A 57,118-nucleotide genomic window follows, 5' to 3' on the forward strand; every position below is an offset into this window, starting at 1 on the left:
GTCCCGGAGTCCCGGAGTCCCGGAGTCCCGGAGTCCCGGAGTCCCGGAGTCCCGGAGTCCCGGAGTCCCGGAGTCCCGGAGTCCCGGAGTCCCGGAGTCCCGGGTGCCGACGTTCGGGCTGTCGCGGGAGTGGCTGCTGGCCGAGGGCGAGCCGTTCGTCGACGCGCTGGTGCTCTCCCATCCGGAGCAGGTGGCACGCCTGCGGCGTGCGTGCCCCGAGGCCGCGCCGGCCGCCGTGCTCGCCGGGGACCCGTGCTTCGACCGCATGCTGGCCGGCCGTGCGCACCGTGAGCGGTTCCGCCGCGCCCTGGGGGTACGCCGCGGGCAGCGGCTCGTCGTCCTGAACTCCACCTGGAACCCCGAGGGCTTCTTCGGTGACGGCGGCGGCCAGGACGTGCTGCCCGGCCTGCTCCCGCGGCTCACCGCCGAACTCCCGGCCGACGACTACCGGTTGGCGGCCGTGCTGCACCCGAACATCTGGTACGGACACGGCCCGGGGCAGATACGCCTGTGGTGGGACCGGGCCCGCCGCAGCGGTCTCACGCTGGTCGACCCGGTGCACGCCTGGCGTCAGGCCCTGTTGGCCGCCGACCTGGTCCTCGGCGACTTCGGGGCGGTCACCTACTACGCGGCCGCCCTGGGCACCCCCGTACTGCTGGCCGCAGGCGACCGAGAGGTACTGGACCCCGAGGCGCCCCTGGCCTCGTTCGTCGCCCAGGCGCCCCGGCTCGACCCGCACGGCCGCCTGCCGGACCAGTTGGCGAGGGCGGTGACGCGGCACCGGCCGCTGCCCGGGCCGGCACGGTTCACCAGCTCCGTGCCGGGCGCCTCCGCGGCGCTGCTCCGCACGGAGTTCTACGCCCTTCTGGAGCTGCCCGAGCCGCCGGCGCCCGCACTGCTGGAGCCGCTCCCCCTGCCACCGTACGAACCCCCGCGGCGCACCGTGCCGTTGCACGTGCGCACCCGCGTCAGCGGCGCGCGGGTGGAGGTCGAGCGCTCCACCGCCCACCCGTACGCCGCCGCGGGGGACACACACCTCGCCGTGGACGAGGACACCCGCGACCCCGCCGACCTGGCGGCCGCCGACGTGGTCACGCGGGAGGGCCCGCCGGACGATCCGCGCCTGGGCGGGCCGGTCCGCTGGGCCTCCGAGACGCTGCTGCGGTACCGCCACTGCGCGGTGGCGGCCTTCGCGACGGGCCCGGACACCTGTGTCGCGGGCACCCGGGACCACGGCGTGCTGGAGCTGTCCGCGCAGCCCGGGGCGGACCTGGACCCGGCGGCGTACGCCTCCGCCCTGCACGCCTGGCTCACCGCCGGCGGCACGGTGCCGCCCGAGGGCACGACACTGCGGGTGGGTGCCGCCGGCCGCGTCCACACGGTGTCGGTGCGGCCCGCTACCGAGCCGCCTCGCAGCGCTCCCGCAGCAGGGCGAGGTAGCCCAGGTGCGGTGCCGCCTTCTCGGGGGTGAGCAGGCGCTCGGCACGGCCGATGTGCGTGAGCGCCTCCTCGTCCCGACCGGCGTCGTGGAGCGTCTCGGCGAGGTCGGTGAGGGCGCGGGCCTGGTTGTAGGCCTCGCCCTGGGCGGTGAAGAAGGCCACCGCGTTCTGCGAGCACCTGAGGGCTTCGTCCAGGCGTCCCAGCCCCCGCAGTGCCCGCCCCTGGTGCCGCTCGGCCAGTGCCAGTGCGCGGGGCAGGTCGCGCTCGCCCTCCTGGCCCGGGGCGATGAGCCGGTAGAGGCGCTCCGCCGCGAGGAAGGACTCGTGCGCCTGCGACCAGTGCCACTGGTTGAGGTGGAGCAGGCCCAGCAGTTCCACGGAGGAGGCCTCACCGCGCAGGTGTCCGGCCGCGCGCTCGTCGGCCGCGGCGGCCCGGGCCTCCGCTTCGGCCTGGTCCCACTGCTGCAACTCGCCCAGGCAGTGCGCGAGTTGGAAGTGCAGCAGGCCGGCGGTACGGGAGCCGGGCGGGAGCTCCTCGACGCGCCGGGCGGCGAGCCGCAGCGCCGGCAGCACCAGGTCGCACTCGCCGGCCTTGAGCTGGACCGGCCACAGGGCGCGGCTCAGCCGCAGCACCGTTTCGGGGTGCCCGTACTCGTCCGCCAGGAAGACCGCCCGGACCAGGTTCCCGGCTTCGGCCAGCAGCGCCGCCATGCCCTGGGCCTCGTCGGCGAGCGGCGTCCCGCCCGGCGGCGCCTCCTCGACCCGCCAGCTCTGCGGCAGGGCGGCGTGCGCGGCGTGCAGCGCCCGGTCCAGCAGGCCGTCGAGCATCCGGGCGAGGGCCGCCGAGCACTCCGGGACACCGTGCTCCGCGCTCGCGTCCTCCGCGAGCCGGAGCCGTACCTCGGGCCGGAAGCGGTACCGGCTGTCCGGCAGCGGCTCCAGGAGCTGCACGGCCGTCGCCTCCTCGAGCATCGGCGCGGCCTCGGCCGGGGTCACGCCCGCGGCGTGCGCCGCCAGGTGGGCGTCGAGGGCGGGCCAGTCGCCGAGGGCGGTCAGCCGGCACAGGCGTGCCGTCTCCGGTCGCAGGCTGCGGCAGGCGCGCTGCGCCATGTCGTGGACGGGGTGGTGCGAGGCCGGTGCGTAGGTGGCCGGATCCTCGGTCAACAGGCGGAGCGCCGCGGCCTTCAGGGCGAAGGCGTTGCCCGCGCAGGACTCCAGGACGCCCGGCAGCCGCGGTTTGGCCCGTGCCACCTGTTGCGCCCCGGCCACCTTCCGCAGCATCCGCACGGCGTCGCGGTCCCGCATCGGGGGGACGGCGATGCGCTCCGCCTCCAGCGCGAAGGGCGGGCCGGAGACCACCACCACCAGGAAGACCTCGGGTGTGGCCGGGGTGAGCGCCCGCACCTGCGCGAGCGAGACGGCGTGGTCGACGACCACCAGCGCCCTGCGGCCGGCGGTCAGGGTCCGGTAGAGGTGTTCGCGCCCCGCCTCGGTGGGCGGCATCCGGTCCGGCTCGACCCCCATCTGCCGCAGCAGGCGCAGCAGGACGGCGGCGGGGGGCAGGACTCCCTGCCCGGCGGCCTCGCGGAGGTCGACGTGGAACCGGCCGTCGGGGTAGCGGTCGTACTGCGCGGCGCCCCAGTGCAGGGCCACCGCACTGGTGCCGATCCCCGGCGGCCCGTGCAGCAGCGCCACCCGGGGGCGGCCCGCCGGGGCCCGGGTGGCCTCCCGCTGGAGCTGCTTGAGCACCGCCTCGCGGTCGGTGAAGTCCCGTGTCGGGGGCGGCAGTCCGGGGCCGGGCCGCAGGGTGCTCGATGCGCCCAGCGCCCCGCCGACGAGGAGGGACCACTCGGCTTGCTGCCGCGGGTCCCGGCTCAGGTGCGGGTGGACCTGGCGGGCCAGCTCCTCCCATCCTTCCGTGGTGGCCGGCAGCGGGGTCTCGCGCCCCAGGAGCCGCCCCAGCCGTGCGCCTGCCGACTGCAGCAGCAGTTTGCCCATCTCGCCGGCGGCGCCGTTCCCCACCGTGGTGAGGAACGCGGTGAGCGCCCCCACCGTGACGACCTCGAACACGCCCATCCCCTCCCTGGTCGGACCGGTACCGCTCCGCACTGGTGCGTCGGGCCAGTCTCGCACCCCCAACTCCCGGCCGGGGGCGTTGTCGTGCACCGACCGGGGCGGCACCTCGGCCCCGGCGGCGACCGTGGACCGGCACCCCGGGCGGGGCCCTGCCGGCGACTACGCGGCCCGTGCGTGCCACGGGCGACCGGCCGCACGGGGCGGACCGTCCCCGCCGCCCTGGGGTGACGAGGCCGGACGCCGCCGGACCCGCGTCCGCTATGACCCACGTCACCTCGGGACCCGATTCCCAGTATCCAGAATCCTGGTTACTGTCTGAGCTGTGAACCCCCTGGAGGAACGACTCCTCACCCGCAACGGCCTGGCCGCACGCCAGTTGGCGGTGCTGCTGATCGACCGCGCCACCGAGGGCACCGGGAGCAGGCTGCCCCGGGTGCGCGACCTGGCGGCCGAGCTGCGGGTCGGCAACGGCACGGTCCAGGCCGCACTGGGCCTGCTGGAGGAGGCCGGCGGGATATCCACCGTCGCCCGTGGGCACCTGGGCACCTTCCTCACCCGTGTCGACCGCGGCATCCTGTGGCGCATGTCCGGCCTGGGGACGCTCCTGGCCGCCATGCCGCTGCCGTACTCCCGGCGGTACGAGGGCCTGGCCACCGGGCTGCGGGCCGCCTTCGACACCGCCGGCACCCCGTTCGCGATCACCTTCATGCGCGGCGCCTCGGCGCGGGCCACGGCGCTCCTGGACCACAAGGTCGACCTCGTCGTCCTCTCCCGCTTCGCCGCGGACCAGCTGATCTCGCGGCACCCCCTGGAACTCGTCGTCGACCTCGGGCCGCAGACCTACGTCGGCGCCCACGGCCTGCTGCTGCGGCGCGGCGTCGACCTGGCGGCGCCCCGGCTGCGGGTCGCGGTCGACTCCGCCTCGGAGGATCTGCGCACCCTCGCCGCCCGGGTCTTCGCCGCCCGCACCGACGTCGAATGGGTCGAGGCCTCGTACATGCAGCTCCGCGACCTGTTCGCGCGGGGCGAGGTGGACGCCACGGTGTGGAACCTCGACGAGGCCCGCGACCACCTCGGCGAACACGTGGAGACCCGGCCGCTGGGCGACGAGATCACCCGCGACCTCTCGCTGCGCAACTCCAGCGCCGCCATTGTGGGACGCGCCGGCAAGAGCGCCGCCCTGCGGGCCGTGCGCCACAGCCTGGACCCGGAGCGGATCACCGCACTCCAGGAGGAGGTGGTGCGCGGTGAGCGCATGCCCTCCTACTGACCGGGGCCCGCACTTGCGGCCACCGGGCCCCGCGGCGCCCGGTACGGCGCACCCCCGTCCCCCCACTTCCCGCCGAGGAGAGGACACCGGTGATGGACGAGCAACTGGCCCTGCGACTGCGGCTGTTCAAGGAGAGCGGGCAGGCCCGCCCGGCGGTCGTGGCCTTCGTCGAGGACGAACTGAACGGCCTGTCGGCCGCCGGCCGCACGGTGACCGAGGAGACGGCGGGGATGCTCACCAGCCATCTGGTGATGGCACTCACCCGCCTCCTGGACGGCGAGCCGATCGAACCGCCTCTTGACGAGGGTCAGTTGGCCCAGGAGCTGGCCGACCGGCCCGAAGCCGTCGAGGAGGCCCGGTCGATCGGCCGGCGCGCGCAGGAGGCGCTGGGCTCCGGCCTTCCGGAGTCCGAGGTCTCCTTCCTCGCCCTCCACCTCGCGGTGCTCCGCACCCGCTCCTGACCACCGCCCCCGCCGGGAGCGGACCGGGCTGCGGCCCCTCGTCTGCGCGAAAGGAACCTGACATGACGAAGATCCTCACCGGTGGTGTCGCCAAGAACGAGGTGGCCGACGTCGTCCGGGCACTGTCCCTGCCGGACGTCGAGGTCACCGTCTCCAGCGACATGGACGCCGCCGTACGGCTGCGCACCGGACAGGCCGACTTCTACCTGGGCACCTGCCACACCGGCGCGGGCGCCTCCCTCGGGGTGCTGCTCGGTCTCGTGGGCAGCTCCGCCTGCCACACCTTCGGCCGCTCGGTGCCCACCGAGGAGCAGGTGGCAGCCCTGCTCGCGGACGGCAAGAAGGTCTTCGGCTTCGGCATGGACCAGATCGACCGGACCGGGCCCGTCGTCGCCCGGGCCATCGCCGCCCACACCTCGTCCACCCCCACACCGTGACCTCACGCCCCCGCGTGCGGGCCCGATGACGTGCCCCCAGGAGGTGCCTCGTGAGCGGGACCCTGACCGCCGCAGCAGCCGGCGCGACCGATCTGCACCTGACCCTCGGACAGCAGTTGACGGTGATCGTGCTCTGCGCACTCACCGCCTTCGTCTCCCACCGGGCGCTCGCCGTCTTCAACGACGGTGTCCGCCCCTTCATGCTCGACTTCGTCCACGGCCGCACCACGCGCAACGCCACCGCGGCCGTCGCCTTCGGCCTCTCGGCCGGGTTCATCTTCGGCCTGGGCGCACCGATGGCACTGTCCACCGGTGTGCTCAACCCGTGGCTGGTCTTCCTCCCCACCGACGTCCTGGGCATCCTGGCGCCCCGCAAATGGCTGGCCCCGCTGCTGGGTGCCGCCTGGGGAGCCCTCGTCGTCTTCGGACTGGGCGGCGCCAACAGCCTCGCCCACCAGCTGCCCGTCGACTTCCTGACGGCCATGCAGCAGATGTCGACGCCGATCCTCTACCTCTTCACCCTCTTCCCGGTGCTGGCCGTCTCCCGCCAGTTCGGCAAGGTGCGCGGTGCCGTGGCCGGTGTGGTGGAGCTGGCACTGGTCGTGGCGACCATGAAGCTGTGGCCGAGCGTCTTCCCCGGCGCCCTGGCCATGGCGGTGGGCGTGCTCCTGCTCATCGGCTTCGCCATAGCCAGGGACCTGGCGGCGCGCCGCGCGGAGGCCGCCCGGGCGAAGGCGGAAGGAGCGCCGGCACCCGCCCCCGAGGCGCCCGGCGACGAGGACCCCATGGCCTCGCTGTTCAGCGCCAGCGCCGCCCGGCTGCGCCGCCACATCCCGCTGTTCATGCTGCTGGGTGCCGGCGTCTGCCTCCTCGCCCAGCAGCACGTCTTCGGCGGCGGCGAGGCCACCAGCTTCCTGATCGCCAAGGGCGACTACACGGGCGCCGCCCAGGTCGACTTCTACCGGGTCTTCGGCTTCGTGCCGCTGGTGGCCACCACCGCGCTGGCCTCCGGCGCCTACGGCATCGCCGGCTTCACCCTGGTCTACCCCATCGGCTACCTGCTGCCCGCCCCGTGGCTGGCGGTGGTCTGCGGTGCGGTCGTCTTCGCCTGCGAGGTGCTGGCCCTGTCGTGGATCGGCCGGGTGCTCGGGCGCCTGCCCTCGGTGCGGGACTCCTCCGAGCAACTGCGGGGCGCCATCACCGAGACACTGCACCTGGCGATCCTCTTCGGCTCCCTCATGGCGGCGAACACGATGGGCGGCGGTCTGGGCATCCTCGTCGTCGGCGGCCTGTACCTGGTCAACGAGGCGATGGGCCGGGTGGTGGTGCGGATGGCGGCGGCGCCGGCGGCCGTGCTCGTCGGCGGCGTCCTGCTCAACGTCCTGTACTGGCTGCACCTGTTCACGCCGGTCAAGGGCTGACCCGCCCGTGACGCGCCCTGACCGCCCCCGCCCCGAAGGTTCCCCCATGCACCACCTCCGGACCGTCACCGGCCCGCTGGCCGCCGAGGCGGTGACCGGCCCGGCCCTGGCCCACGAGCACCTGGCCCTCGACCTCACCCGCGACACCGACCCCGCCGCCGCGCTCACCACCCGTCACACCACCGCCGTCGTCGACGAACTGCGTGCGCTGCGTGCCGAGTTCGGGCTCGGCCTCGTCATCGAGCTGACCTGCCGCGGCATGGGCCGGGACGCCGCCGCCCTGGCCCGCATCTCGCGGCACGCGGGGGTCGCCGTCGTCGCGGCGACCGGCTGGTACTACGAGCGGTTCCACCCCGCGGAGGTGGCGGGCCACGACGTCGGCGCCCTCACCGCCCTGCTGACCGAGGAGGTCACCTCGGGCATCGGCGCCACCGGGGTCCGGCCGGGCGTGATCGGTGAGGTCGGCAGCCACGGCGACCGGCCGAGCGCGGCGGAGACCCGGACGCTGACCGCGGCCGGCCGGGCGGCCGTGGCGACCGGGCTGTCGGTCGCCACCCACGCCCAGCTCGGCAGGGGCGGCCTCGCCCAGCTCGATCTGCTCACCGCCGCCGGCCTGTCCCCGGAACGGATCAGCATCGGCCACCAGGACCTGCTCGACGACCCCGCCGGACACCGTCGCCTCGCCGCCGAGGGCGCGTACGTCGCCTTCGACACCGTCGGCAAGGAGGGCTACCAGAGCGACACCACCCGGCTGCGCCTGCTGCTGGAACTGCTGGACGCGGGCCACGCCGACCGCGCCCTGCTCAGCTGCGACATCTCCCGCCACGGCTACCTGGCGGGTGAGGGCGGGCAGGGCTACGGCCACCTCTTCAGGTCCTTCCTCCCCCGCCTGCGGGCGGCCGGCGTGGACGAGGACACCGTCGACCTGCTGACCCGGCGCAACCCGGTGCGGTTCCTGACCGCCGGGGCCGGGACGGCCCGCACCACCGCCGCCCCGCCCCGCGCGGCCTACCAGAAGGAGCACTGACATGGCCGGCACCCCACAGGCCCTGCCCCGCACCTTCCCCCTGCCCACCGTCCCCCTGGAGGACGCCGTACGCCGCCAGTTCGCGCTGGTGGAGTGCGTGGCGCGGCACTTCGAGGGGGAGCAGTTCCTCACCGCCGACCTCGGTGTCGCGACCGGGCCGGGCCGCCCGCACACCACCGCGCGCGCCGAAGCGGTCCTCGCCGACTTCTTCGGGGCCCGGGCCGCGGCACTGGTGCAGGGCGCCGGAACGGGCGCGATCCGGGCGGCGCTCGGCGCGGTCCTCTCCCCGGGCGACCCGCTGCTGATCCATCGCGCGCCCGTCTACCGGACCACCGCCGTCACCCTGCGCGGTCTCGGCGTGCGGACCGAGGAGGCCGACTTCAACGACCCGGCCGCGCTCGGCTCCGCGCTGGCCTCCGGCCGGTTCCGCTGGGCCTACGTGCAGCACACCCGGCAGCGGCTGGGCGACTCCTACGACCTCGCCGAGGTTCTCGCCCGGTGCCGTGAGGCGGGTGTCCGTACGCTGGTGGACGACAACTACGCGGTCATGCGGGTCCCGGCGAGCGGTGTGGAGCTGGGCGCTGACGCCTCCTGCTTCTCCCTGTTCAAGCTGCACGGGCCGGAGGGCGTCGGCGCCGTCGTGGGCTCGGCCGACCTGGTGGCGCGCGTCCACGAGGACAACTACTCCGGCGGCGGCCAGGTGCAGGGCGCCCAGGCCCTGGACGCGCTGCGGGCGCTCGCCCGGGTCCCGGTGCTGTGGGCGGTGCAGTCGCAGGTGGGCGAGGAGGTCGCCGCCCGGCTGACCGCCGGCGAGGTGCCCGGGGTCGCCGAGGTGCGGCTGGCCAACGCCCAGGACAGGTGCCTGCTGATCCGCCTGACCCGCCCCGTGGCCCGGGAACTCCCCGCGCTCGCCGCCCGGTACGGCGCCGCACCCCACCCGGTCGGCTCCAACTCCCGCTACGAGGTGGCGCCGTTGTTCTACCGCATGTCCGGCTCCTCCCTCGACGACGCACCGGGCCTGGCCGACTGGACGATCCGCGTCAACCCCATGCGGGCCGGCGCCGACCTGGTCCTGGACATCCTGCGGCGCGCCCTGCGCGACGCCTGTGCGCGGGGGGACGTGACGGCATGTTCCTCGACTCGGTCCTGACCCGCAACGCCGCGCTGGCCCGGTACGCCGCCCACCTCCACGACAGTGGCGCGATCCCCGCGGACACGTATGTGATGGACCTCGACGCGGTGGGCGCGAACGCCGCACTGCTGGCCGCCGAGGCCCGCCGGCTCGGCCTGCACCTGTGGTTCGTCGCCAAACAGTTCGGGCGCAACCCGGAGCTGGTCCGGGCCGTGGCCCGCCACATCCCGCGGTTCGCCGCCATCGACCCCGCCGAGGCCCGCACCCTGCGTGCGGCGGGGGCCCGGGCGGGCAACCTGGGGCACCTGGTGCAGCTCCCGCACCGGGCCCTGCCTCAGATGCTGGCCTGGCGTCCCGAGGCGGTCACCGTGTTCGACGAGGCCAACGCGCGGGCCGTCTCGGACGCCGCCGCGGCCGCCGGCACGGTCCAGGACGTGCTGGTCCGCATCGAGGGCGCACCCGGGGTGGTCTACCCGGGGCAGGAGGGCGGCGTCCCACTGACGGGACTCGACGCCTTCGCGGAGACGGCCGAGAAGCTCCCCGGCATCCGGATAGCCGGTGTGACGGGCTTCCCCTGTGTGCTGTGCGACCCCGCCTCGGGTACGCCGCAGGCCACCGCGACCTTCGACCTGGTGCTCGGCGCCCGGGACCTGCTGGCCCGCCGGGGCCACCGCGACCTGCTGGTGAGCGCGCCCAGCGCCACCTCCGCCGCGACGCTGCCGCTGCTCGCGGAGCGCGGGGCCACCCACGGCGAACCGGGCCATGCCCTCACCGGCACCACCCCGCTGCACGCCCACGACCCGCACCAGCCGGAGCAGCCCGCCTACGTCTACGTCACCGAGGTGGCGCACCGGCTGGCCGACGGCAGGCCGGCCGTCTTCGGCGGCGGGTTCTACGCCCGCGCCGGCACCGTCGAGGCGCTGGTGCCGCGCACCGGCGCGCGGCTGGCGGTGGCGCCGGCCCCCGCGGAGAACATCGACTACTACCGGCTGCTGGAGCCCGGCCCGGCGCAGCCCGGCGACACGGTCCTGCTGGCCTTCCGCACCCAGGTGTTCGTCACCCGCAGCACGGTCGCGGTGGTCGCCGGCCTGTCCACCGGCCGGCCCCGCCTGACCGGCCTCTACGACCCGCTGGGCAGGGCCTTCTGACCACCCCCCGTACGCCCGCCGGCGCCCGGGCCCGCACGGCCCCGGGTCACGGCGGCCCCCTCGTCCCCCGCACGCCACCAGCGGAACCAGGTACGCCATGAGCAGGACCGTCATCCTCGTCATCGACGGCTTCGGGATCGGCGCCATGCCCGACGCCGGCCGGCTGCGTCCCGGCGACGCCCGGGCCGACACCCTCGGCCGTCTCCTCGACCACCACCGGGCGCGGACGGGCCGGGCCCTGCCGCTGCCCGGTCTGGCGGCGCTCGGCATCGGCGCGGTCCACCCCCACCCGGACCTGCCGCGGACGCCCTCGCTGCCCGTCACCGCCGGCCGGGCCGGGCTCGGCTACCCGGGCGCCGACACCTACGCGGGCCACCAGACCATGATGGGTGCCGACTTCAGCCACGTCACGGTGGCCCGGCTCGCCGAGCACGCCGGGGAGGTGGCCGCCGCCCTGCGCGCCGCCGGCCGCCGGGTGGAGCGCTGGGAGGGCAGGCCGCTGCTGGTCGTCGACGGGCACACGCTGGTCCACGACAACCTGGAGGCCGACCCCGGCATCAACTGGAACGCCTCCGGAAGGCTGGAGGAGACCACCTTCGAGCAGGTCCTCGCCATCGCTTCGACGGTGCGCGAGGTGGCCCCGGTGGCCCGGGTGATCGCCGTGGCCGGGCACAGCGCCCAGCCGCTGCCGTGCCACGTGCGGGAGGGCGACGGCGGCACCCTCGGGCTGGACACGCCCGCCTCGGGGTTCTACCGCAACGGGGGGCTGGAGGTCCGGCACCTGGGGGCGCCGCTGGACCACACCCGGCAACTGCCGGACCTGGCCGCGCGGGCCGGGGCCGCGGTGACGCTGGTGGGGAAGGCGGCCGACCTCCTCGCCTGCGCCGCCGCCGTCCGCCGCCCGGCGGTGGCCACCGCGGAGGTCCTGGCCCACACCGCGGAGGCCGTCCAGGCCACCGGCGACCGGCCCGCACTGGTGGTCGCCAACGTCCAGGAGACCGACCTGGCCGGGCACCAGCAGGACGCCGACCGGTACGTGGAGGTGCTGCGCCGCGTCGACGCGGGCCTGGAGCACCTGGCCGGGCTGCTCACCTCGCCCGGGGACCGGTTGATCGTCACCGGCGACCACGGCAACGACCCGCTGATCGGACACGGCTACCACACCCGGGAGTTCGTGCCGGTGCTCGTGTCGCACCCCGGCCGGGCAGCAGCCGGCGCGCCGGTGCCGGACGCCGCCTCGCTGGCCGACGTCGGCGCGACGGCCGCGGTCGGGCTCGGCCTCGACCCGGCGGCGCTGGGCAACGGACGGCCGCTGCCACTGGGCCCCCTGTCCGGAGCCTCCTCCCGGCGGTGAGGGCGCGGCCGGGCCGGGCCCTCGCCCCGGGGCGTTCCCTCGCTCCACCGGGGCCGCAGGGCGGGTGGTCGCCGCCGGCCGGCGCGCGGCGGCGCGCCCGGCCGCCGGCGACGAGAGCGAGCGTGGCGGCTTCGGTCAGGACGAACCGGCGCGCCGGCGCCGGACGTCCGCCACGGCCGGCCGCCGCGGCCCTATCCGCCGAGGCCCAGGAACGCGACCGCCCGGGCGGCCATCCCGCTGGTGGGCAGGGAGTGCCCGACACCCTGCACGCTGATCGCCTCGACCGGCGCCTGGGCGCCCGTGGACCCGTACCGGGTGCGCGTCCAGCCGGCCTGCGGCTGGTCCGTCGCCGCAGGCGTCCGGCTCACCCCCAGGACGTCGGTCCACTGCTTGATCTCCTCGCCGAAGTTGTTGTAGTTCAGCGTGGTGTCCGCGGTGCCGTGCCACACCTGCACCCGGGGGCGGGCACCGGAGTAGCCGGGGTAGGCAGCCCGCACCAGGTCGCCCCACTGCTGCGGTGTCCTGCTGATCTGGCCGTTCGCACAGGCGCTGTTCCAGCCGGAGCCGTCGGTGGTGGCGAAGCAGCCGAACGGCACCCCCATGAACGCCGCGCCCGCCTTGAAGAGGTCCGGGTAGTCGCCGAGCAGGACGTCGGTCATCATCGCGCCGGAGGAGGCGCCGGTGACGTACACCCGGTTCGGGTCGGCCCCGTTGTGCTGCTCGACGTAGCGGACCATGGACGCGATGCTGGTCGGGTCGCTCCCGCCCTCGTGCTTCAGGGCCTGGGGCGAGGAGACGTCGAAACACTGGCCGCTGACGTTGGCGTCCGGATAGACCACGACGAAGCCGTACCGGTCGGCCAGCGAGGCGAACTCGGTGCCCGAGTAGAAGGCGGGCCCGGTCCCCGTGCAGTAGTGGACGGCCACCAGTACCGGCGGGTGCGCGCCCGCGCTGCTCGGGACGTACTCGTACATGCGCAGGTTGCCCGGGTTGTTCCCGAAGCCGGTCACCTCGGTGAGCCCGGCGGCGTGCGCGCGGGGGACGTTCAGCGACAGGCCCGCCAGCGCGAGGAGCACCACGGTCAGGACGGCGAGCAGGGCGCGGGGACGGCTGCGGCCCGGTAACGCCGGGGCGGGGAGTGAGACGTGCGGCATCGGGACGACCTCTCTGGAAGGGTGGGCGTGGACCTCCGTACGCCCTGCCGCGACAGGGCGGAGGCGCACCGCGGCCCACCGCGACGGAACCGGTCCGGCCGGTGCGGGGAAGGGGCCGCAGGCGCGGCTCCCGGGGGCCGGCGGGGACGGCGCACTCCCGCACCGGACGCGCCCGGGCGGGCGCGTGCCCTCACCCTTCCCCTCTCCTGACGGACCGGCGCCCTCGGACGACGAGCCGTGACGCGTCCCGCCTGCGGGCGCGGGCCGACGGCGACGGGCGGTGCGGGTGCACCAGGGTGGTCCGCTTCCGGACGAAGGGGCGGGGCCGGATCGCCGCCCCACGCACCTCGAAAACTTTCTGGAAGCAACCCGAAAGTTAAGTCCGGCGGACAGCAGCGTCAAGACGTCCGGCACCGACTCGACGTGATGACCGCACAGTCGACCGCGCGGCCCGAACCACCCCTGGAGGCAGCCGTGTTGCGCGATCTCCCTCCGTGGGCCGCCGTCCGCACCGCCGCGGCAGGGGTTGCCGTGCACCGCCGCCGGGCAGTCGTGGCGGCCGGGCCCGTACCGCCACCACCAGACCACCGTCACCCCTGCCAAGCCCCTCCCGCGGGCCGGTCCGCTGTCGCCTCCTCCAGCAGCCGGAGGAAGGCGCGGGCGGCGGGCGAGGCCCCGGAGGAAGCCCACACCGCCTGCACCACCCGCGGCGGCGCGCCGGCGAGAGGGACCGCACGCACCTTTGGCATCCGGGCGGCAGTGGCGGCGGAGACCACGCCGACCCCCAGGCCCCGCCCGACGAGCTGCCCCAGCAGCGCCGTGGTGTCGGCCTCGAAGGCGACGGTACGGGTGACGCCCGCCGCGGCGAAGACCGTGTCGTTGTGCCGGCGGATGCCGGAGCCGGGAGGCATGTCGACCATGTCCTCCGCCGCCAACCGGGCCGGGGTGAGCCGCCCGTCCCCTGCCGCCGGGTGCCGGAGCGGGACGATGGCGACCAGCTCCTCGTGTGCGAGGACGCGCCCGGACAGCCCGCCGGGAAGCCGCTCCGGTCCGGCATCGACGAAGGCCAGGTCGCAGACGCGCTCCCGCACCTGCTGCAGGAGGTCCCGGACCAGGCGGGTGCGCAGCGTGACCCGGACCGCCGGGTACCGGTCCCGGTAGGTGGCCAGCAGGTCCGGCAGGTCCACGGCAGCGAGCGGTGCGATGGTGCCGATGCTCAGCGCGCCGCGCACCTCGCCTGCGCAGGCGTCCACCTCACTGCGGGCCCGCTCCACAGCGGCCAGGGCCTCGCGGGCCGGGCCCAGGAAGGCCTCCCCGGCAGCCGTGACCCGCACCCGGCGACTGGTGCGTTCGAACAACCGGGTGCCCAACTCTGCCTCCAGGCGGGCGACCTGGTGGCTGAGTGCCGACTGGACGACGAAGCAGCGGTGGGCGGCGCGGGTGAAGCTGCCGGTTTCGGCGACCGCGACGACGTAGGCGAGTTGGCGGAGTTCCATGGCTGCATCGTCATTCCAGATCGCTGGGATGACAACCATCTGTTGGACTCATCCTCCGGGGCCCGCGCAGCATGGCCGTGAGCCGGAACCCGACCGCTCGGCGGGGACCGCACCGCCTCCCCCGCACAGGCCTCCTGGAAGGAGAAGCCGCATGGCTTCCCCCGCTGCTCCTCCCCCTCCGGTGCCCGCCGGCGCCCCCGGCCTCCGCGCCACCAACGCCGGCAGTGACGGGCCGGGCCGCGGCACGGTCCTGCTGATGTCCGTGGCCGTGGGGCTGTGCGTGGCCGGCAACTACTACGCGCAGCCCCTGCTGGACACCATCGCCCGCGACCTGTCCCTCCCGTCCGCCACCGCCTCCCTCGTGGTGACGGCTGCTCAGGTCGGTTACGCCCTGGGGCTGGCCCTGGTGCTCCCCTTGAGCGATCTGCTGGAGCGGCGCCGGCTGGTGTGCGGCCTGACCCTGGCCACGGCGTTCTCGCTCGCCCTGACGGCCGGCGCCCCGAACGCCTTCCTCCTTCTGACGGGTACCGCGCTGACCGGTCTGCTGTCGGTGACGGCGCAGGTCCTCGTTCCGTTCGCCGCCGACCTGGCCGCACCGCACCGACGCGGCCGGATCGTGGGCACGGTGATGAGCGGGCTGGTGCTGGGCATGCTGCTGGCCCGCACCGCCTCCGGGGCGTTGGCCGCGGTCGGCGGCTGGCGCACGGTCTACTGGGCCGCGGCGGTGGCGATGCTCGCCCTGACCGCGGCTCTGCGCCGGGTCCTCCCGCGGCACCGCGGCGCCGCCGGTCTGCGCTACGCCGGTCTGCTCCGCTCCACCGTGCGTCTGCTGGTCGAGGAGCCGGTCCTGCGGACGCGTGCGGTGATCGGCATGCTGGCCTTCGCCTGCTTCAGCGTGCTCTGGACCGCTGTGGCCTTCCTCCTCTCCGGCCCGGGGTACGGCTGGTCGGGCGGGCAGATCGGACTGCTCGGCCTGGCGGGCGCAGCCGGCGCGGTCGCCGCCCAGTTGGCCGGCCGGCTCGCCGACCGCGGCCGCACCGCACTGACCACGGGTGCCGGCGCCCTCCTCCTGCTCGTCTCCTGGGGGCTGCTGGCCCTGGGAGCACACCACCTGGTCGCGCTGCTCGCCGGCGTCGTGCTGCTGGACCTGGCCCACCAGGGCGTGCACATCAGCAACCAGTCGCTGATCTACGCGCTGCGTCCGCAGGCCCGCGGCCGCGTCACCTCGGCGTACATGACCTGCTACTTCGCCGGCGGTGCCGTCGGCTCGGCCCTGGTCGGCGTGGTCCACTCGCTCGCCGGCTGGTACGGGGTGTGCGTCCTGGGCGCCGTGCCGGCCCTGCTGCTGCTCCTGGTGTGGCTGGCCGGCATCCCCCGGTTGCGCCGGTGGTGGCGACGGCAGCACCGGCTGCAGGAGCTGTGGGCGGTGGCGAATGCGGCGGTGATGGCCTCGGCCCTGCTGCTGCTCGTCGCGCTGGCCGTCCGCCTGTCCTGACGCCCTGCGGGCCGGGCCGAAGGCCACCGGCCCGGCCGCCGGCGGGTGGGGGAGGCGAAGACGAGGCCGGTGCTGTCACCGGCCGCGCCACCGGGTCAGGCCTCGGACCCCGGCTCCGGCCGGGAGGAGCCGGAGTGGCGCAGCTCCTCGTTGATCCGCTTGGCCTCCTCCAGCTGGTCCTCGAGGATGATGATGCGGCAGGCCGCCTCGATGGGGGTGCCCTGGTCGACGAGTTCACGGGCGCGCGCGGCCATGCGGAGCTGGTACCGGGAGTAGCGGCGGTGACCGCCCTGCGAACGCAGGGGGACGATCAGCCGGGCCTCACCCACGGCCCGCAGGAACGCCGGCGTGGTGCCGAGGATCTCGGCGGCGCGCCCCATGGTGTAGGCGGGGTAGTCGTCGTCGTCGAGACGGCTCGACGGACTGGCGTTTGTCTCTTCGGTCACTGGCACCTTCGTGGGCCCCCCGGTCGGGGACGGGCCCCTTGTCGTCCGGGCGATCCTGCTGGCGGGACCGCGCACTGCGGCGCGGGCCCGAAGCCACCGGGACCCGCGTCGGCGACACGAGCCGCAGGGGCGGCTCCCTCACTCCGTCGCCGGTCCTGCACCCCGGGCGCCCGCGTGGCGTTCGACGCTGCGCACACACCCAGAGATCTCATGGCTACACGAAAGACCCTAGCCCCCCCGGCGCCTCATGTCTACTTTCGCCGATACAGGTTTTCTTCCGCCGTTCACCGGTTTTCCGCCGCCACTTCGGAAGGAATTCCCCCCGCCCCCGGGTGCAGCATGACGGGTGACGACGGCAACCCGTCGCCCTCACCGCCGCCGCAGCGCGCACACCCCACCCGCAGTGCCGCATACCTCTCGTCGCCGCTGCAGAAATACGGGAAATGGGCGGTGGAGAGTTGCTGGACCGGCGGAGCGAACCGGCAAAGCTATCAGCCACCGCGGCTCACCCCGTGCTACTGTGGATTCAGTTGCAGTTGTGGTTCCCAGAAAACTTCAGGTGCTCTTTCGGGCTTCGGCCCACGAGCATCCTTTTTCATTTCCGGTGTTCCGGAGGGGGAAATCATCGCAGCGACTCCGGGTCCGCAAGGTGCGGACTCCGGGCACTGCCCCCAAGGGAGATTCAATATGGCATCTGGCACCGTGAAGTGGTTCAACGCGGAAAAGGGCTTCGGCTTCATCGAGCAGGACGGCGGCGGCGCTGACGTGTTCGCCCACTACTCGAACATCGTCGCCACCGGCTTCCGCGAGCTTCAGGAAGGCCAGAAGGTGAACTTCGACGTCACTCAGGGCCAGAAGGGCCCGCAGGCCGAGAACATCGTTCCCGCCTGACGCTGACGCGTACTGAGAGCTGGGGCCCGCACCCGTGGGTGCGGGCCCCAGCTCGTCCGCGTTGTCCGCCTCGCGCCGGCCCTGACCGGCTCCGAGCGGCACGCGACTCGGCGACACCCGTCAACGGGACGCCCAGATCTTCGGCCGGACGCAATCCCGTCACGGCCCCCACGCCCGGACATCCGGTTTCCACTCCCCCAGGTCTCCACACCGGCGCGTTTCCCATACGGTCCTTTCACGGCCCGTGTGCGTTCCCTTTTTACTTCGGCTCGTTCCTGTTCCCCGGGCAGCATGTCGCTGCTGGGAAGTTCGTTGACACGTGCCGCATCGAGGAAGGTTCTGTATGAACCGCACTGCTCGCACGAACGACGGCTCCCAGCGTTCCCGTTCCGGTGCCGCCGGCTCCGGTCGCGGCAACCGCGGCCGTCCGCAGGGCTCGGGCCGCCAGGGCTCCGCGTCCCGTCCGGCTCCGGCCAAACGCTCGGGTGGCCAGGGCCGCCGCGGCGCCCCGCAGGGCGGAGAGTTCGCCCTCCCGGTCAGCTCCACCCCGGCGCTGCCGGCCGTCGAGACCTTCGCCGAGCTCGCGCTGCCCGAGCAGCTGCTGACCGCCCTGCACTCCGAGGGGCTCTCGGTGCCCTTCCCCATCCAGGCGGCGACCCTGCCGAACTCGCTGGCCGGCCGGGACGTCCTGGGCCGCGGCCGTACCGGCTCGGGCAAGACCCTCGCCTTCGGACTCGCCATGCTGGCCCGCACCGCCGGACAGCGCGCCGAGCCCCGGCAGCCGCTGGCACTCGTCCTCGTCCCCACCCGCGAGCTGGCCCAGCAGGTCACCGACGCGCTCACCCCCTACGCCAAGGCGCTGCGCCTGCGGCTGACCACCGTGGTCGGCGGCATGTCCATCGGGCGCCAGGCGGGTGCGCTGCGCGGCGGGACCGAGGTCGTCGTGGCGACGCCCGGCCGCCTCAAGGACCTCGTCGACCGCGGCGAGTGCCGGCTCGACCAGGTCGCCATCACCGTCCTGGACGAGGCCGACCAGATGGCGGACATGGGCTTCATGCCCCAGGTGACGCGCCTGCTCGACCAGGTGCAGCCGGGTGGGCAGCGGTTGCTCTTCTCCGCCACGCTCGACCGCAACATCGACCTGCTGGTCCGCCGGTACCTCACCGACCCGGTGGTGCACTCCGCCGACCCGTCCACCGCGACGGTCACCACGATGGAGCACCACGTCCTCCACGTGCACGGCGAGGACAAGCACGCCACCACCACGGAGATCGCCGCCCGCGACGGCCGCGTGATCATGTTCCTGGACACCAAGCACGCGGTGGACCGGCTCACCAAGAAGCTCCTGGCCGTCGGTGTGCGTGCCTCGGCCCTGCACGGCGGCAAGTCCCAGTCGCAGCGCACCCGCACGCTGGCCCAGTTCAAGACCGGCCACGTCACGGTCCTGGTGGCCACCAACGTCGCCGCCCGCGGCATCCACGTCGACAACCTCGACCTCGTCGTCAACGTCGACCCGCCCAGCGACCACAAGGACTACCTGCACCGCGGCGGTCGCACCGCCCGGGCCGGCGAGTCCGGCACGGTGGTCACCCTGGTCCTCCCCGAGCAGCGCCGCGGCGTCAACCGCCTGATGGCCGACGCCCAGATCAACGCCCAGGTCACCAGGGTCCGCTCGGGCGAGCCCGAACTGAGCCGCATCACCGGCGCCCGCAAGCCCTCGGGGGTGCCCGTCACCATCACCGCCCCGGCGGTGGAGGAGGCGCCCAAGCGCAGGAGCTCCTCCTCCCGCGGACGCCGCAGCCGGCCCGCCCAGAACCGCCGCCGTTCCGCCTCCTCCGCCGTGTAGGCGCCCGCCCGGGGCTGCCGCAGTACGCCGGACCTCCGCAGCTTCTCCCTCCAACCCCTTGAGGACATATGCGCTGCATCATCGCCAACTTCCCCTTCGACCTCCTCAAGAAAGACGTGGAGCAGGCGATGAAGGGGGTCCGGCCGGAACCCGTGTCGGGGCCGTCGGTGTCCGTCGGCCGCCGCGTCTACCCCGTCAAGCAGGTGGGTGAGGTCGTCACCCGGCAGGACCGCCGCGACTTCACCGCCGGTGAGATGACCCGGGCGCTGACCCGGCTCGGCTTCACCTGCCACACCGCCACGCCCGCGGCGGTCCTGACCCCCGTCCAGGCGGCTGCGGAACAGCTGGGCGGCTCCCCCCGGCCGTGACCCGTGCCCGGAGCCGGCGTCGGCGGTGGCGGACCGGAAGGTTCCCTCTCCGACGCGGGCCCGGAGCGCGTCGGAACTTGTAGAATCAGCGCCCATGTCGACCCCCGATGAGCTACTCGTTGACATCGCCGCCAGGGTGGAGTCGGAACAGACCAGTCAGATGTCCCTCACCGTCGTGGTGCACGGGGCGGTCATCACCGGCCGTCTGGCTCCCGAGCGGATGTGGCGGCAGCGCGTGGCGGAGGTCCTGGGCGCCTCCGACCGGCTCGGCCCCTTCGCCGGCATCTTCATGGCACCGTCCCGGGACACGACGGCCCGAGCGCCCGAGCGCCCCTCCCACCTGCACTTCCACGTGGCCAGGATTCTGCAGGGCCAGGTCGGCATCCCCGAGACGGGCGGCATGTACCGCATCGCCCTGGAGAACGTGAGCGCCTGGACCGTCGGCGACTTCAGCTACCAGTGAGCGCGCCGGACCAGCCGGCCGGAAGCCGGGCGGGCGCGGCTGCCCGTGGCCGTGCCCCCACCGGCACCGTTGTGCCCGGCTCCCTCCTGTAGTCAGCTGTCCCGTATGGGAAAGAGAAGCACCGCCGCGCTGCTGACCGTCCTTGTCGCCGCGTCCCTCCTGACGGCCGGTCCGGTACCGGCGGCCGGCGCCGCCGAGCCGCCGTCCGGAGCCGTGCCCACCTCGGTCCGGGGTGTCGCGCTGGACACGGTGACCATCCCCGAACTGCAGACGTACCTGTCGCACGGCTCGCTGACCTCCGTGGCCCTGACCCGCGCCTACCTGGCGCGGATCAGGGCCCTGGACCCGAAGATCAACGCGGTGCTGCGCACCGACCCGACGGCGCTTCGCCAGGCCGCCGCCAGTGACGCCCGGCACCGCCGCGGGGACGCCCGCGGACCGCTCGACGGCATTCCCGTCCTGCTCAAGGACAACATCGACACCGCTGACATGCCGACCACCGCGGGGTCGCTGGCGCTGGCCGGTCCTCCCCCGGACGCCGACGCGGCCCTGGTGACCCGGCTGCGGGACGCCGGGGCGGTGGTGCTCGGCAAGACCAACCTCTCCGAATGGGCCAACTTCCGTGCCGCGAAGCCCACTTCCGGCTGGTCGGCGGTGGGCGGCCAGACCCACAACCCCTTTGTGCTGGACCGCAACCCCTGCGGTTCGTCCGCCGGTTCGGCCGCCGCGCTCGCCGCCTCCCTGTCCCAGGTGGCGATCGGCACCGAGACCGACGGGTCCGTCGTGTGCCCGGCCGGGATGAACGGGGTGGTCGGCCTCAAGCCCAGCCTGGGCATGGTCAGCGGCCGGGGCGTGGTGCCGATCTCCGCCGAGCAGGACACCGCAGGGCCCATGGCGCGCAACGTGGTGGACACGGCGCTCACCCTGTCGGTGCTCGCCGGCGGCACCGGACAGCTGAGCGGCCTCCCCGACGGTTCCACCGCTGCCTCAGGTCTGCGCGGCAAGCGGATCGGCCTGTGGCGGCTGCCTTCGCTCGGGCCCCGGGTCGACGAGGTGATGACCCGCACGGCGCAGCGGCTGCGGAGTGCCGGGGCGCAGGTCGTCGAGGTGACCCCGCCCTACCAGCAGCGGCTCGCGGAACTGGAGTTCCCGGCGCTGCTGAGCGAGTTCCACCGCGACATCGACACCTACCTCGCCACCCGCAACGGGCCCCGGGACCTCGCCGGACTCGTCGCGTTCAACCGCTCCCACCCGGCGGAGCGGACCTGTTTCGCCGGGCAGGAACTCTTCGAGCAGGCACTCGCGGCACCCCCCACCACCGACCCGGGGTACCGGGCGATGCGCGCCGAGCTGCGGGACCTCTCGCAGCGCTCTCTCGACGAGACCATGGCCGCCGAGCGACTGGACGCCATCGCCGCACCGACCAACCCGCCCGCCTGGACCACCGACTGCGCCAGGGGTGACAACGACGTGATCCCCTCCTCCACCCCGGCGGCCGTGGCCGGGTACCCCTCGCTGTCGGTCCCCGCCGGTTCGGTGGGTCAACTGCCCGTGGGTCTGCTCCTCATGGCCGGTAAGGACCAGGACGCGGCGCTGCTGTCGCTGGGGGCCGCGGTGGAGCACCGGCTGGACGCCTGGCGGGCGCCCCGGTACCTGCCGACGACGGGGGGCGGGAGCAGCCGCTGAGGAGGTCCGCAGCGGCCCTCGGCACGGGGGCCGCTGCTCCGGCGTCCACCGGGCCGGGGCCCCGGGGCGCCGTCGCCGCCCCGGGCGGCGGGGCGGTCGAGGCGGGGCGCCGGCGTCAGCTCTTGCGCAGGTCCGGAGCGGGGACCCCGATGAGCAGGCGGCGCACGGCGTCCCAGGCGGCCCGCACGGCCCGCGTCACGGCAGGGGAGTCGCTGCTCAGGATGCGTGCCCACGCACCGCTGTCGTCGGGCAGGACGCTGACGCCGAACAGCAGCCCGGTGGCCAGCAGGGCTTCGTGGAGGACGTCGGCGACCCGGGCTGCGGGGGCGAGCGGGGTGAGGACGTACAGCGAGGCCGTCAGGTCGTGTCCGGCGAAGACCGCCGGGCCGCTCACCCCGCCCGCGGACTGCGGTTCCAGCCGCACGGAGTCCACCGCCAGCAGGCTCCCGTCGGGACGCCGGACCTCCAGGTCGCTGAAGAGCATGCGGTAGGCGTGGCGTTCGTCCCGCGCCAGCCGTCCTGCCGCGATCGTCTCGCCCAGCAGGACGGTGGCGCTGGAGTCGAGCGTCACCCTGGTGTGCTGGTAGAAGCGCGCGTCCCGGTAGGGGATCAGCGGGTCGGGCAGGTACTCGACGTAACTCCCGTCCTGGACTCGGAGGTTGACGACCTGGGTCGCATGGTCGAACTCCATGCGGTGCACCTTGGTGGCGGCCTGCGTGGTGAGGTGCACGGCGGTGTCGGGGCCGCAGTCGACGTCGATGCGGTTGCGGTCGGCCTGGAGGATGCCGCCGCCGGTCGACATCAGGTAGGTCACCGGCATGTCGGGCCGCAGCGGGTCGACGTAGAGCGGCCGCATCACCTGCAGCGGGGACTTCTGGTAGCGGTCGACGAGTTCGGTGCGGTCGCCGACGCGCGCGTAGCGCAGTTCGAGCAGGCCGACCTTGCCGGGGCGCCCGGCGGCCAGGGTGTCCGGCGGGGAGTCGAGGGCGAGCATGCGGGCGGGGGTCCGCACGGGTTCGTAGTGCGCGGGGTCCAGCCGCGCGGGCGCCGTGGTCACGCGGAAGCCGCCTCCTGGGCGGCCTCGTGGGACAGGACGAAGTCGGCGATGGTGCCGAGGCCCTGACCGGTGAGGGAGTTGGTCAGCACCACCGGGCGGCCTTCCCGTACCCGGCGGGCGTCGGACTCCATGACGTCCAGGTCGCACCGCACGTACTGGGCGATGTCGACCTTGTTGATGACGAGGAGTTCGCACTCGGTGATGCCGGGGCCCCGCTTGCGCGGCATCTTGTCGCCCTCGGCGGTGTCCAGCACGAAGAGGAACAGGTCGACGAGGGCGGGGCTGAAGGTGAGGGTCAGGTTGTCGCCGCCGCTCTCGAAGAGCAGCGTGTCCACCTGGGGGAAGCGCTCCAGGAGTTCGTCGGCCGCGGCCTGGTTCATCGTGGGGTCGTCGCGGACGGCGGTGTGCGGGCAGGCACCGGTCTCGACGCCGACGATGCGGTCCGCCGCCAGGATGCCGTCCAGGGTGCGGCGGACGTGGGCGGCGTCCTCGGAGGTGTAGATGTCGTTGGTGATGACGGCGGGGGTGCGGCCCCGCTCGATCAGCACCGGGACGAGCGCCTCGATGAGGGCGGTCTTGCCCGAGCCGACCGGTCCGGCGATGCCCACCCGCAGCACACCGTCCTTGGGGCGCTGCAGGAACTCGTCGTGGTCGTGGTGGTGGCGGGCCTGTGTGGGGTCGTGCATGGCGGGGTCCTTCTGTGGTGGGTTCTTCCGGGTGCGGTGGGTGCCGGGCCCGTGGGTCGGCCGTCAGCTGGCGAACAGGCGGGCCTCCGCCCGCTCGTGGCGGCCGGCCATGACGTCGGCCATCGGGACGAAGCCTCCGATGTCGGCGAGCTCCCGGGCCAGGGCGGCCTCGACGGTCTCCTCGATCACGGGGGCCGCCCGGTGGAGGACGACCTGGGCCCGGCGGTGGTCGGTCAGGCGCAGCCGCAGGGCGGCGCCCACGAGGCTGGCCGCGAGGGCGAACAGTTCGCAGGTGACCGCCTGCCGCACGGGCACGCCGTTGCCGGCGTGGACGACTGCGGCGACGACCGGCTGGCAGCCCCGGACGGCACCTTCCCGGTACAGGGTCCGGTAGCGCTCGATCTGCGGTGTGCCGTAGACCTCCGCCGCCAGGTCCAGGAGTTGGCGGCCGGTGCGGACGGTGGCCTGCCGGGCCTCGCGGCCCAGCCGGGTGGCGTGCAGCCGCTGCTCCACCGCCGTCAGCTGCGTCCAGTCCTGCGCGAGGACGGCACGGTGGGCGAGGGCGAGGGCGGTCGCGTCGGCCGGACCCGCGCTGTGGCGCAGCAGGTCGTGCAGGAGGCCGGGCAGGCTGTGCGGGGTCACCGCGCGGGCCTGCTGGAAGCCCTCCAGGCCGTGGGAGAGGGTGTAGTAGCCGCTGGGGAAGGCCGAGTCGGTGAGCTGGAGCCCGGTCAGCAGCGCGGGGATCGGCATCGCTTCGGTCACGCCGGGGCTCCGTATCTGCCAGGTGGTGGGTGGCCCGGCGGCCGGTCTCGGCCGCCGGGTCGGGGTCAGACGATGTAGAAGAGGTGGTTGAGGGGGAGGCGCTCGGCCGGCTCGATGGTCGCGGCCTCGCCGTCGACGGTGACCTTGTAGGTGTCGGGGTCCACCTCGATGCGGGGCAACGCGTCGTTGCGCACCATGTGCTCCTTGCCGATGCTCCGGCACCGCTGCACCGGCTCGGTGCGGCGCTGCAGGCCGAGTTGCTCGGGGACGCCGGCGGCGAGGGAGGCCTGCGACATGAAGGTGACCGAGGTGTGCTGCCGGGCGCGGCCCATGGAGCCGAACATGGGGCGGTAGTAGACCGGTTGCGGTGTCGGCAGGGAGGCGTTGGGGTCGCCCATCAGGGCCCAGTTGACCATGCCGCCCTTGATGATGAGCTTGGGCTTGGCGGCGAAGGAGTGGATCGGCCAGAGCACGATGTCGGCGAGCTTGCCGGGTTCGATCGAGCCGATCACGTCCGCGGCGCCGACCGCCTTCGCCGGGTTGATCGTCAGCTTGGCCAGGTACCGCAGCACGCGGGCGTTGTCGTTGCGGGAGCTGTCCTCGGGCAGCGGGCCGCGCATGTCCTTGCAGTGGTGCGCCGTCTGGAAGGCGCGCAGGAAGGACTCACCGACCCGTCCCATCGCCTGGGAGTCGGAGGAGAAGATGCTGATCACACCGAGGTCGTGCAGCACGGTCTCGGCCGCGATCGTCTCGGCGCGCACCCGGCTGTCGGCGAAGGAGACGTCCTCGGGGATGTCGCGGGAGAGGTGGTGGCAGACCATCACCATGTCCAGCAGTTCGTCCACCGCGTTGACCGTGTACGGCAGCGTCGGGTTGGTGGAGGCCGGCAGGACGTTGGCCTCGCCGGAGACCCGGATGATGTCGGGTGCGTGGCCGCCGCCGGCCCCCTCGGTGTGGAAGGTGTGGATGGTGCGGCCGTTGATCGCGGACAGGGTGTCCTCGAAGAAGCCGCCCTCGTTGAGGGTGTCGGTGTGGATGGCCATCTGCACGTCGTGCTCGTCGGCGACCTGCAGGGCGGTGTCGATGACGGCAGGGGTGGCGCCCCAGTCCTCGTGCACCTTCAAGCCGGCCACGCCCGCCTCGACCTGCTCGCGCAGGGCCTCGGGCCGGCTGCCGTTGCCCTTGCCGAGCAGTCCCACGTTGACGGGGAGGTCCTCGACGGCCTCCAGCATCCGGTGGATGTTCCACGGGCCGGGGGTGCAGGTCGTGCCGTTGCTGCCGTCGGTCGGGCCGGTGCCGCCGCCGAAGAAGGTGGTGATGCCGTTGGACAGGCCCTCCTGGGCCTGCTGGGGCGAGATGAAGTGGATGTGGGTGTCGACGCCGCCGGCGGTGGCGATCAGGTGCTCGCCGGAGATGACCTCGGTGCCGGGGCCGATGACGAGCTTGGGGTCGACGCCGTTCTGGAGCTGCGGGTTGCCGGCCTTGCCCACGCCGACGATCAGGCCGCCGCGGACACCGATGTCGCCCTTGACGACGCCGAGCACCGGGTCGAGGACCACGACGTTGGTGATGACCATGTCCAGGGCGCCGTCGCGGTTGAGGGCGGAGGGGTCCTGGGCCATGCCGTCGCGGATCGCCTTGCCGCCGCCGTAGACGGCCTCCTCCCCGTAGGAGCCGGCGTTGTGGTCGTACTCGACCTCGACGACCAGGTTGGTGTCGGCCAGGTGGAACCGGTCGCCCACGGTGGGGCCGAACAGGTCCGTGTACTGCTTGCGCGGGATGATGGCCATCAGTGCTGAGCCCTCTCGGCGGCGGTGGTCTCGGGGGCGGTCTCCTCGTCGTCGGCCGCGTTCTCGATGCCGGCGTCCGGGCCGTCGTCCCCGGGGCGGACGAAGCCCCGTTCCGCCGCCCGGCGCAGCGCGGCCCGCCTGGTGTCGGGGGCGGACAGGCCGCCGCCGACGAGCCCGGCGAAGCCGTCGAGCCGTCCGGTCCCGGCGAAGGCGCACAGGGCGACCTCCCGGGTGTCACCGGGCTCGAAGCGCACCGCGGTGCCTGAGGGGATGTCCAACCGCATGCCGTAGGCGGCTTCGCGGTCGAAGCTCAGGGCCCGGTTGGTCTCGAAGAAGTGGTAGTGGGAACCGATCTGCACGGCCCGGTCGCCGGTGTTGGCGACCGAGATCCTGACCTTGGCCCGGTCGGCGTTGATCACGATCGGATCGTCCCCGTAGAGGTAGTGGGCTCCGCCCGACATCTGTTGCCTCCTGTAGGTCCTGGGACGCGCCCTCAGGCGTTGATCGGGTCGTGGCAGGTGACCAGCTTCGTCCCGTCGACGAAGGCCGTCTCGACCTGGAGGACGGTGAGCATCTCCCGCACCCCGGGCATGACCTCGTCGAGGGCGACGACCTTGCGCCCCAGCTCCATGCACTCGGCGACGGTGTGCCCGTCCCTGGCCGCCTCCAGGACGGCTTCGGTGATGAGGGCTGCGGCTTCGGTGTAGTTGAGCTTGGTACCCCGGTCCCTGCGGCGACGGGCCAGGTCCGCCACCACGTAGACGTGGAGTTTGTCGAGCTCGCGGGGGGCGAGGTTCATGGCGTCACTCTGCTTTCCTTGAAGGAGATGCCCGGCCGGCCCAGCGCTGGACCCGCCGCGAGGAAGAGCCAGGTCGTCACTACGAACGGCCAGGTGAAGGGGGACCCGCCGGACGGCTGGGTGAACGCTTCCCAGGCGGCGGTGAAGGGGACGGACGCCACGACGGCGAGCGCGGTGTACCCGGCGACCCACCGGGTGGGGCTCAGGAAGGTGGCGGCCAGCGCGATGGCGCACAGCACCCCGTTGTAGCCGTAGAGGCCCTCGGTTATCCGGTCGGCGGGCAGCCCGGCGGCGCAGGCCGTCACCGTGGCGAGGACGCTGCCGCCGGCCGCCGCCAGGGCCGCGGTCCGTGAGGTGAGGAGGAGTCCGGCCAGCAGGATCAGGCCTGCGTACCACTTGTCGAGGAAGAAGACCTGGCCCAGGTTGTCGCAGAACGCCTGGCCGGCCTGCGCGGCGGTCAGCGTGGTGAACCCGCCGGCCCGTGCCGGCAGTGCCGCCGCGGCCGGCGTCGTCGGCAGGGCGATCACCAGCGCCCCGGTGACCAGGCAGTAGGGGGCGGTCAGCACGGGCAGTTGGAGCCGTCCGAAGAGGCGGCCGGCCGCCGCACCCAGCACCGAGCAGACCGCCGCGCCCAGGACGGCCAGTACGGCGGTCCGCCACGAGGCACCGAACCTGACGAGAAGGGCGATGCCGGTCAGGCAACCGCAGTAGCCCTCCAGGCCCTTGGCCACCTTCTCCCGGTCACAGCCCAGGACGGCGGCGGCAGCGGTGGACGCGCACCCGCCGAGCAGACCGAAGACCCCGGTGCGCCACCCGCCGGCGAACAGGGCGAGGGTGAACAGCAGCCCCGTCCATGGGCTCGCGCTGAGCGCGACCTGGGCGACGCCCCGCAACTGCACCTGGCCGACCAGGAGCGATGCCCGGCTTCTCGTGCGCACCGCCTGTCCCACCGCGGACACGTCTACTCCCTTGCGGACATGACGAAGTGGCCGTCAGCTCCCGGAGGCGGGGGCCGCGGCACCGAATCAACTTTCTGTTGAAACGGTACGCCCGGCGAAAGCGGGGCATCGTCGCGGAGACCGGCCGCTGTACGTGTCCGGAACGATACGGTACGAAATAACCGCTGTTGGGAAACGGTGCCGCAGCTGCCCGGTGAAACGTCCATGTCAGCCGAGGGCCCGTCAGACTTGGGGAGAGGTTGAACCTCTGTTGAGTCCTTCATACCTGGCGTTTGACCAGGTCATGGACGGGCTTCCGGTTCCCCGCCGGACACCGTCGGCTCTGCGGGCGGGGGGGCAGACACGGGACAGGCCGATGCCTGGAGCCGTCCGCCCCTGGCGCCCGGCCCACGCCCTCCCCCTTCCTTCCCTGCCCGCTCCGGAGGGGCCGACTCCCCCTGCGGACTGCCACTGCCCGGCTGCCGCACGGCACGACCGGAGCGTGCGGTCGGAACCGGCAGCGGCGAGCGACGTGCCGTAGTAATCCTGTGAGTATCCACGCCCCTTCCGTTCGGAGTCGTCGATGAACGTCCGCCGTGTCGTGCCCAACATCTCCACCGAGGCCCTGCCGGAAAGCCGCGCGTTCTACGGCCTGCTGGGCTTCGAGGAGGTGATGAACCACGGCTGGATCATGACGCTCGCACCCCGCTCCCACCCGGCGGCCCAGGTCAGCTTCATGACCGGGGACGCGACGGCACCGGTGGTCCCGGACCTGAGCATCGAGGTGGACGACGTGGACGCGGCCTACGCGGTCGTGCGGGAGAGCGGGGCCGAGATCGTCCACCCGTTGCAGGACGAGGAGTGGGGCGTGCGGCGGTTCTTCGTCCGCGACCCCGGCGGCCGGGTGGTCAACGTACTGGCCCATCGCTGACGCACTACGGCCCCGTACTGCGCGCACGGGCCAGCGGGGTCGTCGCACCGGAACCCCACGCCACCGTGCAGGGCGCCGCGGTCCCGCGGGACACCCCCGCTTCGGACACCGGAGGAGTGACACCCGGGGGGCCGGCGCCGCCACCTCCTCAGCGCCGCCTACCGGACCGCCGGCCGCGGGTTGGAACCCGGCACGGCCCCGACCCGCCGCGCACGCCGCCCGAGCACCGTCGGGCAGCCGGTCGCCGGGTGGGTTCCGGCGTCAAGTCTCCGTTCGGGGCCGGGTAAGCTCGCGGGCGACGACCACGTTCGTGGCGCGTCGAAGGGGGCGGGGTGAACGGGGAAGGCGGTGCCCTGGTGCCCGCGGCACGGACCGGCGTGGCCGTCCTGGACCCGGCCGGCCGGCACGGGCGACCGGAACCGTCCGAAACAGTGCTGCTCCACCCGCCGGCGGGCTCGGTGAACACGCCGAGCAGCTAAGGGCATTGCGTGTGAGTACGAGTACGGGTACGGCTGGAGGGGAACGCATGACGAGCGGGCGGACAGCGGACGGCAGTGCAGGGGACGCGGACTACGGCACGATCGGCGGCGCCTACGCCGCCTACCGCAGGCCGGAGCCGCGGATCGCCGCGCTGATCGAACAGGCACTGGCGGGGGCCCGTACCGTGCTCAACGTCGGTGCGGGAGCCGGCTCCTACGAGTCCTCGGCGTTCGAGGTGACCCCGGTCGAGCCCTCGGCGTCGATGCGCGCTCAGCGCCCCGCCCACCTGCCCGCAGCCGTCGACGCGGTGGCCGAGGACCTTCCGTTTCCCGACGACACCTTCGACGCCGCCATGACCACCTTCAGCGTGCACCAGTGGAACGACGTGCAGGCCGGCCTTCGGGAGGTGCGCCGGGTCACCCGCGGCCCGGTGGCCGTCCTCACCTGCGACCCCGACCTGGTGCGTGACTTCTGGCTGTACGAGTACGCACCGCTGGTGCTCGACACCGAGGCACGACGCTACCCGTCCATCGACGTCATCACCGAAGCCCTGGGCGGCCACGCCGACGTCACCACCGTGCCGATCCCCGCCGACTGCGTCGACGGCTTCAACGAGGCCTACTACGCGCGCCCCGAGATGCTGCTCGACCCCGCCGCCCGCCAGTCCTGCTCGTCCTGGAGCTTCGTCGAACCGGACCTGGCCCGCCAGTACACCGAACGGCTCGCCCAGGACCTCACCAGCGGCGCCTGGGACCAACGCCACGGCCACCTGCGCCGGCAGCCCCACCTGAGCGGGTCACTGGTGCTGGTCCGGGCGTCGTGACGCCTGCGGCCCTTGCCCCCGCGGTCTGATCCGTGCGGCCTGGCCCCGTGCACCCTGGCCCATGCGGTCTGATTCTCTGCGGTCCGGTGCCATGGGGCGCCTCCTCGCGGGGCAGTGGGCCTGGTCGTCACGAGCATGACCGGACAACGAGGAAACACGGCTCAGAGCACGCATCGCTGCTGGAGCACCAAGGACCTGGAGGGCGAGCGCCCTCGCCTCCGCTACCGACAGCCGCGCCTGTGACCAACAGGCCGCACTTGTGGGCGTCTTCAGGGCCCTTCAGGTCAGCTTCAGTGTGCCTCCGGCAGGGTGGGAGAAGTCATGCGCAGTGCGGCAGTGACGTGTCCCCCGAGGGAGTCAGGCGCATTTTGGAACCGCGCGGGGCCTCCCGAACTGCGCGTCGGTGACACTCTGACCTCGCCACCGTTGGGGGGCGGAGAGAACGAGGAGGGCGAGGCGTTGGTGGTCGAGGTGCCGGACGGCATACGGGATCAGTGCAGGCAGCTGGGTCCCGGCGTCGTGTATGCACTGAAGGTGCTGTGCGCCCACCTGGCGGAGGACCCGCTGATGGGCACTTTGGGCTGGGAACCGTCGGAGTACGTGGTCCATGTCGACGGCGAGACTTTCGAAGACTGCCCGGCGCTCGACGTGTTCTATGCCTACGGGCCGCCGGCGTTGGACGAGGGCATGGTGCAGGTGCGCAGGGTGGACGTGCCGGCCAGCGCGCCCACGCGGACGACAGAGCCCGAGCATGGGGGTGGGAGCGAGGGGCCGCTCGAGGCAGCGGTGCAGGCCCGGCAGACGACCGACGCCTGGCAGCGCATCGCATCCTGGTTGCGGGAGCACGCCCCCAGCACGTACGCGGCGCTCAAGCCCGGCGCCTCGGAGCGCGAGACAGGCGCACTGGAGAAGGCTCTCGACGTGCGGGTCCCGGCGTCGCTGCGGGCTCTGTGGCGCCTGTGCGCGGGGAGCATCGACGTGTACGGGGCAGGGCTGCTTCCGGATCACGGCTGGGCCCTGATGAGCCTTGACACAGTGGTGAGTTCCTACCAGGCACACATGGAAAGCCTGCGTCGGCAGGTGGAGCAGTTCGGCGAGGAGGAGGGGATGCCGCTGTGGAGGCCGTCCTGGGTCCCCTTCTGCTCGTGGAGTGTCACGGACCTGAGCTACGGCAGGTTCGTCGACGGGGAGACGGGCGAAACCGGGAGCTGGGACGAAACCGGTGAGCGTACGGTCGAGGACAAGTCGCTGACCATGCTCCTGGAGGAGATGGCCGACAGGCTGGAGTATCCGCAGATGTTTCCGGGTGCCAAGCCGGGGCTGATCGACGGGACGTTGGTGTGGGGGCCGCCGCTCACTCCGGAGGAGAGGGCCGTGTGGAAGCCGTGGAAGGGCTGAAGCGTGTGAAGAAGGGCGGACGCATGCCCGGCCCTTTCTTGGTGCGCAACGCGCGATCAAGCGTTTCGGGCTGCCGGAATTGCGCCCACACGATCTCCGCCACGGATCGGCGGCGGCCACGCTGGGCAACGGCCAAGCCGCCCACGAGGCCTCTCAGCGGAGGGGCCACCGCTCCGTCACAGTGACCGCCGACCCGTACGGACACCCGCCGCCGGACGCCGCCGCAAGGTCAAACGGCTGCGTCCAGCGTTCGTGTGATCAGCGCACCCCCACGCTCGCCAGAGCGCGCTGCTGAGCCCGTGACGCGTTCACCGGCCAGTACAGGTAACACACCCCGCCCGACCCGCTCTTCACCTTCCCGTCCGCGTCCTTCCGCTTCGTGCGCAGCCAGATCGTTTCGAACTGGTCAGACGTCGCATAGCAAAGGCGAGAGTACGTGACAAACGTGCTGGTCACGGCCAGTGGCCCACTGCAGACGTGGTGGGCCACCTGGGCCTCGTGCTGACTTGGTGCTGGCTCCGCTGTCGTCCGTTCCGGTCCGTTGGGGGCCGTCGGGCTGGATCGGTGTTGGGTTTCCCCGTGACCGGGGCCACTTCTCCACCACGTCCCGCAGCTACTCCACCACCCTGGGCGCGCTGCGCGAAGCCCGCCGCTCCTGGCGCACCGAACAGGCCCGCATCCGCGCCGGCCTGCCCGACCTCGACCCGACGACAACGCTCGTCGTCGGTCGCTGGGACTACCTCGGCTCGGGCTGCAGCCCCGGCGCCGCACTCCTCGCAGCCCACGTCTGGCACCGCAAGGAACTGGAACGGCAGTTCGCGACCGAAGGGGGCTGTTGATGACCTCGCCCCCGCTCGCTTTCCTCCACGTGGAGGCGGCACCGGCGTTGGATCTGCTCACGGTGCCCAGGTGATGGCCCGCCTCCAGCTCAGTCGCTCCGCCGTCTACGACCTGCTCCGCTCCGGCCAGCTCGCCTCGATCACCCTCGGCCACACCCGCCGCATCCCCACCCAAGCACTCACCGACTTCATCCGCACCCGCCTCGAACAGGAAGCTTCCTAATGCTGTTGTCAAGCGGCCAGCGTGACGGGCGGTGTGACTTGGTAGCACCGCCCGTCACGGATGAGGGCCCACAGGACGTTGACGCGTCGGCGGGCGAGCGCGAGGACGGCCTGGACGTGGCTCTTGCCCTCGGCTCTCTTGCGGTCGTAAAACCGCTTGGAGTTGGGATCGCTCCAGGAGCTGACCAGCGCGGAGGTGTAGAAGACGCGTTGCAGACGCCGGTGGTAGCGCTGCGGTCGCCGCAGGTTGCCGCTGGTCTTGCCGGAGTCGTGCGGGGCGGGAGCGACGCCACCGAAGGCCGCGAGGCGGTCGGCGGTGGGGAAGCCGTCCAGGCTGCCGCCGACGGCGACGAGGAACTCGGCACCGAGCTTGGGCCCCATGCCCGGCATGCTCAGGATGACCTCGGCGAGTTCGTGCTCGCGAAACCGGCCCTCGATGAGTTTGTCGATCTCGGCGATCTTCTCGTCGAGGGCCATCACCTCCTTCGCGAGGGTGTGCACCATCTTCGCGATGGCCTTCTCGCCGGCCACGGCGGTGTGCTGCCGCTCGGCGGCCTCCACGGCCGCCTTGGCCAGGCTTTCGGCGCCGCGGACCTTGCGGTTGCGCAGCCAGGTGGTGAGCCGGCTGACGCCGATACGGCGCAGGGCGGTGGGGGCCTGGTAGCCGGTGAGGAGGACCAAGGGCCCGGTGTTGGTCAGTTCCAGGGCGCGTTCGAGCGCGGGGAACATGCTCAGCAGTGTGCCCCGCAGGCGGTTGATGGTGCGGGTGCGGTCGGCGACCAGGTCGATGCGGTGGCTGGTGTGCAGCCGCAGCTCGATCGTGCTCTCGTCATCGGGGCGGATGGTCTGCAGGTCACGGCGCATGCGTGCCTGGTCGGCGATGACCCTGGCGTCTCGGGCGTCGGTCTTGCCCTCGCCCCGGTAGGCGTCGGAGGCCCGGTTGACCATGCGGCCGGGGATGTAGAGCAGCTCCTGCAGGTGGTTGACCAGGACGGCGATCAGCAGACCCGGCTCTCCGCCGGTCATGTCCATCGCCCAGGTCACCGCGCATCCGTCGGCGAGGTCGAGGACGTCACCCAGGAGCTTCAGGAGCTCGGGCTCGTCGTTGGCCACCCGGCGCGACAGCAGGGTCTTGCCGTCGGCGTCCATGGTGACGCAGTGGTGGTGGGTCTTGCCGCAGTCGATCCCGGCCCATATCCGGCTCATCGTGCTCCCGAAGTCGTTCCTGCCTTGCGTACCACGGACGACCTCGCCGGCATTGCCCTACACAGCGATCTTGTCGCACTTCCTAATCGGCGGCCGAGTCGTCGTGGGGAGCAGGGCGGCCAAGCCTCCGGAGCCACGGACAACGGCAGCCAGCCTGAGAGCCACACCCCGCCCCCCTGGGTGCCACAACCTTACGAATGGCTGCGGTTCACCCGTGAGTTGAAAGGTAGGGCCGCCTGATGACCACGCCCCGCGACAACCCCGCCTCCCGCCGCACCCGGGCCAACGGCGACGGAACCGTCTACCAGCGCAAGGACGGCCGCTGGGAAGCCGCTGGCTACGTCCTCGCGCCCGGCAACACCCGCAAGCGCGTCCGCGTCTACGGCACCACCCGCGCCGAGGCCGCCGCCAAGCTCACCGAGAAGATCGCCACCAGCAACCGCGGCGTCCCCGCACCCTCAGCACAGGGCACCGTCGGCGCGTACCTCACGTACTGGCTGGAGACTGTCGCCGTCCACCGCCTCCGCGAGAACACCCACACCCGCTACACCGCCTGCGTCCGGCTCTACCCTGATACCCAGCCTCGGCCGGAAGAAGCTCGCCAAGCTCACCGCCAAGGACGTCCGCACCTGGCTCGACCAGCTCCGCGCCACCTGCCAGTGCTGCGCACGCGGCCTCGACACCGCCCGCGATCAGCCCCAGTGCTGCGCCGTCGGGACGTGCTGCCGCAAGCGGCTTTCCCCGCTGACGCTGGCCTACGTGCACTCCGTCCTCAAGTCCGCCCTGGAGCACGCTGTACGCGAGGAGGAGATTCCCCGCAACGTCGCCCGCAACGTCCGCATGGGCACACCACGCCCCCGCCGCTTCGAACCGCTGACCGTGGAGGAGGCCCGCGACCTCCTGACCGCCATGCGCGGCCACCGTCTCCAGGCACTGTTCGAACTCGCCCTGCGAACCGGACTCCGCAAGGGCGAACTCCTCGGCCTGCGCTGGGAAGATCTCGACCTCACCGGGGGAACCGCCAGTATCCGCCGCACCCTCCAGCGCACCAGCAGCGGCGGCCTGACCGCCCTGCCGACGAAGACCCAGAGCTCGGAGCGGCGCATCGCCCTGCCCACCGAGTGCCTGAGCTCGCTGCGGGACCACCGCGACCGGCAGGCCCAGGAACGCGAGACGGCGGGCGAGAGCTGGACAGACAGCGGCTACGTCTTCACCCGGCCCAACGGCCAGCCGATCGAGGGAGCCACCTTCACCCGACACTTCAACACCCTGCTCCGCCGAGCCACCCTCCGCCGCATCCGCTTCCATGATCTGCGGCACTCGGCGGCGACCCTTCTCCTTGAGCAGGGCGTCGAACTCGTCGTGATCAAGGAACTGTTGGGCCATGCCCACATCGGCGTGACCGCCACGGTGTACGCCCACGTCCGGCTCCGCCTCCAACGCGACGCCATCGACCTCCTCGGCCATGCGCTCCGCAACCCCGCTGAGGCCACTGGCAAGCCTGACGACGGCGAGGAACCGCCCCTCGTCGGAGCCGCCGTCCGCTGGCGTTGCCGTCAACTACTGCCGTCAAGAGCCCCAGAGTGCCCCACCAGCAACAGTCGCTGATGGGGCACTCTGGCGTTTCCTGGCCACCCATAGGGGGCCGTACTTGATTTCTAGAACGACGCAGAGAACCGGTCTAGATCTCTACGGATCGGCCCAGAGCGCGGAATGCGCTTCCACCACCATCCACGCACTTTCGACTCATCACCATAAAGCCGAAGGAGGACACCCAGTTCGTCGACTTCCGTATAGGAGAGAAATCTCGAATCCGCCTCGTTGAGGGCGATGAGGAAATTTCTCGACTCTCCCTCCGGGATGCTCTCCAACCCCCTGGCGATGAAATCGCGCAGGGAATCTGCCGCAATCAAGTCATGCGCACCCCAGACGGACCTGTCGGAATCGGGGAGGCCAAGCTCCCTCTCCATCCGCGTCACGTGCTCGTACCAACCAAGTAGCAGCGCGACCAGGCCCAACGATCGAGCAGGGGCCACACTGACCACAGTCCGATCAAGTTGGTCTGCTTCAGTGACTCCCAGGTGGCGACCAAGCCACTCGCGGGCTTGAACTTCCGACATGACATCACCTTCCGGGGTAGTAGGCTGTGGATTTCCATGGCATATCCCAGTTCACGATGACGCGAACTCCATCATGGTCGAATCGCGATGAATTCTGCCCTTCGAGCTGACGGGACCCAGCTTGCCTCAACGTGGTTTCTACCTCTGCGGCCGAAGGTCTACCCATCGCCGGATTCCCATCACCCGTATGCCCATTCACGAACTCAGTGATCTCGTCCAAGGAATATTCACTACCGTGGAAATCTTCCCCGCCAAGGTGGTCACCATTCTTACCCCCAAGCGGAACCCCGCAGTTCGGTCCTGAATTATGAACGAGGACCGGAGTGGCCCCAGCGAGTACATAGTACGTGTGGAGCTGAGCGACAGTCATGTTGTGCATGTCGCCCTCGCCCGGGCGCACCAGCACCTTGCCCACGGTGACATGCCGGTTGGCAGCTGTGACCAGCAGGTGCCCGGGAGACAGGCGCCCGGCCTTCACCCAGGCGTGCAGCGTGTCATCCCAGAAGGGGTGCTTAGCAGTCGTATGGAGTATCGATTTCGCTCCATCAGCCTGCCGGATCTCCAGATCAATCAAATCACTGTCGTGATTGATGAAGGTCGCGAGGACCTTGCGCGCACCCTCATGCTTCCCATTCTTCGGATTGGCAGCCTCGACGAAATCTCCGACCTTTATGTCACCGATCCGTTTCTTCTCTCCATGGGACATGAGGACGAAGGTGTCGAAGGAAAAGCTGCAGAGAGAGGACGCCTTCATTCCGTAGCGCCCCGCGCGGAACTCCACACCACCCTCAGGGCCTTCTTTGGAGCCTAGTAGCTCGGCCAGGTCTCCCGCCGCGCGGAAGAGGGGCGTGTCTGTCTCGATCCCTTGGTGCGACAGCCAGTGGTCAAATTGATCTCCGTAGTCGCAACCGGGGGCTCCCGGTCCTCCGTGCCAACAGTCCGAGTCGAACAGCCAGCCAGCGCCCTCCGCAGTGTGCGGCACCACTGAAATGGCACCCCACACGAGACTGTTAGCACTCTGCAGTATCTGTTCTGCACCATCAGAGACCCATGAGAAGTCAAGGCCCCAGAATCCAGATCCTTCACTCTTATTCTTGCCGCTGGAAACCTTTCCGGTGCTACTGCTGCTACTGGTGCCGGATTTTTTTGCTCCGGGGTGACGTATGTTCTGGTCACCGTTCGGCCCTCTACCGACATCCTGGTCCTCGCAGCCGACTCCGCAGGAGATGTACTGTCCCGTCGGGTCGCTTTCAGTGACCGGGTTCTGCGTGGCGTAGCTGTAGCCGTTGAGTGTCTGGGGAGCTTCAACCTGAAGTGCCGGGTCGACGCTGATGAACTGACCGATACTCGGGTCGTACTCGCGGGCGCCGATATGGGTCAGACCAGTGCTGAGGTCGGCGGGTTTACCGAGAAACTTCTTGTCGTCGGGCCAGGACGTTGCCGGCGTTCCTCGGTCCGCGCCGAAGGGCGTGGTGTAGCGCTTGGTGACCGCCCAGGTGACGGAGTCCATGGCGAGGCTGGCTGTGCCGTGGGGGTCGGCGGCGAGAAAGGTCAGTTTGGAGCTGCTGATGCCTGCCGTGGCGGTCCGTACGGCGATGGTCTGGCTGCCTGCGGTGTAGTTGCGGGTGCTGGTGAGGTTCTTTGTGGCGCCCTTGGTGTTGAGGTGGACTTCTGTGGCGCCGAGGTAGAGGACGGTTTCCCCGTCGTCCTTCGCGCGGCGGATGAGCAGGTTGCCGTCGGCGTCGTAGAGGTAGCCGGTTTCAAGGGCCGGTTTGCTGTCGGTTGCGGGTTCGCTGGTGGTGGCGAGGTTGCTTTCGCTGTTCCAGGACAGGGTCTGGGTGGCCTGGGTGCCGGGGCGTGTGGTGGTGTTGCCGGTCTTGTCGTAGGTGTAGTGCTCGGTGGTTTCGCCGGTGCTGGTGCTGGTGAGGGGGTGGGGCTGCTTGGTGGGTGTGCTTTCGTAGTGGTAGGTGGTCGAGCTGTCGTCGCTGGTGGTGTGCTGGGTCTCGGTCTTGCGTTGGCCGCTGGAGGTGTAGGTGTAGCTGGTCCAGTAAGGGGCTGCGCCGTCGATGTTGTCGTTGGTGCGCCCGCTCGTGGAGCAGTCAGCAGTTTTGGGAGTCCAGGATTCGGTCAGTCGTTGGTGACCGTCGTAGGTGAAGCACTGGTAGTCGGCTTTGGTGGTGCTGCCTTGGGTGGTGGCGTCGAAGACGGAGGTGACGTTGCCGGCGTCGTCCTGGGTGAACTTCAGTTCCTGCGGCATGTAGCCGTGGGTGTCGTCGGTGACGAAGGAGCGGGTGAGGCGGCGCGTGCCTTCTTCGTAATCCCAGTTCAGGTAGGCCTTCTTCGCCGAGCTCGTGGAGTCGGTACCGAGGGTCATCTGGCGGAGGTCACCGAGAGGGCTGTACACACCGGCCAGGAGGTAACCGGACTTGCCGGTCAGCTTGGTGAGCTGGCCGGTCGCTGTGTACTTGTAGGTCAGCGTCTCGGCGGGCAGACCGGCGACGGCGGGTTCGGCGTGCTGTCCCACGGAGCCGTCGACGCGGTAACCGGTGCTGAAGCTGAGTCTGCTGGGAACGCCGGCGATGACGAGAGGGTCATCGGCAGGGAGAGCGAGTTCGTTGTTGGTTGCCTGGTAAAGGTTGTCGTACTTGGTGACCTTCTGCGTGTATGCCTTGCCTCCGAGGCCCCCGTCGTAGCGAGTGGAGGTATCGGGCTGTCCCTTCGCCAGGCTGTCGAAGGTCCAGGCGGCGAGCTTGTTGGCATCCGTCTGCTGGCCCTGCCACATGCCGGTCTTGCGGCCGAGATCGTCGTAGGAGAAGAGGAGCTTGCGGTCCTCTGCGTCGGTCGTGCTGGTGACCTGGTCCAGGCTGTTGTAGGTCGACTCTGTACGGCCCTTGTCCGGGTCGGTCGTGGCGGTCTGCCGGCCGTAGAGGTCGTAGTCGTAGGTCCACTCGGCCTGGTCAGGGCCGGTGACGGTCGCTGGCTTGCCGCCTGGTGTGTAGGTGTACTTCGTGGCGGTGTAGTCGGTGCCCTGGGGCTTCGGACCGGCGTACTGGTCCTGCTCTACTTTCTGCCCGCGTGCGTCGGAGAGGGTGGCGCTCGCCTGGCCGCCGGCGGGTGCAGAGTTGGCGGTGCGGTCGCCGGTGTAGGCAGTGTCGGTCGTCCAACGGGTGACGCCGTGGACTTTGGTGGTCTGCCTGGTGGGTCGGCTCGCACCGTCGAAGGTGGTGTCGGTCTGCGTGGGGGCCTGCCCTCCGTCGACTTCGACGGGCGTGTCGCCGGGGGCCGTGGTGGAGTCCCAGATGTCACTTTCCTGGGTGACCTCCAGGCCTCGACTGTCGTAGAGGCTCTGAGCGATCACTCTGCCGCCTGCCGGCGAGGGGGACTGGGTCTGCCGTGGTCGCAACTGCGAGTCGTAGAACTGATAGGTGGTGTTGTAGGCCGAGCCGTCGCCGTTCAGGGTGCCCGTCGACACCCAGGTCATCGCCTTCGGGTCGTTGCTGAGGTGGTAGGCGTAGACGTAGTTCGGCGTCGCGTTCAGTACCTTGAGGCGGTTGGGAAGCCACACCTTCGTGGCCCGTCCCAGACTGTCGTACTCGGTCTCGGTGACCTTCCCGTTCGGGTCGGTGGCCTTGGTGACCGACCCTGTCGCGAAGTCGACCGTGCTGTCGCTCTCGTGTCCCTTGGCATTGGTGACCGCGGTCGCGGTGAGCGGGCCTCTGGTCGCCGGCGTGTACGACGTGGCGGTGGTGGTGAGGTCGTTGGTGTCCTTGACCGTCGTGGGCCGCCCGAGGCTGTCGTATCCCGTGGCGGTGACTTTCTGCCAGTTGGGGGTGGCGTCTGACCCGTAACTCTTGACGCGTCCGGTCCAGCGCGGCTCGCCCAGGGTGGGGTGCTGGACCGGTTGGTAGGTCGTCGAGTCGTAGGAGGTGGCGGTGTCGGAGATGACGTCGCCCTGGCGGGTGTCGTCGTGCGGGAGGTCGAGGGCGTAATCGGGGACGGAGCACGGACGGGCGACTACGCGGGTGCGGGATATGAGGTTGGTGATGCCGGCGTCGTCGTTGCGGGCGTAGGTGTTGCGGGTGCAGGTCTCGTCGCCGGTCCTGGCGTCGTCACCGTCGTCTTCGACGGTTTCGGCCATGCCGTGGTCGTCGTAGGTGGTCTTGGTGGTACGGACGCGGTCGTAAGGGGTGACGCTGCTGGTGATGTTGGTGCGTGCGTGGCTGGCGCCGGTGCGTACGAAGTAGGACTCCGTGTCGGCGTAGGACTTGTGCTGGGTGGCGGTGCGCTTGGACCAGGGGTCGTTGATGGTGCCGGAGACCTCTGTCGCGCCGTTGTAGGTGACACCTTCGCGCAGGAAGCCCGCGTACTGGTCCGAGTCGGTGACCTCGGGAGCCTTGACTCCGGTCACGTCGGCGCTGCGCCGCTTGTCCGGGTCGGGGGTCCTGCCGTCCGAGCCGAGGAGGCGGTCGCCGTCCATGCCGCGGAGGTAGACACTGACCTCCTTGAGTTGCGTCGCGTCCGAGGCTCCGGTGACGTGGGTGACCCTTTCGAAGCCACGCCATATGGACCAGGTGCGCTCTTTGGCGGGGGTCAGCGGGTCGTCGTTGTAGTGCCAGGCTCCGCCACCGGAGTAGGTGTAGGTGTGCTGGACGGCTTCTGCGCCGCCTTGCGGGTCGGTGACGGAGACCGCCCTGACGGGGTACTTCTGGAACCAGTCGAGGATCGGGTCCTTCGCACCGTTGGGCGACCAGTACACCGGGTAACAGGTCTTGGTGTTGGCGTCGACCTTGGGCATCGTCTGTCCTGCCACGCAGTCGGGCTCTGCGTAGGTGACGATGGTCTGTGCGCCGCTTTCCGAGGTGACGGTCTTCAGGCGCGGCCTGTCCAGGGAAAGGATGTCGTCGGTGGCGCCGTCGACGCGGTTGGCGTGGAATTCGTGGCTGAAGGACACGGGGGGCACGTTGAGGTCGGCGCCGTGCTTGCCGGTGTGGGCGATCTGGTCGAGCCACAGGGTTTGATCGTGTGAGTCGCCTGTCTCTCCCGGGTCGAGGTAGAGCTGCTTGAGGGTCCAGGTGTCCACTGGTGCGAAGGCCGCAGGTGAGGCGCCGGCGTCCCATGCCCACGTGGAGATCGACGTCAGCCGTTTGCGCGTGAAGAACGCCGGGCTGACATTGCCGGTGCACTTGTCCCCGTCCTTGCAGACCGCGTCGAAAGGGACGTCGGGCCAGTTGTCCTCAGTGTCCTCGGTCAGGCTGTCGCACCCGGAGCCGGAGGCAAGGCAGCGTTCGGCGTAGCCGAAGGTCACCTTGTCAGAGGCCGCGGGGCTGCCGGTGAAGAGGCTGTCCTTGCGCTGCCCGTAGCGGATCTCCTTGAGGTAGCCGCCGCGGGTGTAGGACGTGCCGGTCGTGTCGTCGCCGAGCTTGTCGTAGTTGTTGTCCTCGGCGGCATACCAGTAGGTGGAAGCGTTGCCGTGGGTGTCTTGCACGTAGTCGAGGTTCCAGCGCCAGGCCTGTTTCAGGTCGCGGTCGGCGAACTTCGATCCCTTGTCGTAGCCGGGCTCGCCGCTGTCGTCGCCGAAGACCGGCACCGTCCACACGGAATGGGTGCGGTCGTCCGCGCCGGCGCCGTCGAGCTTGTTCAGCCCGAAGACGTACCTGGTGCCGTCGCCCGTGGTAACGGTCCAGTACTCACCGTTGTCGTCTCCGTTGTCGGCACCGATGGAGTGCGTCACCGTCGAGGCGTCGTCGTCCTTGAGGTGCCATTCTCCGCTGGTGTCGTCCTTGACCAGTTCGGTGGACTTGCCGTTGAGGACGAGGGAGGCGTTGTCGTACTTCCAGCACAGGTCGTACTTCTCGTCCTGGCCGTCGTCGTCGCAGGAGCCGTACTTGCGCTCGACGTAGGACGAGGTGAGGTCGAAGCCTTCGCCGATCTGGCTTCCCTGATTGTTGGTGGTGGCGGTCTCGCCGTCCACCGAGCTGGAGTCGTAGGAGATGGACAGGTCCGGGGAAGGTCCGGCGGCGGCCGGCGGGACGCGCAGGGGGTAGGACCAGGTGAAGTTTCCGGAGGAGCCGCCGGCCTCCCAGGTGGAGGAAGCAGACAGCGGAGTGGCCTTGTAATCACCCGCCCCGGACTTCGTCCCTGCGGCTACCGCCAGGACCATGGGCGAGGTGCCGGCAGCCCGCGAGATCCCCTTGGACGTGGACACGTCGGGGAAGGCCAGCTCGGTGGTCAGCGTGTTGCGGTGACGGTCGTTGGTGAAGCGCAGTGGGGTGCGCTTGCGGCAGGCCGCCTTGGTGGGGTCGGTGAGCGCGCAGGCTGGGAGGCTTTCGAGTTCGAGGCGTCCGGCCCAGTCACCTCCGTAGGCGGAGGCGAAGGCGGAGTAGTCCAGTCCCAGCTTGGCGCGTCCGCCGGCTTGGGGCCCTGTGGCGCTGAGGACGACGCCTTTGACGCCCAGAGTCTCGGCGCTCTTGTGGTCCAGCACCCGGAAGTCCACCGACCGGGCCGCGACGACCTTGTGTTGCCCGGAAGCCTTCGGCGGCTCCAAGGTGAGGGGAAGTGAGCCGGGGCTGGTGCGGGCGGTCCCAGTGGTGGGAATGGAGACCGAGGCTGTGTCCGCGATCGGCCACCGGACCTTGGTTGCCTGGTCTGCCCGTGCACGGCGTGCGGCAGCCTGGTCGGACGCCTCGCCACGGCGTACCAGGGCGGCGTCCCTTTTGTTCACGCGGGCGGTGAAGGGAGAGACCTTCGCCGAGCGGGGGGCGTCGAGGCTGGGCTTTCCCAACGGCTCGGCCGCGGCCAGCGCGAAGGCCGTCGGTGTGAGGAAGCCGGGTAGGAGGGCGAGGCCGGTGGCAGCGGCAACGTGGCGGACCCAGCGTCGCTGGAGGCGTGATGGTCTGCGTGCACCTGGCCTGGTGAACGGATTCATGGCGGTTTTCTCCTCGCGTGCCAGCGGCAACGCACTGCGGCCCCGAAGCGCGGCGCCCGGGAGCGGTGAGAGGGACGATGGGAGGAGCCACCGGCATCCGAGCAGGGAGGGGACGTCCTCCTGCCCGGACACCGGCGTTCTTCTGGAGCCTGTGGGTCAGCCGCTGCTGGGCGCGCCGAGCACCTGGCTGCTGATCTGGTCTGCGGTCATCGCGCCTGTCCAGATCCGCAGATCTTGGAGAGCACCGGGGAGGTAGTTGCCGACGGAGCCACTCGCCCCGCCCCGTCCCACCGCCAGTTCGCCGCTGCCCTGTTGGACTGCGGTGAAGGAGGACTGCTCATCCGACTGCTGATCGAACCCACCGACGTACAGGTGCAGGTTCCCTGCGCCCTCTTGCGCGTCGTAGACGCCCGTCACCTGGACCCACGTATCGGTCTCAGCAGGGTCGGAGCCCGGGACGGAGGCCGACTGGGTGACCTTTCCGTCCGCGCCGACAGCAGTGCGGGTGAACTTCCACTGGTAGGTGTCGTCAGCGGGCTTGGTGACCCAGATCGCCCATGAGGACTCGTTTCCGGTGCGCTGACCCGCAACTTGCGCGGTGTACCCCACCGGCTTCGCGGCAAGGGATGCCTTGTTCAGCCGCACGCCGGCCGAGACGGTGAAAGAACCGCCCTCGTCGACGACAGGACCGCTGGGTATGGAGGCGTAGCCGTTGGTTCCGTCGAGGACCAGCACGTCGTCAGTGTCGTCGTTCAAGGTGGCACCGGTTGGGGAGAGCTTCATGTCCGGGACGGCATAAGCGGACAGCTGCTTGAGGGCGGTGCCGGTCGAAGAGGCGGCGTCCCAGTCGGCGACGAGTTCGTTGGCAGGAACCTCCCCGTCCATCGCACGAGACTCCTGGAGGATCTCCTGGGGACTGAGTGCCTGCTGCCACACGCTGACCTCGTCGATGCGACCACGGAAGTACTCCCCCCACTCACCTCCCACGAGAGAACGCCCGAACTGCAGGCCCCCCGAAGCTGTCCAAGGGGTGTAGTGAGAAGAAGTCGTGCTCAGCACGACGGGGTCGCCCTGGGCACGGCCGTTGACGAAGAGCTGGATCGTGTCGTTGGCGGAGTCGGCGTCACCCACTCCCTCGGCGTTCTCCGTGCGGTAGACGGCCGCGAGATGTGTCCATACGTTCGCGGGAGGGTTGCTGTCGGCCCCCACGGAACGGAGGTAGACAGGAGCGCTCCCGGCGTCCGTCGCCGTGCGGTTGAACACCCAGGCGTGATACGTCGCCGAGTAGTACAGCGTGAAGGCACAGCCGTACGCTCCCGGCGCACAGAGCACCACGTGGTTCTCCGTGGTGTCGGCGAGGTTGACCCAGGCGCTCACGGTGAAGGAGTCGCCGGTGTTCACTGCCGCGGCGGCGGTGTCGGCGTACCCGGTCGCCGAAGCCCCCGTGCTGGTGCCGTTGTTCAGCCACAGGGAGTAGTCCTGGTTGCCTCTGCGAGCGAGGGTGGACCAACCCGCGCCCGCGGTGTGGAGGGTCGCGGCGTGCCGTGTGCCCACCGTGGCGCTGTCCTGCGCCGCCGTGACCGAGGAACCAGGAAGCCCGTCGTCGAAGTGCCAGGTGCCCACAGCACCCTGGCGTGGTGCGACCTTGAAGGTGAACTCGCTGTACGTCCCCCACCGGCTACGCACGTCCTTGGCACGCACCGACAGGGTCTGTGTGCCGGACATGCCCGGTGTCACATCGACCTTGACGCTCGATCCCGTCACCGTACGGGCGTTCTTCTCGGTCAGTAGGCGCCATTCGTAGCCGGTGATGTCCTTGTCAGCGGAGTTCGGCTGGATCAGGAAGGAGCCGGCGACGCCTGGCCCGCCTGCCGGTGTGCAGTCATCAGCAGTGCAGGCGGTGTAGTGGGTGGCTGAGGCAGGGTCCGGTGCTATCTGCGGTGCCTTCGGTGCGGTCGAATCGATCTTGAAGTAACACCATGAGGAGTAGGAGGAGAACAGATCCCCCGACTTTCCGCTGTAGGACCAGTGGGACTGTGTTCGTGCTCGGTAGCGATACAGCCCACCGTCAGCGCGGTTGCTGGTCCGCATCTTCTCCAGGGTGCCGTCGGGGTCCCAGCCGCTACTGGGCCGGTAACCGCTCCACACCTGATGCCAGGCTGCGTCGTCCCCTCGCTCAACGACGAACTCGGCTTGGAGGGAGCCCTCCTCATCGCCCTTGTGGGCCTCGACCTTGGTCTCCACCGCCGCCTGCACCATCGGATCGACGCGCGTGACGATGAGCGGGTCGCTGGCGGACGTTTTGCAGTAGGCGGTGGTTCCGTCTCCCGGGATCAGCCCCACATTCGCCGGAGTACCCGGCTTGTACGCGAAGTTGACCTTGAGTTCGGCGTTCTTGTCGAAGCGCTTCCAGGCGCGGGCGTCGCCCTCGTCCTTCGCCCGTAGCATCAACGTCAACCGCGAGATCTTGCCGTCGGCGAACGAGGCGACGGTGCTCTTGAGATTCTCGTCGGGCTCTTCGGGATTGTCGTTGAACTCGACCCAGTCGGCCGGCTGGTCCGGCGAACACCTACTGCCACGTCCCGCTGAGACGTACCGGTCGCCCATCTGGTCGAGGTCCTTCGGGCCGGGCCAGCGAGTGCCCTCGGAGATGTTGTCCGTCCGCTCCAGGTCCACCCAGTGCGGGTCGCAGTTGAACGACCAGGTCTCATGAGCACGGAAGGTGGCGTCGAGGACGTAGGCACCGGCGAGTTTGGTCGGCGCGAACTCGTAGTACATCCGGTTCACGTAGCCCGAACCGCAGTAGTAGCCGTCGGCGCTCCCGCACTTGCCGACACCCATGTCGTCGTCGAAACTCCAGAACTTGTCACCGTCGGACGAGAGCACGGTGCGCTCAGAGGCCCCCAAGCCTACGGAGGGATCGATGTAGACCGGGTAGACCGTCTCGGTCCCGCGTAGCAGGCTCAGGTCGGGATGGACCTCGACCCCGCTCTCGTCCACCGCTACGGGGAGTACTGCGCTCACATCGCCGTCACCGGGCTGGGTCTGCACTTCGCCATCGCCCCTCTCGCCGTCCGAGGTATCGGAGCGGGAGGAAGTGGCCCTTCGGGGCTGCAGTGTGGGGCTGTCGGTGGCCGCACCTCCAGCAGAGTCCCACATCAGTCCGGCAGGTCCCCGGAACACAGCGTTGCCGTCCTCGTCCACAGCCCTCAGGCCCCCGCCTGCTCCGGGAACGACCGTGAGGCCGTCTCCCTTGGCAGCGAGCCGGATCTGCTCCAGCTCAGGGTTCTGCGCGGCTTGCGGCGTCTTGACGACGAGGACTTCTCGATACCCCTCCGCCGTGGCCGTCATCTGGAGGTCGACTCCGTCCAGGACATCCGCGTACGTCGCCGTGGCTCCCGAGAGAGTCGGTGTGGGCAGTGTCCCGGGCCAGCCCAGAGCCACTGATCCACCGTCCTTCTCCAGGCGCACCAGGTCAGCGCCAGGGCCCCCGTCAGAGAACGACAACTTCACCACTGAGCCCTTGGGCGCGAGCCGCTCGTCGGTGGAATGCTCAAGGCTGGCATCCACCGCGCCCCACGAGCCATTGCCCTGATCCACCCGTTGCGGCGTCGTGGACTGGGTCAACGTGAAGGAACCATCCGGGTTCGCCATCGTTGTCGAGTACTCGGTGCGCTGGCCGATGACCTCGACCGAATCACCTGAAGCGGCAGCCTGAGCTGAAGCCGACTGTATCGTCGCTGCAGGCCCTGATGTGCCACTGCCCTCTTGAGGCGCACCTGAAGCCGGAGTCGGCAGGGCGAGCAACAACGCTCCCACCAGACAAGCCGACGTGGTCGCCGCTCCGGCATGACGTCGCCGGTCGCAGGCACGCCTGCGACCCCGCCCCAACTCCACAGTCCCCACCCCAGAGTCACAGGATATTCACAAGTCCACCGAGTCAACGGGGTTGCACCCTGCAGCGTCAACGTGTTCCACATCACAGGGGTGCGGTTCCGTCGCGGGACTTGACGCTCTTCGTTGCGGCAGCCGCTGTCCCGGCACGCCTCCATCTGCAATACGAGATGCCTGCGTAGGGACTGAGTTCCTTACACCGGACTGGACATCAAGGCGACATACGCCTTTTCCGCAGCCTCGGCGCCTCAATAAGCGACACAAGCGATCTGGCCCGATGCCGGAGGGCGCCGATGAGCACTACAGGATGCGCTCACCGACCTGCGACTTGGACACCTCGCCCCCATGGCCGGTGGTTTTGGCACCGAGGCCAGTAAGCGGGGCCGAGACCCCCGGGAAGGTGGTTCTCCAGGGATACCCCTGGAGAACCACCGTTCGACACCGCGACTACTGGCCTCCACGGCCGATGCGCTCAGAACGGTGCGAAGTCGTCCCACAGATACACGCAACTGTCCCGGTCAGCGCACCCCGACGCTCGCCAGCGCCCGACGCTGGACCGCCGTCGCGTTCACCGGCCAGTACAGGTAACACACCCCGCCCGAACCGCTCTTCACCTGCCCGTTCGCGTCCTTCCGCTTCGTGCGCAGCCAGATCGTTTCGAACTGGTGGCGCTTGTACACGTTGCGGACGGCCGGGTCGTCGGCGGAGGCGGGGTCGTTGGTGACGACGTCGCCCTCGGGGGTGAAGCCGGCGACGACCATCAGGTGGCCGGAGGTGCCGTAGTTGGCGCCGTCGAGTTCGCTGGCGAGGAAGGACTGGGAGGTGATGACGGGGATGCCGGCGTGGACGAGGCGCTCCACGTCGTTCAGCGAACCGAGGCGGGTGACGGTGCTCTGGAGTCCGGGGTAGGTGGCCGCGTAGGCGGCGTTGAAGGGCCAGTTGCCGCACCCTTCGTACTGGTAGTCGAAGGTGCCGCGGGCGGCCACGCAGACGGCGGGGTCGACGATGGCCGGGTCCACCCAGGCCAGCGCCTCCTTGTCGGGCCTGTGCCCCCAGTACTCGACGACCATCTCGGAGGAGGTCGGGCTGCACCAGGCCTCTCCCCCGTTGTCGTACTGCGGGTACTGGCCCTTGTGCAGTTCCTGCGAGTAGCGCGGCACGGCCAGCTCCCGCCCGGCGGCGAGGCCGGGCGTGCTGGCGGGCACCTCGAAGCGGTCGGGAACGGCGGAGCCCATGGCGCCCAGCCGCCACACCGTGGGGCTGAGGGAGGTGCCGGGCCTGCGGTAGAGGGTCAGGCGGAGCTGGTAGGCGGTCACCCGCAGGCCGCTCGCCGGGTCGTCGACGGAGAAGGTGTCGGTCCACACCTTGCTGCGGCCGTCGCTCTGGCCGTCGACGGAGGTGCGGCGGATGTCGCCGTCGGCGTCCCCGGCGGTCCAGCGGCCCATCACGTACCACGGGGTCAGGGAGCGGTCGCTGTAGACGCCGCGGAACTCCACCGCGATCCAGGTGCCGGCGGGGGTGTCGGCGTTCCAGGAGGCGATCACCTCGGTGGCCGGGACGGCGAGCCTGCGCTCGGCGGAGGTCCAGGTGGCGTACTCCCAGGACGCGGTGGTGCCGGTGTGCGGGTCGTGGTACTCGGTGGCGCCCAGCGGCCGGACGAGGCGGACGCCGGAGCGGGGGCCGCCCGCGGTCGCGGTGCCGCGGGCCGTGCCGGAGTGCCAGTCGGCGGGGGTGTTCCAGGTGTGGTGGTCCACGAACGGCACCTCAGGGCGGGCGGGGCGCGGGGTGGTGCGGGTCGGCCGGGGTGCGGCGGAGGCGGTGGCGAGGGGCCCGGCGGCGCCCGCTGCGGCGGCGAGTGCGGCGGCCAGGACTGCGCGCCGGGAGGTGGAAGGGTTCATGGCGAGGTCCTCCGGACGGGGCGGGACGGACGGGGCGTGGGGCGACACGCCCGCCGGGCGCCGGCAGGGACGGGGCCGGTGCCGTCGGCGGTGGCACAACTATCGCCGCTCCCCCCTTCCTCGGCCACCTGTTCCCGTGGTGCGACCGAGGGAATATTGGTGTAGTCCACTGTCGTAGGGTGGGTCCGGTGGAGCACAGCCGCGGTCATGACTGGGCCGGGAACGAGCAGCCCCTTTCGATCGCCGCCCTCGCCGGACGCCTGGGCGGTGGGGCGCCGTCGCTGGGCCCGGTCCGGCTGGTGGGCGTCGACGGGCACGCCGGTTCCGGCAAGACGACCTTCTGCGCCGCCCTGTCCGGCCTGCTGGGCGGCGCGCCGGTGCTGCACCTGGACGACATCGCCTCCCACGAGGCGCTCTTCGCGTGGACGGACCGGCTCAGCGCACAGGTGCTCTCACCCCTGGCGGCGGGGCGCCCGGCACGCTACGAGGTCTACGACTGGGTGCAGGGCCGGTACGACGGGTCCCGGGTGCTGCCCGCGGCCCCGGTCGTGCTGGTGGAGGGGGTGGGCGCGGGGCGCCGGGCGCTCCGTCCGCATCTGAGCGCGCTGGTCTGGATGGACACCGGCCGCGAGCCCGCCTGGGCCCGGGGCCGGCTGCGGGACGGTCCGGGGCTGTCGGAGTTCTGGAGTGGCTGGATGGCGGCGGAGTCCCGGCATTTCTCCATGGACCCCGCCCGGCCGTACGCGGACTTCCTGGTGCGAGAGGGACGTGAGGGGTACGAGGTGCTGCCGGGGCCGGCGCAGCACCACTGAGAGGGTCTGGGGGTGACGTTCCGTCATCAGGCGTGGCGTGGGCTGTCGCACCTTCGTCCGGCATCCCCTGGAGGAGCCGTCCTGTGCTTGACCTGGGGACCGTGGAGGTCTTACGTTCTGCAGGGTGCGGCCCCTCGGGCCGCCGCAGACGCGAAGCCCCCGGTTGTTCCCCCGTGATCGGGGGCTTCGTGCTGCCCGTCTCCTCCCAGTAGCCCTGTCAGGCGCCCGCCGTTCTCACGGAACGTCACCGACGTGCGTGTCCGCCGTCCGTCGGCCGTCCTGTCGCGAACACCCCTCTACGTCGGGAGGGGGTACGCGGGTACCATCTGGGGCAGACCGGTAGAGGTGTCTCCCAACGATGCGGCTGCGGGCCGCGCCAGGACGAGCAACTCCCTTCCACGGCAATACGGTTCTGTCATGCTGTCGCCGGTTCACGCGCCCGGCGGCGGAGCTCCTGGGGGCGGTTGGTGGGGAACATGATGAACTTCGGGACGAATGCGGACACCCCGGCGGAACTGGCCTGGCTGCGGGCGGTCGACGCCTACACCGTCGGGGCCTACGCCCAGGCCGAGGAGGAGTTCCGGGCTGCCGTGCGGAGCGATCCGACCATGGCCGACGCCTGGCTCGGGCTCCACGCGCTGCGGGCCGACACGACCACGGCGCTGCTGCGGATGTACCACCACCGGGAACGGTTCGGCGAGCAGCGCTCCCGCCACCGACGTGCCCTGAACTCCTGGTACTGGCTGGGCTGGTGGGTGCAACCGGTGCTGGAGACCTCTCGCGACCTGCTGCTGGCCCACGCCTCGCACTGGCTGGACGGTCGCCATCTGCCGGAGCTGGACCGGGCGTTGGCGGGCACCGGGCCGGTGGAGGCGGATCCGCAGGTGCGGTTCCTGCACGCCTGCCGCGCCTACCTGGTCAAGGACTGGGAGGAGTTGGTGCGCCACACCGATCCGCTGCTGGACGACGCGACCCTGGGCATAGAGGCGGGGCTGTTCGGCGGCATGGCCCGGGTGCGCCTGGAGATGTACGGGCAGGCGGAGCCGTTGCTGTCCTCGGCCCTGATGCGCTGCCGCAGCGAGCAGCCGCAACGCAAGGAGCTGCGCTACTGGCTGGCGCGGGCCCACGAGGGCACCGGCCGCAGCGCCGCGGCGTTGCCGCTGTACCGGGCCGTGCACCACGCCGACCCCGCCTTCATGGACACCGCGGCCCGGCTCTCGGCCATCCACCAGGGCGACGGCCTGGAGGAGGGCCTGGACCTGGCCGCCGTCTCCGTGTACGGGGTGGGTCAGGAGGCGGTCGGCGAGGGCGGCCCGCTGGGCACCCTGGACACGCCCGACGGCCGGGAGCTGCTCGCCGCCGAGGGTGAGGCGGGCGAGTCGGCGCCGGGTGTCCCGCTCGTCCCGGTGGCCCAGGCCCCTCGTGCCGGGGGGCCCGAGCGAACGCCGGACCGGCTCCCGGCAGGCCCCTCGGACCCGGTGCTGCTGGAGGAGGCCCTGGCCGAGCTGGAGCGGATGGTCGGCCTGGAGCCGGTCAAGCGGCAGGTGCGGGCGCTCTCGGCCCAGTTGCGGATGGCGCGGTTGCGCAGCGGCCAGGGGCTTCCCGTCCAGCCGCCCAAGCGGCACTTCGTCTTCTCCGGGCCCTCCGGAACGGGCAAGACCACCGTGGCCCGCATCCTGGGCCGGGTCTTCTTCGCGCTGGGCCTGCTCGGCGGCGACCACCTGGTCGAGGCGCAACGCTCGGACCTGGTGGGTGAGTTCCTGGGGCAGACGGCCGTGAAGGCGAACGAGCTGATCGACTCGGCGCTGGGCGGGGTGCTCTTCGTCGACGAGGCGTACAGCCTGTCCAACTCGGGCTACAGCAAGGGCGACGCCTACGGGGACGAAGCCTTGCAGGTGCTGCTGAAACGGGCGGAGGACAACCGGGACCGGCTGGTGGTGATCCTCGCCGGCTACCCCGAGGGCATGGACCGGCTGCTGGCCACCAACCCGGGCCTGTCCTCGCGTTTCACCACCCGGGTCGACTTCCCCAGCTACCGGCCGCCCGAACTCACCGCCATCGGTGAGGTACTGGCCGCGGAGGGCGGTGACGGCTGGGACGAGGAGGCCCGCCAGGAGCTGCGCAGCATAGCCGAGCACGTCGTCTCCGAGGGGTGGGTGGACGAGCTGGGCAACGGCCGGTTCCTGCGCACCCTGTACGAGAAGAGCTGCGCCTACCGTGATCTGCGCCTGTCCTCCTGGGCGGGCACGCCCTCGCGGGAGGACCTGGCCACGCTGCGGCTGCCGGACCTGATGCAGGCCTACGGCGAGGTGCTGACCGGACGCGGCCCGCAGACCCCGCCGCTCGGCCGGGAGGAGTGAGGCAGCGGCCCGCTCCCAGGTGAGGCCGGGGGCCCGCCCCAGGTGACGCAGCGGCCCGCCCCGAGGTGAGGCGGCGGCCCGCCCCGCCCTCGTCGGGGGAGCGGGGCGGGCCGCCCTGGGCGTGGCCGGGCCGCCCCGTCCGGGTTCGGTGTGCCGCCGCCGGTCAGCCCGCCAGCGCGCGGTCGGAGGCGGTCACCTCCCGCTCGGCGCGGGGGCCGCCCACCCGGTGGTGGCGCTCCCCCTCGTAACCGTCGCGGTGGGTCGGGTCGCGCATCTCGCCCACCAGCTTCTCCAGGACGTCCTCCAGGGCCACGAGCCCCACCACCTTGCCGGTGCGGTCGGTGACCGCGGCGAGGTGCGAGGCGGCGCGGCGCATCGCGGCCAGTGCGTCGTCCAGCGGGAGCTCCGCGCGCAGGGTGGCCATGGGGTGCCAGAGCTGCTGCGGCACGGCCCGGTCCCGGTCCTCCAGGTCCAGGACGTCCTTGACGTGGAGGTAGCCCATGTACCCGCCGCCCGGGGCGCAGACCGGGAAGCGGGAGTAGCCGGTGCGCACCGTGAGCTCCTCCACCTGCCGGGGGGTGACGGTCAGGGGGGCGGTGACGAGCTTCGCCGGGTTCAGCAGGACGTCGGTGACGGGCCGGGAGCCGAGTTCCAGGGCGTCGGAGAGGCGCTCCTGTTCGGCCGGGTCCAGCAGCCCGGCCTGTCCGGCGTCCTCGACCAGGTGGGTGAGCTGCTCGCTGGTGAAGACGGCTTCGATCTCGTCCTTGGGTTCCACCCGGAAGAGCCGCAGCACGCCCCGGGAACAGGCCCCCAGCAGCGCGGTGACCGGCCGGCACACCCGCTCGAAGGCGACCAGGGCGGGCGAGAGCCACAGCGCGGTCTTCTCCGGGTCGGCCATGGCCAGGTTCTTCGGCACCAGCTCACCGATGACGAGGTGGAGGAAGACCACGACGACCAGCGCCACCACGTAGCCCAGCGGGTGGACCAGGGCCTCGGGCAGGTGCACGAGGTGGAAGACGGGCTCCAGCAGGCTCGCCACGGTGGGTTCGGCGACCGCGCCCAGCGTCAGTGAGCAGACGGTGACGCCGAACTGGGCCGCGGCCATCATGCGGGGCAGGTTCTCCAGCCCGGTGAGGACCTGGCGGGCGCGGCGGGCGCGTTTGCGTCCGCCCGCGGTGTCGTTCTCGGCCGCCAGCGGCTCGATCTGGCTGCGCCGGACCGAGACCAGGGCGAACTCGGCGCCGACGAAGTAGCCGTTGGCGAGGACCAGCAGGAGGGCGAAGAGGAGGAGCAGCGCGTTCATCGGCCGGCCTCCCCGGTCGCGGCACCGGCGCCAGCGCTCGCGTCGACGAGCACGGTGGCGGCGTCGAGCGCGGCGGTGGGGTCGGGGGTGGTGGTCCGTATGACGCGGACGCGGTCGGCCCGGTGGTGGGCCACCAGCCGCACCCGCAGCCGCCAGCCGTCGAGCTCGGCGACGTCGCCGGGGGCGGGGATGCGGCCCAGCACGGTGGCGACGAGGCCGGCGACGGTCTCGTACGGGCCCTCGGGAGCCTCCAAGCCGATGCGGCGCAGGGTGTCCACCCGGCAGGCGCCGTCGGCGTCCCAGGCCAGGTGGCCGTCCTCGGAGGCGGCGGGGGCGAGCTCGGGCAGGTCGACGACGTCGTGCTCGTCGCGGACCTCGCCCACCAGCTCCTCGATGATGTCCTCCAGGGTGACGACCCCGGCGGTGCCGCCGTACTCGTCGACCACCACGGCGATGGGCTGCTCCCGGCGGAGCTGTTCGAGCAGGTCCTGCACCGGCAGGGTCTCGGGGACCAGCAGCGGGGGCACGGCTATCCGGGTGGCCGGGGTGCGCAGGCGCTCCTGGGCCGGAACGGCCAGGGCGTCCTTGAGATGGACCATGCCGACGACCTCGTCGATCCGGGTGCGGTAGACGGGGAAGCGGGAGAGTCCGGTGGCCCGGGTGAGGTTGAGCACGTCCTCGGCGGTGGCGGAGGCCTGGAGGGCGGAGACCCGCACCCGGGGGGTCATGACGTTCTCCGCGGTGAGGTGGCCGAGGGCGAGGGTGCGCACGAACAGGTCGGCCGTGTCCTGTTCGATCGCGCCGGCCTGGGCAGAGTGGTGGGCCAGCGAGACCAGCTCGCCCGGGGTGCGGGCGGAGGCCAGCTCGTCGGTGGGCTCGACGCCCAGCGCCCGCACCAGCCGGTTGGCGACGCCGTTGAGGGCGGCGATGACCGGGCGGAAGAAGCGGGAGAACGCGGCCTGCGGGCCGGCGACGAACCGGGCGACGGTCAGCGGGTGGGAGACCGCCCAGTTCTTGGGAACGAGCTCACCCACCACCATCTGCACGGCGGAGGCCAGCAGCATGCCGAGGACCACGGCGACGCCCGAGACGGCGCCGTCGGGCAGGCCCGTGGCGGTCAGCGGGTAGCGGACGAGGTCGGCCATGGCGGGCTCGGCGAGCATGCCGACCACCAGGGAGGTGATGGTGATGCCGAGCTGGGTGCCGGAGAGCTGGAAGGAGAGGGCGCGCAGCGCCGAGACCACGGTCCGGGCGCGGCGGTCACCCTGCGCGGCGGCCCGTTCGGCCTCCGGGCGCTCGACGGTGACCAGCCCGAACTCGGCGGCCACGAAGAAACCGTTGGCCAGGATCAGGACGAACGCGGCTGCCAGGAGCAGGAGGGTCGCGGTCATGCCGCCGCCCCCTCGGCCGTGTGGGGGGTCTCCCCTGTCGGGGAGGCCGGTGGGGCGGCGTGGGTACTACAGGACGATCCGTCCATCGCCGGAGTAAGTCACTCCTCGGGTCGCAGGGTTCCCCGGGGGCGGCGCGGGCCGCCGGTGCGGGGTGGGCCGCGGGACGCGGCCGAACACCAGGGTAGTCAAAGCGGCGGCGGTGTCGCCTGTGCGTGGCCGCCGGGAAGGGTTTGGCCGGCCCGCTCCGGGTGCCGGGAGGGCGGTGGGGCGGGCCGTGGCGCTCATTGGCCGGCGGTGTGGGTCCGGGTCAGCTCCCGCAGTGCCCGGGCGTCGGCGATGGCGCGCTGCCTGCCGATGCCGGGCTGGATGCCCATGGCCGGCTGGCTGGTGCCGTCGGTGAGGTCGAGGTGCGCCCAGGCGTCACCGGGGCGCAGGTTGACCTGCACGATCTCTTCCCAGGCCAGCTCCCGGGTGGTGGTGAGGTTCACGACCCGGACGCCGCCGGAGTGCGCCTCCACCTTGGGCCGGCTGAGCAGCAGCAGACCGGCGAGGAGCACCAGGGCGATGGCGACGAAGCTGGCCCGCTCGCCCCCGGTCAGTTCCGGGAGGGCCAGGGCGACCGCGGTGATGACGAGGAACTGGGCGAGGCCCACCGAGAGCAGTACGGCGCGGGTACGGGTCGGCCGGAACGTCACGGGCAGGGCGGGAGGTCCGTCGGGTGGGGTGGTCACGTCCGTGGCTCGATTCGTGGCGGCTTCTCGGGACGGTGTTCTCGTGCCGGGCGTCCGGGTGCCGGGGCGGGGTGTCAGAGCCGGCAGGCGTGGATGCCGGTGGTGAGGATGGCGCGGGCACCGAGGGCGTAGAGCTCGTCCATGATGCGCTGGGCGTCCTTGGCGGGGACCATGGAGCGGACCGCGACCCAGCCCTCGTGGTGGAGGGGGGAGACGGTCGGCGACTCCAGGCCGGGGGTGAGCGCCACGGCCTTCTCGACGTTCTCCACGCGGATGTCGTAGTCCATCATCACGTAGGCGCGGGCCACCAGGACGCCCTGCATGCGGCGGAGGAACTGCTGGACCTTCGGGTCCTCCAGGCCGGCGTCCTTGCCGCGGATCACGACGGCCTCGGAGCGCAGGATGGGCTCGCTGATGATCTCCAGGCCGGCGTTGCGCAGGGTGGTGCCGGTCTCCACGACGTCGGCGATGACCTGCGCGACCCCGAGCTGGATGGCGGTCTCCACCGCGCCGTCGAGGTGGACGACGGAGGCGTCGACGCCGTTGTCCGCGAGGTGCCGGCGGACCAGTCCGGAGAAGGAGGTGGCGATCGTCATGCCGCCGAACTCGCTGACGTCGCTCGCGGTGCCGGGGCGGGTGGCGTAGCGGAAGGTGGAGCCGGCGAAGCCGAGCTGGAGGATCTCCTCGGCGTCCGCGCCGGAGTCCAGCAGCAGGTCGCGGCCGGTGATGCCGATGTCGAGCTTGCCGGAGCCGACGTAGACGGCGATGTCACGGGGGCGCAGGAAGAAGAACTCGACCTCGTTGTCCGAGTCGATCAGGACGAGTTCGCGGCGGTCCTTGCGCTGGCGGTAGCCGGCCTCATGCAGCATCGCCGACGCAGGCTCGGACAGTGAACCCTTGTTGGGGACGGCGATGCGCAGCATGGTTCAGCGACTTCCTTACGTGGTGGGTGTGGTGTGCGGTGCGGCGGGTTCGCGCGCCGCCCGGCGCCTGGTCCCGGCCGCGGAGGTGCGGACGGGGCCCGGGTCAGCGGGGCGGCCGGGTCACAGGTGGGCGTAGACGTCGTCGAGGGTCAGGCCCTTGGCGACCATCATCACCTGAAGGTGGTACAGGAGCTGGGAGATCTCCTCGGCGGCGGCCTCGTCGCTCTCGTGCTCGGCGGCCATCCATACCTCGGCGGCCTCCTCGACGACCTTCTTGCCGATGGCGTGCACACCTGCCTGCACGAGTTCGGCGGTGCGGGAGGTGGCGGGGTCGCCGTCGGCCTTGTGCTGGAGCTCGACGAAGAGCTCCTCGAAAGTCTTCTTGGACATGGTGGCTCCACCCTACGCGGTCGTGCGACCGCGTAGGGCGCCGCGTCCCGCATGCCGGACCGCGCAGGTGTGCCGGGCCGGGCGGGCGGCGGTCCGCGGTGCGGTCAGCGCCACGGTTCGGCGACCGAGCGCAGCGTGGTGGCGGTGGCCACCGCGGCGGTGACGGCCTCGTGGCCCTTGTCCTCGTGGGAGCCCTCGATACCGGCGCGGTCCAGCGCCTGTTCCTCGGTGTCGCAGGTCAGGACCCCGAAGCCGACGGGCACGCCGGTGTCGATGCTGACCTGCGTCAGCCCCTGGGTGACGCCCTGGCACACGTAGTCGAAGTGGGGGGTGCCGCCGCGGATGACGACACCGAGGGCGACGATCGCGTCGTAGCCGCGGCCGGCGAGGACCTTGGCGACCACGGGGAGTTCGAAGCTGCCGGGCACCCGCAGCAGGGTGGGCTCGTCGATGCCCAGTTCGGTCAGTGCCCGCAGCGCGCCGTCGACCAGGCCGTCCATGACCTGCTGGTGCCACTGGGCGGCGATGACGGCCACCCGCAGGTCGCCGCAGTTCTTCACGTTGAGTTCGGGTGCGCCCTTGCCGCTCACGGTCTCTCCTCGGGGTGTGCTGTCCGTCTCGGGGCGGCCTGGGGTCGGGCCGCCGGTGGGGAGGGGGTTCCTCTGGGTACTGCTGGTGCTGCTGGTGGTTCCGGTGCTGCTGGGGCCGTGGTGGTCACTGGTCGTCGCAGGAGGTGCCCCGGGCCGGGTCCAGCCACGGCAGGTCGTGGCCCATGCGGTCGCGCTTGGTGCGCAGGTAGCGGACGTTGTGCTCGCCGGCCTGGACGGGCA

At 71.6% G+C, this 57,118-nt stretch carries 44 protein-coding genes and 3 pseudogenes (1 of these 47 only partly in view); 23 read left to right on the top strand and 24 right to left on the bottom strand.

Features of this window, described 5'->3' with window-relative positions; all coding sequences use genetic code 11:
• The first annotated feature begins 103 nt into the window (after positions 1–103).
• The gene (locus ACFV3R_RS23385; RefSeq protein ID WP_385586355.1) at positions 104–1,471 is read left to right on the top strand and encodes a hypothetical protein; all 1,368 of its coding nucleotides are present in this window, start codon (positions 104–106) and stop codon (positions 1,469–1,471) included.
• Here ACFV3R_RS23385 and ACFV3R_RS23390 read toward each other — a convergent pair.
• On the bottom strand, positions 1,398–3,515 hold the full coding sequence (locus tag ACFV3R_RS23390; protein WP_385586358.1) for a tetratricopeptide repeat protein: 2,118 nt from the start codon (positions 3,513–3,515) through the stop codon (positions 1,398–1,400). The genes ACFV3R_RS23385 and ACFV3R_RS23390 overlap by 74 nt on opposite strands.
• A 322-nt stretch (positions 3,516–3,837) precedes the next feature.
• Here ACFV3R_RS23390 and yhfZ point away from each other — a divergent pair, with 322 nt between their 5' ends.
• The 8 genes from yhfZ to ACFV3R_RS23430 all read left to right on the top strand — a co-directional run bounded on the left by yhfZ (position 3,838) and on the right by ACFV3R_RS23430 (position 11,765).
• On the top strand, positions 3,838–4,785 hold the full coding sequence (gene yhfZ, locus ACFV3R_RS23395) for a GntR family transcriptional regulator YhfZ (protein WP_385586361.1): 948 nt from the start codon (positions 3,838–3,840) through the stop codon (positions 4,783–4,785).
• Between the two features lie 92 nt (positions 4,786–4,877).
• Complete coding sequence (locus tag ACFV3R_RS23400; RefSeq protein WP_385586365.1) at positions 4,878–5,246, top strand: PRD domain-containing protein; 369 nt, start codon at positions 4,878–4,880, stop codon at positions 5,244–5,246.
• Positions 5,247–5,308: 62 nt separating this feature from the next.
• Positions 5,309–5,683, top strand: a complete 375-nt coding sequence (locus tag ACFV3R_RS23405) for a DUF2620 domain-containing protein (RefSeq protein WP_385586368.1) — start codon at positions 5,309–5,311, stop codon at positions 5,681–5,683.
• Between the two features lie 50 nt (positions 5,684–5,733).
• Positions 5,734–7,104 carry a YhfT family protein gene (locus tag ACFV3R_RS23410; RefSeq protein ID WP_385586371.1) on the top strand — a complete coding sequence of 457 codons (1,371 nt, stop codon included), beginning with the start codon at positions 5,734–5,736 and terminating at the stop codon, positions 7,102–7,104.
• 46 nt (positions 7,105–7,150) lie between these two features.
• On the top strand, positions 7,151–8,131 hold the full coding sequence (locus ACFV3R_RS23415; protein WP_385586374.1) for a phosphotriesterase: 981 nt from the start codon (positions 7,151–7,153) through the stop codon (positions 8,129–8,131).
• 1 nt (position 8,132) lies between these two features.
• Positions 8,133–9,281 carry an aminotransferase class V-fold PLP-dependent enzyme gene (locus ACFV3R_RS23420; protein ID WP_385586376.1) on the top strand — a complete coding sequence of 383 codons (1,149 nt, stop codon included), beginning with the start codon at positions 8,133–8,135 and terminating at the stop codon, positions 9,279–9,281.
• The gene (locus ACFV3R_RS23425) at positions 9,260–10,411 is read left to right on the top strand and encodes an alanine racemase (protein WP_385586379.1); all 1,152 of its coding nucleotides are present in this window, start codon (positions 9,260–9,262) and stop codon (positions 10,409–10,411) included. Before ACFV3R_RS23420 ends, ACFV3R_RS23425 begins: the two co-directional genes overlap by 22 nt.
• Positions 10,412–10,508: 97 nt before the next feature.
• Positions 10,509–11,765 carry a phosphopentomutase gene (locus ACFV3R_RS23430; protein ID WP_385586382.1) on the top strand — a complete coding sequence of 419 codons (1,257 nt, stop codon included), beginning with the start codon at positions 10,509–10,511 and terminating at the stop codon, positions 11,763–11,765.
• Positions 11,766–11,959: 194 nt separating this feature from the next.
• On the opposite strand, the pseudogene ACFV3R_RS23435 reads toward ACFV3R_RS23430, so the two are convergent.
• Positions 11,960–12,919 (bottom strand): annotated as a pseudogene (locus tag ACFV3R_RS23435) (alpha/beta hydrolase family esterase); the annotation flags it as partial.
• Between the two features lie 590 nt (positions 12,920–13,509).
• On the bottom strand, positions 13,510–14,454 hold the full coding sequence (locus ACFV3R_RS23440; RefSeq protein WP_385586384.1) for a LysR family transcriptional regulator: 945 nt from the start codon (positions 14,452–14,454) through the stop codon (positions 13,510–13,512).
• A 112-nt stretch (positions 14,455–14,566) separates the two neighbouring features.
• Here ACFV3R_RS23440 and ACFV3R_RS23445 point away from each other — a divergent pair, with 112 nt between their 5' ends.
• Positions 14,567–15,910, top strand: coding sequence for an MFS transporter (locus ACFV3R_RS23445; RefSeq protein WP_385586387.1), 1,344 nt, complete (start codon positions 14,567–14,569; stop codon positions 15,908–15,910).
• 95 nt (positions 15,911–16,005) lie between these two features.
• On the opposite strand, the gene ACFV3R_RS23450 is transcribed toward ACFV3R_RS23445, so the two are convergent.
• Positions 16,006–16,290: a MerR family transcriptional regulator gene (locus ACFV3R_RS23450; protein ID WP_385586495.1), complete on the bottom strand. Its 285-nt coding sequence runs from the start codon at positions 16,288–16,290 to the stop codon at positions 16,006–16,008.
• Positions 16,291–17,043: 753 nt separating this feature from the next.
• Between ACFV3R_RS23450 and ACFV3R_RS23455 the strand changes: the two genes are divergently transcribed.
• The 5 genes from ACFV3R_RS23455 to ACFV3R_RS23475 all read left to right on the top strand — a co-directional run bounded on the left by ACFV3R_RS23455 (position 17,044) and on the right by ACFV3R_RS23475 (position 21,610).
• The gene (locus ACFV3R_RS23455; RefSeq protein WP_385586390.1) at positions 17,044–17,247 is read left to right on the top strand and encodes a cold-shock protein; all 204 of its coding nucleotides are present in this window, start codon (positions 17,044–17,046) and stop codon (positions 17,245–17,247) included.
• Positions 17,248–17,590: 343 nt separating this feature from the next.
• Positions 17,591–19,093 carry a DEAD/DEAH box helicase gene (locus ACFV3R_RS23460; RefSeq protein WP_385586393.1) on the top strand — a complete coding sequence of 501 codons (1,503 nt, stop codon included), beginning with the start codon at positions 17,591–17,593 and terminating at the stop codon, positions 19,091–19,093.
• A 68-nt stretch (positions 19,094–19,161) separates the two neighbouring features.
• Positions 19,162–19,461, top strand: coding sequence for an SCO5918 family protein (locus ACFV3R_RS23465; protein WP_385586395.1), 300 nt, complete (start codon positions 19,162–19,164; stop codon positions 19,459–19,461).
• 94 nt (positions 19,462–19,555) lie between these two features.
• The gene (locus ACFV3R_RS23470; RefSeq protein WP_385586398.1) at positions 19,556–19,924 is read left to right on the top strand and encodes a hypothetical protein; all 369 of its coding nucleotides are present in this window, start codon (positions 19,556–19,558) and stop codon (positions 19,922–19,924) included.
• Positions 19,925–20,029: 105 nt separating this feature from the next.
• Positions 20,030–21,610 (top strand): amidase family protein, encoded by a 1,581-nt coding sequence (locus ACFV3R_RS23475; RefSeq protein ID WP_385586401.1) that lies wholly within the window; start codon positions 20,030–20,032, stop codon positions 21,608–21,610.
• A gap of 115 nt (positions 21,611–21,725) precedes the next feature.
• Here ACFV3R_RS23475 and ACFV3R_RS23480 read toward each other — a convergent pair whose 3' ends face one another.
• The 7 genes from ACFV3R_RS23480 to ACFV3R_RS23510 all read right to left on the bottom strand — a co-directional run bounded on the left by ACFV3R_RS23480 (position 21,726) and on the right by ACFV3R_RS23510 (position 27,663).
• On the bottom strand, positions 21,726–22,604 hold the full coding sequence (locus ACFV3R_RS23480; protein WP_385586498.1) for an urease accessory protein UreD: 879 nt from the start codon (positions 22,602–22,604) through the stop codon (positions 21,726–21,728).
• 59 nt (positions 22,605–22,663) lie between these two features.
• Positions 22,664–23,353: an urease accessory protein UreG gene (gene ureG / locus ACFV3R_RS23485; protein ID WP_385586404.1), complete on the bottom strand. Its 690-nt coding sequence runs from the start codon at positions 23,351–23,353 to the stop codon at positions 22,664–22,666.
• A gap of 63 nt (positions 23,354–23,416) precedes the next feature.
• Positions 23,417–24,103 carry an urease accessory protein UreF gene (locus tag ACFV3R_RS23490; RefSeq protein ID WP_385586501.1) on the bottom strand — a complete coding sequence of 229 codons (687 nt, stop codon included), beginning with the start codon at positions 24,101–24,103 and terminating at the stop codon, positions 23,417–23,419.
• A 77-nt stretch (positions 24,104–24,180) separates the two neighbouring features.
• A complete protein-coding gene (gene ureC / locus ACFV3R_RS23495) occupies positions 24,181–25,905 on the bottom strand; it encodes an urease subunit alpha (RefSeq protein WP_385586406.1) in 1,725 nt (574 codons plus the stop codon).
• Entirely contained in the window at positions 25,905–26,366 is a 462-nt protein-coding gene (locus ACFV3R_RS23500) for an urease subunit beta (protein ID WP_385586409.1), read from the bottom strand. Before ACFV3R_RS23500 ends, ureC begins: the two co-directional genes overlap by 1 nt.
• Before the next feature lie 32 nt (positions 26,367–26,398).
• Positions 26,399–26,704 (bottom strand): urease subunit gamma, encoded by a 306-nt coding sequence (locus ACFV3R_RS23505; RefSeq protein ID WP_385586411.1) that lies wholly within the window; start codon positions 26,702–26,704, stop codon positions 26,399–26,401.
• The gene (locus tag ACFV3R_RS23510; RefSeq protein WP_385586414.1) at positions 26,701–27,663 is read right to left on the bottom strand and encodes an urea transporter; all 963 of its coding nucleotides are present in this window, start codon (positions 27,661–27,663) and stop codon (positions 26,701–26,703) included. The genes ACFV3R_RS23505 and ACFV3R_RS23510 overlap by 4 nt, the downstream gene beginning before the upstream one ends.
• A 562-nt stretch (positions 27,664–28,225) precedes the next feature.
• Here ACFV3R_RS23510 and ACFV3R_RS23515 point away from each other — a divergent pair.
• From ACFV3R_RS23515 to ACFV3R_RS23525, 3 genes are all read left to right on the top strand, one after another.
• Positions 28,226–28,573: a VOC family protein gene (locus tag ACFV3R_RS23515; RefSeq protein WP_385586417.1), complete on the top strand. Its 348-nt coding sequence runs from the start codon at positions 28,226–28,228 to the stop codon at positions 28,571–28,573.
• Positions 28,574–29,099: 526 nt separating this feature from the next.
• Positions 29,100–29,876 (top strand): class I SAM-dependent methyltransferase, encoded by a 777-nt coding sequence (locus ACFV3R_RS23520; RefSeq protein WP_385586420.1) that lies wholly within the window; start codon positions 29,100–29,102, stop codon positions 29,874–29,876.
• Positions 29,877–30,338: 462 nt separating this feature from the next.
• A complete protein-coding gene (locus ACFV3R_RS23525; protein WP_385586504.1) occupies positions 30,339–31,274 on the top strand; it encodes an SMI1/KNR4 family protein in 936 nt (311 codons plus the stop codon).
• A gap of 258 nt (positions 31,275–31,532) precedes the next feature.
• Here the strand turns inward: ACFV3R_RS23525 and ACFV3R_RS23530 are convergent.
• A pseudogene (locus ACFV3R_RS23530) lies at positions 31,533–31,679 on the bottom strand (peptidase C39 family protein); the annotation flags it as partial.
• A gap of 104 nt (positions 31,680–31,783) precedes the next feature.
• On the opposite strand from ACFV3R_RS23530, the gene ACFV3R_RS23535 reads away from it, so the two are divergent.
• On the top strand, positions 31,784–32,113 hold the full coding sequence (locus ACFV3R_RS23535; protein WP_385586423.1) for a replication initiator: 330 nt from the start codon (positions 31,784–31,786) through the stop codon (positions 32,111–32,113).
• A gap of 73 nt (positions 32,114–32,186) precedes the next feature.
• Positions 32,187–32,336, top strand: a complete 150-nt coding sequence (locus ACFV3R_RS23540; RefSeq protein WP_385586507.1) for a helix-turn-helix domain-containing protein — start codon at positions 32,187–32,189, stop codon at positions 32,334–32,336.
• A gap of 8 nt (positions 32,337–32,344) precedes the next feature.
• On the opposite strand, the gene ACFV3R_RS23545 is transcribed toward ACFV3R_RS23540, so the two are convergent.
• Positions 32,345–33,541 carry an IS110 family transposase gene (locus tag ACFV3R_RS23545; RefSeq protein ID WP_385586426.1) on the bottom strand — a complete coding sequence of 399 codons (1,197 nt, stop codon included), beginning with the start codon at positions 33,539–33,541 and terminating at the stop codon, positions 32,345–32,347.
• A 239-nt stretch (positions 33,542–33,780) separates the two neighbouring features.
• Here ACFV3R_RS23545 and ACFV3R_RS23550 point away from each other — a divergent pair.
• Positions 33,781–35,086: pseudogene (locus ACFV3R_RS23550) on the top strand (tyrosine-type recombinase/integrase); the annotation flags it as partial.
• Between the two features lie 113 nt (positions 35,087–35,199).
• Here ACFV3R_RS23550 and ACFV3R_RS23555 read toward each other — a convergent pair.
• The 4 genes from ACFV3R_RS23555 to ACFV3R_RS23570 all read right to left on the bottom strand — a co-directional run bounded on the left by ACFV3R_RS23555 (position 35,200) and on the right by ACFV3R_RS23570 (position 48,378).
• Positions 35,200–35,661 (bottom strand): hypothetical protein, encoded by a 462-nt coding sequence (locus ACFV3R_RS23555; RefSeq protein ID WP_385586428.1) that lies wholly within the window; start codon positions 35,659–35,661, stop codon positions 35,200–35,202.
• 4 nt (positions 35,662–35,665) lie between these two features.
• Positions 35,666–42,586 (bottom strand): polymorphic toxin-type HINT domain-containing protein, encoded by a 6,921-nt coding sequence (locus tag ACFV3R_RS23560; RefSeq protein WP_385586431.1) that lies wholly within the window; start codon positions 42,584–42,586, stop codon positions 35,666–35,668.
• A 156-nt stretch (positions 42,587–42,742) separates the two neighbouring features.
• Complete coding sequence (locus tag ACFV3R_RS23565; protein ID WP_385586434.1) at positions 42,743–46,240, bottom strand: LamG domain-containing protein; 3,498 nt, start codon at positions 46,238–46,240, stop codon at positions 42,743–42,745.
• A gap of 758 nt (positions 46,241–46,998) precedes the next feature.
• Entirely contained in the window at positions 46,999–48,378 is a 1,380-nt protein-coding gene (locus ACFV3R_RS23570; protein WP_385586437.1) for a peptidase C39 family protein, read from the bottom strand.
• A gap of 188 nt (positions 48,379–48,566) precedes the next feature.
• Between ACFV3R_RS23570 and ACFV3R_RS23575 the strand changes: the two genes are divergently transcribed.
• Positions 48,567–49,190 carry a uridine kinase gene (locus tag ACFV3R_RS23575; RefSeq protein WP_385586440.1) on the top strand — a complete coding sequence of 208 codons (624 nt, stop codon included), beginning with the start codon at positions 48,567–48,569 and terminating at the stop codon, positions 49,188–49,190.
• Positions 49,191–49,669: 479 nt separating this feature from the next.
• A complete protein-coding gene (locus tag ACFV3R_RS23580; protein WP_385586510.1) occupies positions 49,670–51,550 on the top strand; it encodes an AAA family ATPase in 1,881 nt (626 codons plus the stop codon).
• Between the two features lie 163 nt (positions 51,551–51,713).
• On the opposite strand, the gene ACFV3R_RS23585 is transcribed toward ACFV3R_RS23580, so the two are convergent.
• The 7 genes from ACFV3R_RS23585 to ACFV3R_RS23615 all read right to left on the bottom strand — a co-directional run.
• Entirely contained in the window at positions 51,714–52,853 is a 1,140-nt protein-coding gene (locus ACFV3R_RS23585; protein WP_385586445.1) for a hemolysin family protein, read from the bottom strand.
• Entirely contained in the window at positions 52,850–54,244 is a 1,395-nt protein-coding gene (locus ACFV3R_RS23590; RefSeq protein WP_385586448.1) for a hemolysin family protein, read from the bottom strand. The genes ACFV3R_RS23585 and ACFV3R_RS23590 overlap by 4 nt, the downstream gene beginning before the upstream one ends.
• Positions 54,245–54,525: 281 nt before the next feature.
• Positions 54,526–54,975: a PH domain-containing protein gene (locus tag ACFV3R_RS23595; protein WP_385586451.1), complete on the bottom strand. Its 450-nt coding sequence runs from the start codon at positions 54,973–54,975 to the stop codon at positions 54,526–54,528.
• A 74-nt stretch (positions 54,976–55,049) separates the two neighbouring features.
• Positions 55,050–55,898, bottom strand: a complete 849-nt coding sequence (gene hisG, locus ACFV3R_RS23600) for an ATP phosphoribosyltransferase (protein ID WP_385586454.1) — start codon at positions 55,896–55,898, stop codon at positions 55,050–55,052.
• Positions 55,899–56,018: 120 nt separating this feature from the next.
• Positions 56,019–56,288 (bottom strand): phosphoribosyl-ATP diphosphatase, encoded by a 270-nt coding sequence (locus ACFV3R_RS23605; protein ID WP_385586457.1) that lies wholly within the window; start codon positions 56,286–56,288, stop codon positions 56,019–56,021.
• Between the two features lie 104 nt (positions 56,289–56,392).
• A complete protein-coding gene (ribH, locus tag ACFV3R_RS23610) occupies positions 56,393–56,878 on the bottom strand; it encodes a 6,7-dimethyl-8-ribityllumazine synthase (protein ID WP_385586459.1) in 486 nt (161 codons plus the stop codon).
• A 124-nt stretch (positions 56,879–57,002) separates the two neighbouring features.
• Positions 57,003–57,118: the 3' end of a bifunctional 3,4-dihydroxy-2-butanone-4-phosphate synthase/GTP cyclohydrolase II gene (locus tag ACFV3R_RS23615; protein WP_385586462.1), read on the bottom strand. The gene runs 1,207 nt beyond the window's last position; 116 of the gene's 1,323 nt are visible here — the last part of the coding sequence; its start codon lies beyond the right edge, outside the window — the gene reads right to left on this strand; it ends in the stop codon at positions 57,003–57,005.

It is taken from the genome of Streptomyces sp. NPDC059740 (assembly GCF_042733155.1).
In the GTDB taxonomy this organism is placed as follows: Bacteria; Actinomycetota; Actinomycetes; order Streptomycetales; family Streptomycetaceae; genus Streptomyces.

Bases quoted from the DNA above. Each gene is read 5' to 3' on its own strand.
- ACFV3R_RS23555 (WP_385586428.1), bottom strand. From the start codon at position 35,661: ATGTCGGAAGTTCAAGCCCGCGAGTGGCTTGGTCGCCACCTGGGAGTC.
- ACFV3R_RS23605 (WP_385586457.1), bottom strand. From the start codon at position 56,288: ATGTCCAAGAAGACTTTCGAGGAGCTCTTCGTCGAGCTCCAGCACAAG.
- ACFV3R_RS23520 (WP_385586420.1), top strand. From the start codon at position 29,100: ATGACGAGCGGGCGGACAGCGGACGGCAGTGCAGGGGACGCGGACTAC.
- ACFV3R_RS23445 (WP_385586387.1), top strand. From the start codon at position 14,567: ATGGCTTCCCCCGCTGCTCCTCCCCCTCCGGTGCCCGCCGGCGCCCCC.
- ACFV3R_RS23515 (WP_385586417.1), top strand. From the start codon at position 28,226: ATGAACGTCCGCCGTGTCGTGCCCAACATCTCCACCGAGGCCCTGCCG.
- ACFV3R_RS23480 (WP_385586498.1), bottom strand. From the start codon at position 22,604: ATGCTCGCCCTCGACTCCCCGCCGGACACCCTGGCCGCCGGGCGCCCC.
- ACFV3R_RS23390 (WP_385586358.1), bottom strand. From the start codon at position 3,515: ATGGGCGTGTTCGAGGTCGTCACGGTGGGGGCGCTCACCGCGTTCCTC.
- ACFV3R_RS23540 (WP_385586507.1), top strand. From the start codon at position 32,187: ATGGCCCGCCTCCAGCTCAGTCGCTCCGCCGTCTACGACCTGCTCCGC.
- ACFV3R_RS23460 (WP_385586393.1), top strand. From the start codon at position 17,591: ATGAACCGCACTGCTCGCACGAACGACGGCTCCCAGCGTTCCCGTTCC.
- ACFV3R_RS23405 (WP_385586368.1), top strand. From the start codon at position 5,309: ATGACGAAGATCCTCACCGGTGGTGTCGCCAAGAACGAGGTGGCCGAC.
- ACFV3R_RS23430 (WP_385586382.1), top strand. From the start codon at position 10,509: ATGAGCAGGACCGTCATCCTCGTCATCGACGGCTTCGGGATCGGCGCC.
- ACFV3R_RS23400 (WP_385586365.1), top strand. From the start codon at position 4,878: ATGGACGAGCAACTGGCCCTGCGACTGCGGCTGTTCAAGGAGAGCGGG.
- ACFV3R_RS23475 (WP_385586401.1), top strand. From the start codon at position 20,030: ATGGGAAAGAGAAGCACCGCCGCGCTGCTGACCGTCCTTGTCGCCGCG.
- ACFV3R_RS23500 (WP_385586409.1), bottom strand. From the start codon at position 26,366: ATGTCGGGCGGAGCCCACTACCTCTACGGGGACGATCCGATCGTGATC.
- ACFV3R_RS23560 (WP_385586431.1), bottom strand. From the start codon at position 42,586: ATGAATCCGTTCACCAGGCCAGGTGCACGCAGACCATCACGCCTCCAG.
- ACFV3R_RS23570 (WP_385586437.1), bottom strand. From the start codon at position 48,378: ATGAACCCTTCCACCTCCCGGCGCGCAGTCCTGGCCGCCGCACTCGCC.
- ACFV3R_RS23590 (WP_385586448.1), bottom strand. From the start codon at position 54,244: ATGACCGCGACCCTCCTGCTCCTGGCAGCCGCGTTCGTCCTGATCCTG.
- ACFV3R_RS23470 (WP_385586398.1), top strand. From the start codon at position 19,556: ATGTCGACCCCCGATGAGCTACTCGTTGACATCGCCGCCAGGGTGGAG.
- ACFV3R_RS23545 (WP_385586426.1), bottom strand. From the start codon at position 33,541: ATGAGCCGGATATGGGCCGGGATCGACTGCGGCAAGACCCACCACCAC.
- ureC (WP_385586406.1), bottom strand. From the start codon at position 25,905: ATGGCCATCATCCCGCGCAAGCAGTACACGGACCTGTTCGGCCCCACC.
- ACFV3R_RS23450 (WP_385586495.1), bottom strand. From the start codon at position 16,290: ATGGGGCGCGCCGCCGAGATCCTCGGCACCACGCCGGCGTTCCTGCGG.
- hisG (WP_385586454.1), bottom strand. From the start codon at position 55,898: ATGCTGCGCATCGCCGTCCCCAACAAGGGTTCACTGTCCGAGCCTGCG.
- ACFV3R_RS23580 (WP_385586510.1), top strand. From the start codon at position 49,670: ATGAACTTCGGGACGAATGCGGACACCCCGGCGGAACTGGCCTGGCTG.
- ACFV3R_RS23420 (WP_385586376.1), top strand. From the start codon at position 8,133: ATGGCCGGCACCCCACAGGCCCTGCCCCGCACCTTCCCCCTGCCCACC.
- ureG (WP_385586404.1), bottom strand. From the start codon at position 23,353: ATGCACGACCCCACACAGGCCCGCCACCACCACGACCACGACGAGTTC.
- ACFV3R_RS23565 (WP_385586434.1), bottom strand. From the start codon at position 46,240: ATGGCGAACCCGGATGGTTCCTTCACGTTGACCCAGTCCACGACGCCG.
- ACFV3R_RS23585 (WP_385586445.1), bottom strand. From the start codon at position 52,853: ATGAACGCGCTGCTCCTCCTCTTCGCCCTCCTGCTGGTCCTCGCCAAC.
- ACFV3R_RS23490 (WP_385586501.1), bottom strand. From the start codon at position 24,103: ATGCCGATCCCCGCGCTGCTGACCGGGCTCCAGCTCACCGACTCGGCC.
- ACFV3R_RS23440 (WP_385586384.1), bottom strand. From the start codon at position 14,454: ATGGTTGTCATCCCAGCGATCTGGAATGACGATGCAGCCATGGAACTC.
- ACFV3R_RS23455 (WP_385586390.1), top strand. From the start codon at position 17,044: ATGGCATCTGGCACCGTGAAGTGGTTCAACGCGGAAAAGGGCTTCGGC.
- ACFV3R_RS23425 (WP_385586379.1), top strand. From the start codon at position 9,260: ATGTTCCTCGACTCGGTCCTGACCCGCAACGCCGCGCTGGCCCGGTAC.
- ACFV3R_RS23415 (WP_385586374.1), top strand. From the start codon at position 7,151: ATGCACCACCTCCGGACCGTCACCGGCCCGCTGGCCGCCGAGGCGGTG.
- ACFV3R_RS23465 (WP_385586395.1), top strand. From the start codon at position 19,162: ATGCGCTGCATCATCGCCAACTTCCCCTTCGACCTCCTCAAGAAAGAC.
- ACFV3R_RS23505 (WP_385586411.1), bottom strand. From the start codon at position 26,704: ATGAACCTCGCCCCCCGCGAGCTCGACAAACTCCACGTCTACGTGGTG.